This window comes from Thioclava atlantica (assembly GCF_000737065.1).
GTDB lineage: Bacteria > Pseudomonadota > Alphaproteobacteria > Rhodobacterales > Rhodobacteraceae > Thioclava > Thioclava atlantica.
Genome location: NZ_AQRC01000010.1, coordinates 1 through 55,713, shown reverse-complemented (window position 1 = coordinate 55,713; position 55,713 = coordinate 1). Strand labels below are relative to the sequence as shown.

Annotated in this window: 56 protein-coding genes (1 of these 56 only partly in view); 34 read left to right on the top strand and 22 right to left on the bottom strand. The window is 65.7% G+C overall.

Going from position 1 to position 55,713, the window contains the following annotated elements; translation table 11 throughout:
* The 4 genes in view from nuoN to DW2_RS12755 are tightly spaced (at most 47 nt apart) and all read left to right on the top strand, a layout consistent with a single transcriptional unit that may run on beyond the window.
* Nucleotides 1-325, top strand: partial view of an NADH-quinone oxidoreductase subunit NuoN gene (gene nuoN, locus DW2_RS12770; RefSeq protein ID WP_038147197.1) — the end only. Its footprint begins 1,115 nt before the window's first position; the window shows 325 of its 1,440 coding nt (coding positions 1,116-1,440); the start codon falls outside the window, past its left edge; the stop codon is at nt 323-325.
* A 22-nt stretch (nt 326-347) separates the two neighbouring features.
* Nucleotides 348-1,076: a biotin--[acetyl-CoA-carboxylase] ligase gene (locus DW2_RS12765; protein ID WP_272944429.1), complete on the top strand. Its 729-nt coding sequence runs from the start codon at nt 348-350 to the stop codon at nt 1,074-1,076.
* Nucleotides 1,077-1,096: 20 nt separating this feature from the next.
* Nucleotides 1,097-1,873, top strand: a complete 777-nt coding sequence (locus DW2_RS12760) for a type III pantothenate kinase (protein ID WP_038147192.1) — start codon at nt 1,097-1,099, stop codon at nt 1,871-1,873.
* A 47-nt stretch (nt 1,874-1,920) separates the two neighbouring features.
* Nucleotides 1,921-3,543 (top strand): ribonuclease J, encoded by a 1,623-nt coding sequence (locus DW2_RS12755; protein ID WP_081874980.1) that lies wholly within the window; start codon nt 1,921-1,923, stop codon nt 3,541-3,543.
* 93 nt (nt 3,544-3,636) lie between these two features.
* Here DW2_RS12755 and DW2_RS12750 read toward each other — a convergent pair whose 3' ends face one another.
* Nucleotides 3,637-5,169 (bottom strand): DEAD/DEAH box helicase, encoded by a 1,533-nt coding sequence (locus DW2_RS12750; RefSeq protein WP_038147187.1) that lies wholly within the window; start codon nt 5,167-5,169, stop codon nt 3,637-3,639.
* 252 nt (nt 5,170-5,421) lie between these two features.
* On the opposite strand from DW2_RS12750, the gene DW2_RS12745 reads away from it, so the two are divergent.
* Complete coding sequence (locus DW2_RS12745; RefSeq protein WP_081874979.1) at nt 5,422-7,302, top strand: cation:proton antiporter; 1,881 nt, start codon at nt 5,422-5,424, stop codon at nt 7,300-7,302.
* 7 nt (nt 7,303-7,309) lie between these two features.
* Here DW2_RS12745 and DW2_RS12740 read toward each other — a convergent pair whose 3' ends face one another.
* Together DW2_RS12740 and clpA are read right to left on the bottom strand one after the other, a co-directional pair.
* Complete coding sequence (locus DW2_RS12740; RefSeq protein WP_038147184.1) at nt 7,310-8,275, bottom strand: M23 family metallopeptidase; 966 nt, start codon at nt 8,273-8,275, stop codon at nt 7,310-7,312.
* Between the two features lie 7 nt (nt 8,276-8,282).
* Entirely contained in the window at nt 8,283-10,601 is a 2,319-nt protein-coding gene (clpA, locus tag DW2_RS12735; RefSeq protein ID WP_038147182.1) for an ATP-dependent Clp protease ATP-binding subunit ClpA, read from the bottom strand.
* A gap of 368 nt (nt 10,602-10,969) precedes the next feature.
* On the opposite strand from clpA, the gene DW2_RS12730 reads away from it, so the two are divergent.
* A complete protein-coding gene (locus tag DW2_RS12730) occupies nt 10,970-12,352 on the top strand; it encodes a chloride channel protein (RefSeq protein ID WP_238321328.1) in 1,383 nt (460 codons plus the stop codon).
* Between the two features lie 4 nt (nt 12,353-12,356).
* Here DW2_RS12730 and gloB read toward each other — a convergent pair whose 3' ends face one another.
* Nucleotides 12,357-13,127: a hydroxyacylglutathione hydrolase gene (gloB, locus tag DW2_RS12725; protein ID WP_038147181.1), complete on the bottom strand. Its 771-nt coding sequence runs from the start codon at nt 13,125-13,127 to the stop codon at nt 12,357-12,359.
* A gap of 62 nt (nt 13,128-13,189) precedes the next feature.
* On the opposite strand from gloB, the gene DW2_RS12720 reads away from it, so the two are divergent.
* The 7 genes from DW2_RS12720 to DW2_RS12690 all read left to right on the top strand — a co-directional run bounded on the left by DW2_RS12720 (nt 13,190) and on the right by DW2_RS12690 (nt 19,641).
* Entirely contained in the window at nt 13,190-13,948 is a 759-nt protein-coding gene (locus tag DW2_RS12720) for a methyltransferase domain-containing protein (protein ID WP_038147179.1), read from the top strand.
* A 394-nt stretch (nt 13,949-14,342) separates the two neighbouring features.
* Nucleotides 14,343-14,903 (top strand): F0F1 ATP synthase subunit delta, encoded by a 561-nt coding sequence (locus DW2_RS12715; RefSeq protein WP_038147178.1) that lies wholly within the window; start codon nt 14,343-14,345, stop codon nt 14,901-14,903.
* Nucleotides 14,904-16,433, top strand: coding sequence for a F0F1 ATP synthase subunit alpha (atpA, locus tag DW2_RS12710; protein ID WP_038147176.1), 1,530 nt, complete (start codon nt 14,904-14,906; stop codon nt 16,431-16,433).
* Between the two features lie 21 nt (nt 16,434-16,454).
* Nucleotides 16,455-17,336, top strand: coding sequence for a F0F1 ATP synthase subunit gamma (locus tag DW2_RS12705; RefSeq protein ID WP_038147174.1), 882 nt, complete (start codon nt 16,455-16,457; stop codon nt 17,334-17,336).
* A gap of 21 nt (nt 17,337-17,357) precedes the next feature.
* Complete coding sequence (atpD, locus tag DW2_RS12700) at nt 17,358-18,776, top strand: F0F1 ATP synthase subunit beta (RefSeq protein ID WP_038147171.1); 1,419 nt, start codon at nt 17,358-17,360, stop codon at nt 18,774-18,776.
* A 9-nt stretch (nt 18,777-18,785) separates the two neighbouring features.
* Nucleotides 18,786-19,187, top strand: a complete 402-nt coding sequence (locus DW2_RS12695; protein ID WP_038147170.1) for a F0F1 ATP synthase subunit epsilon — start codon at nt 18,786-18,788, stop codon at nt 19,185-19,187.
* Between the two features lie 103 nt (nt 19,188-19,290).
* Nucleotides 19,291-19,641: an H-type lectin domain-containing protein gene (locus DW2_RS12690; protein WP_038147169.1), complete on the top strand. Its 351-nt coding sequence runs from the start codon at nt 19,291-19,293 to the stop codon at nt 19,639-19,641.
* A gap of 80 nt (nt 19,642-19,721) precedes the next feature.
* Here DW2_RS12690 and DW2_RS12685 read toward each other — a convergent pair whose 3' ends face one another.
* On the bottom strand, nt 19,722-21,221 hold the full coding sequence (locus tag DW2_RS12685; RefSeq protein WP_038147167.1) for a CoA-acylating methylmalonate-semialdehyde dehydrogenase: 1,500 nt from the start codon (nt 21,219-21,221) through the stop codon (nt 19,722-19,724).
* Between the two features lie 112 nt (nt 21,222-21,333).
* Between DW2_RS12685 and DW2_RS12680 the strand changes: the two genes are divergently transcribed.
* The 3 genes from DW2_RS12680 (at nt 21,334) to coaD (ending at nt 23,345) form a co-directional block, all read left to right on the top strand.
* Nucleotides 21,334-22,248, top strand: a complete 915-nt coding sequence (locus DW2_RS12680) for a LysR family transcriptional regulator (protein WP_038147165.1) — start codon at nt 21,334-21,336, stop codon at nt 22,246-22,248.
* A gap of 72 nt (nt 22,249-22,320) precedes the next feature.
* The gene (locus DW2_RS12675; protein WP_038147159.1) at nt 22,321-22,755 is read left to right on the top strand and encodes a CBS domain-containing protein; all 435 of its coding nucleotides are present in this window, start codon (nt 22,321-22,323) and stop codon (nt 22,753-22,755) included.
* 89 nt (nt 22,756-22,844) lie between these two features.
* Nucleotides 22,845-23,345: a pantetheine-phosphate adenylyltransferase gene (gene coaD / locus DW2_RS12670; protein WP_038147157.1), complete on the top strand. Its 501-nt coding sequence runs from the start codon at nt 22,845-22,847 to the stop codon at nt 23,343-23,345.
* A 3-nt stretch (nt 23,346-23,348) separates the two neighbouring features.
* Here the strand turns inward: coaD and DW2_RS12665 are convergent, their stop codons facing one another.
* The 7 genes from DW2_RS12665 to purB all read right to left on the bottom strand — a co-directional run bounded on the left by DW2_RS12665 (nt 23,349) and on the right by purB (nt 29,498).
* On the bottom strand, nt 23,349-24,107 hold the full coding sequence (locus DW2_RS12665; RefSeq protein ID WP_038147156.1) for a YfdX family protein: 759 nt from the start codon (nt 24,105-24,107) through the stop codon (nt 23,349-23,351).
* Between the two features lie 272 nt (nt 24,108-24,379).
* A complete protein-coding gene (gene gap / locus DW2_RS12660) occupies nt 24,380-25,381 on the bottom strand; it encodes a type I glyceraldehyde-3-phosphate dehydrogenase (protein WP_038147154.1) in 1,002 nt (333 codons plus the stop codon).
* A gap of 106 nt (nt 25,382-25,487) precedes the next feature.
* Nucleotides 25,488-25,631: a hypothetical protein gene (locus tag DW2_RS20080; RefSeq protein WP_038147151.1), complete on the bottom strand. Its 144-nt coding sequence runs from the start codon at nt 25,629-25,631 to the stop codon at nt 25,488-25,490.
* A gap of 31 nt (nt 25,632-25,662) precedes the next feature.
* On the bottom strand, nt 25,663-26,664 hold the full coding sequence (gene gap / locus DW2_RS12650) for a type I glyceraldehyde-3-phosphate dehydrogenase (protein ID WP_038147149.1): 1,002 nt from the start codon (nt 26,662-26,664) through the stop codon (nt 25,663-25,665).
* Between the two features lie 128 nt (nt 26,665-26,792).
* On the bottom strand, nt 26,793-27,875 hold the full coding sequence (locus DW2_RS12645) for a flagellar motor switch protein FliG (protein ID WP_420340843.1): 1,083 nt from the start codon (nt 27,873-27,875) through the stop codon (nt 26,793-26,795).
* Between the two features lie 76 nt (nt 27,876-27,951).
* Nucleotides 27,952-28,104, bottom strand: a complete 153-nt coding sequence (locus tag DW2_RS19805) for a chitin-binding domain-containing protein (protein ID WP_156102972.1) — start codon at nt 28,102-28,104, stop codon at nt 27,952-27,954.
* An 89-nt stretch (nt 28,105-28,193) separates the two neighbouring features.
* Nucleotides 28,194-29,498, bottom strand: coding sequence for an adenylosuccinate lyase (gene purB, locus DW2_RS12640; protein WP_038147148.1), 1,305 nt, complete (start codon nt 29,496-29,498; stop codon nt 28,194-28,196).
* A gap of 74 nt (nt 29,499-29,572) precedes the next feature.
* Between purB and DW2_RS12635 the strand changes: the two genes are divergently transcribed.
* Nucleotides 29,573-29,977, top strand: coding sequence for a DUF6314 family protein (locus tag DW2_RS12635; RefSeq protein ID WP_038147146.1), 405 nt, complete (start codon nt 29,573-29,575; stop codon nt 29,975-29,977).
* 54 nt (nt 29,978-30,031) lie between these two features.
* On the top strand, nt 30,032-30,847 hold the full coding sequence (locus DW2_RS12630) for a heme-dependent oxidative N-demethylase family protein (RefSeq protein WP_038147144.1): 816 nt from the start codon (nt 30,032-30,034) through the stop codon (nt 30,845-30,847).
* 3 nt (nt 30,848-30,850) lie between these two features.
* Here DW2_RS12630 and DW2_RS12625 read toward each other — a convergent pair whose 3' ends face one another.
* Entirely contained in the window at nt 30,851-31,165 is a 315-nt protein-coding gene (locus DW2_RS12625) for a TM2 domain-containing protein (RefSeq protein ID WP_038147142.1), read from the bottom strand.
* Nucleotides 31,166-31,538: 373 nt separating this feature from the next.
* On the opposite strand from DW2_RS12625, the gene DW2_RS12620 reads away from it, so the two are divergent.
* Entirely contained in the window at nt 31,539-32,222 is a 684-nt protein-coding gene (locus DW2_RS12620) for a sugar transferase (RefSeq protein WP_081874978.1), read from the top strand.
* A gap of 51 nt (nt 32,223-32,273) precedes the next feature.
* On the opposite strand, the gene DW2_RS12615 is transcribed toward DW2_RS12620, so the two are convergent.
* Nucleotides 32,274-33,044: a metallophosphoesterase gene (locus DW2_RS12615; protein ID WP_038147140.1), complete on the bottom strand. Its 771-nt coding sequence runs from the start codon at nt 33,042-33,044 to the stop codon at nt 32,274-32,276.
* A 91-nt stretch (nt 33,045-33,135) separates the two neighbouring features.
* On the opposite strand from DW2_RS12615, the gene DW2_RS12610 reads away from it, so the two are divergent.
* Both DW2_RS12610 and DW2_RS12605 read left to right on the top strand, forming a co-directional pair.
* On the top strand, nt 33,136-34,368 hold the full coding sequence (locus DW2_RS12610; RefSeq protein ID WP_051856026.1) for a glycosyltransferase family 4 protein: 1,233 nt from the start codon (nt 33,136-33,138) through the stop codon (nt 34,366-34,368).
* Nucleotides 34,369-34,530: 162 nt separating this feature from the next.
* Entirely contained in the window at nt 34,531-34,827 is a 297-nt protein-coding gene (locus tag DW2_RS12605; protein WP_038147139.1) for a hypothetical protein, read from the top strand.
* Nucleotides 34,828-34,830: 3 nt separating this feature from the next.
* Here DW2_RS12605 and xrtD read toward each other — a convergent pair whose 3' ends face one another.
* Together xrtD and DW2_RS12595 are read right to left on the bottom strand one after the other, a co-directional pair.
* Nucleotides 34,831-36,411 (bottom strand): VPLPA-CTERM-specific exosortase XrtD, encoded by a 1,581-nt coding sequence (xrtD, locus tag DW2_RS12600; protein WP_038147137.1) that lies wholly within the window; start codon nt 36,409-36,411, stop codon nt 34,831-34,833.
* A gap of 125 nt (nt 36,412-36,536) precedes the next feature.
* The gene (locus tag DW2_RS12595) at nt 36,537-38,981 is read right to left on the bottom strand and encodes a tetratricopeptide repeat protein (protein WP_038147135.1); all 2,445 of its coding nucleotides are present in this window, start codon (nt 38,979-38,981) and stop codon (nt 36,537-36,539) included.
* A 244-nt stretch (nt 38,982-39,225) separates the two neighbouring features.
* Between DW2_RS12595 and DW2_RS12590 the strand changes: the two genes are divergently transcribed.
* The 8 genes from DW2_RS12590 to DW2_RS12555 all read left to right on the top strand — a co-directional run bounded on the left by DW2_RS12590 (nt 39,226) and on the right by DW2_RS12555 (nt 46,566).
* Complete coding sequence (locus DW2_RS12590) at nt 39,226-40,122, top strand: ExeA family protein (protein WP_051856022.1); 897 nt, start codon at nt 39,226-39,228, stop codon at nt 40,120-40,122.
* On the top strand, nt 40,115-41,629 hold the full coding sequence (locus DW2_RS12585; RefSeq protein ID WP_038147134.1) for a GumC family protein: 1,515 nt from the start codon (nt 40,115-40,117) through the stop codon (nt 41,627-41,629). Before DW2_RS12590 ends, DW2_RS12585 begins: the two co-directional genes overlap by 8 nt.
* Nucleotides 41,630-41,642: 13 nt before the next feature.
* A complete protein-coding gene (locus DW2_RS12580) occupies nt 41,643-42,491 on the top strand; it encodes a CpsD/CapB family tyrosine-protein kinase (protein WP_051856017.1) in 849 nt (282 codons plus the stop codon).
* Nucleotides 42,492-42,604: 113 nt separating this feature from the next.
* Nucleotides 42,605-43,483 (top strand): TIGR01459 family HAD-type hydrolase, encoded by an 879-nt coding sequence (locus DW2_RS12575; protein ID WP_038147132.1) that lies wholly within the window; start codon nt 42,605-42,607, stop codon nt 43,481-43,483.
* Nucleotides 43,484-43,618: 135 nt separating this feature from the next.
* Nucleotides 43,619-44,062: a MaoC family dehydratase gene (locus DW2_RS12570; protein WP_038147340.1), complete on the top strand. Its 444-nt coding sequence runs from the start codon at nt 43,619-43,621 to the stop codon at nt 44,060-44,062.
* Between the two features lie 29 nt (nt 44,063-44,091).
* Nucleotides 44,092-45,030 (top strand): bifunctional riboflavin kinase/FAD synthetase, encoded by a 939-nt coding sequence (locus DW2_RS12565; protein WP_038147130.1) that lies wholly within the window; start codon nt 44,092-44,094, stop codon nt 45,028-45,030.
* 40 nt (nt 45,031-45,070) lie between these two features.
* Nucleotides 45,071-45,520 (top strand): YcgN family cysteine cluster protein, encoded by a 450-nt coding sequence (locus DW2_RS12560; protein ID WP_038147129.1) that lies wholly within the window; start codon nt 45,071-45,073, stop codon nt 45,518-45,520.
* Nucleotides 45,517-46,566, top strand: a complete 1,050-nt coding sequence (locus DW2_RS12555; RefSeq protein ID WP_038147127.1) for a threonine aldolase family protein — start codon at nt 45,517-45,519, stop codon at nt 46,564-46,566. Before DW2_RS12560 ends, DW2_RS12555 begins: the two co-directional genes overlap by 4 nt.
* On the opposite strand, the gene DW2_RS12550 is transcribed toward DW2_RS12555, so the two are convergent.
* From DW2_RS12550 to trxB, 3 genes are read right to left on the bottom strand one after another with little or no spacing between them, the layout of a single operon-like run.
* Complete coding sequence (locus tag DW2_RS12550) at nt 46,567-47,112, bottom strand: VOC family protein (RefSeq protein WP_038147125.1); 546 nt, start codon at nt 47,110-47,112, stop codon at nt 46,567-46,569.
* 58 nt (nt 47,113-47,170) lie between these two features.
* Entirely contained in the window at nt 47,171-47,650 is a 480-nt protein-coding gene (locus DW2_RS12545; protein ID WP_051856014.1) for an RES family NAD+ phosphorylase, read from the bottom strand.
* Complete coding sequence (trxB, locus tag DW2_RS12540; protein WP_156102971.1) at nt 47,647-48,597, bottom strand: thioredoxin-disulfide reductase; 951 nt, start codon at nt 48,595-48,597, stop codon at nt 47,647-47,649. Before trxB ends, DW2_RS12545 begins: the two co-directional genes overlap by 4 nt.
* Before the next feature lie 168 nt (nt 48,598-48,765).
* Between trxB and DW2_RS12535 the strand changes: the two genes are divergently transcribed.
* Entirely contained in the window at nt 48,766-49,266 is a 501-nt protein-coding gene (locus DW2_RS12535) for an Lrp/AsnC family transcriptional regulator (protein WP_038147123.1), read from the top strand.
* 164 nt (nt 49,267-49,430) lie between these two features.
* Here the strand turns inward: DW2_RS12535 and DW2_RS12530 are convergent, their stop codons facing one another.
* On the bottom strand, nt 49,431-50,654 hold the full coding sequence (locus tag DW2_RS12530) for an MFS transporter (RefSeq protein WP_038147122.1): 1,224 nt from the start codon (nt 50,652-50,654) through the stop codon (nt 49,431-49,433).
* 65 nt (nt 50,655-50,719) lie between these two features.
* Here DW2_RS12530 and DW2_RS12525 point away from each other — a divergent pair, with 65 nt between their 5' ends.
* The 3 genes from DW2_RS12525 to DW2_RS12515 all read left to right on the top strand — a co-directional run bounded on the left by DW2_RS12525 (nt 50,720) and on the right by DW2_RS12515 (nt 52,777).
* Entirely contained in the window at nt 50,720-51,352 is a 633-nt protein-coding gene (locus DW2_RS12525; RefSeq protein ID WP_051856013.1) for a DNA-3-methyladenine glycosylase family protein, read from the top strand.
* Entirely contained in the window at nt 51,349-52,011 is a 663-nt protein-coding gene (locus tag DW2_RS12520; protein WP_038147116.1) for an alpha/beta hydrolase, read from the top strand. The genes DW2_RS12525 and DW2_RS12520 overlap by 4 nt, the downstream gene beginning before the upstream one ends.
* 166 nt (nt 52,012-52,177) lie before the next feature.
* On the top strand, nt 52,178-52,777 hold the full coding sequence (locus DW2_RS12515; RefSeq protein WP_038147113.1) for an HNH endonuclease: 600 nt from the start codon (nt 52,178-52,180) through the stop codon (nt 52,775-52,777).
* Nucleotides 52,778-52,968: 191 nt separating this feature from the next.
* Here DW2_RS12515 and DW2_RS12510 read toward each other — a convergent pair whose 3' ends face one another.
* Nucleotides 52,969-53,493 carry a hypothetical protein gene (locus DW2_RS12510; RefSeq protein WP_156102970.1) on the bottom strand — a complete coding sequence of 175 codons (525 nt, stop codon included), beginning with the start codon at nt 53,491-53,493 and terminating at the stop codon, nt 52,969-52,971.
* A complete protein-coding gene (locus tag DW2_RS12505) occupies nt 53,480-54,769 on the bottom strand; it encodes a plasmid recombination protein (RefSeq protein ID WP_051856011.1) in 1,290 nt (429 codons plus the stop codon). Before DW2_RS12505 ends, DW2_RS12510 begins: the two co-directional genes overlap by 14 nt.
* Nucleotides 54,770-55,481: 712 nt before the next feature.
* On the opposite strand from DW2_RS12505, the gene DW2_RS12495 reads away from it, so the two are divergent.
* The coding region (locus DW2_RS12495) for a recombinase family protein (RefSeq protein WP_038147104.1) at nt 55,482-55,713 on the top strand (232 nt) is incomplete at its 3' end.

Sequence of the window (55,713 nt, the reverse complement as noted above, 5' to 3'; positions counted from 1 at the left end):
GATGGTGCTGATGTTCTCGCTCGCGGGCGTGCCGCCCTTCCTCGGTTTCTTCGCGAAATTCGCGGTGCTGCAGGCGGCGCTGAACGGCGGCTTCATCTGGCTCGTCCTGCTCGGTGTCGTGGCCTCGGTCGTGGCCGCCTTCTACTACCTGCGGATCGTGTTCTACATGTATTTCGGCAAGGAAGTGGAGCCGCTCGACGGACGGATGCCGGCGGTGCAATGGGGCCTGCTGATGGTCTGCGCGCTGGCGATGCTGGTGGGGATCTTCAACCTCTTCGGGATCGAGGGGGCCGCCGCGGCGGCGGCCGCTGCCCTTGTCAACTGACCGCGACCCCTGGCCGGAGGGCGTGGCGCGCCACGTCCTTCTCAAGGTGGACAGCACGATGAACGAAGCGGCCCGGCTAGCGCCGGGCCTCTCCGGTCCTGCCTGGATCTTCGCGCATGAGCAGACCGCGGCGCGCGGGCGGCGCGGACGGGACTGGCGCGCACCGGCGGGGAATTTCTCGGCCACGCTCGTATTGCGCCCGAGAGAGGGGCTCGCGCAGGCCGCGCTCTATTCCTTCGTCGCGGCACTCGCGCTCGAGGCGGCGCTTGCCCATGTCGGGGGGCCGCATGCGCGGCTCTCAATCAAATGGCCCAATGACGTGCTTCTCAATGGCGGCAAGATCGCAGGCATCCTTCTGGAAAGCCTCGCTTTGCCCCGGGGCGCCCATGCGCTCGCGATCGGGATCGGGGTCAACCTCGCCGCGGCACCGCCGCGCGACGCGCTCGAACCCGAAGCGCTGCCCGCCGTCAGCCTGGCGGGCGAGACCGGGCTGAGCGTCGAGCCGGTGGAATTCCTGCCGATGCTGGCGCAGGCCTTCGCCCATTACGACCGCCAGTTCCAGGATTACGGTTTCGACCCGATCCGGAATGCATGGCTTGCGCGCGCGGCGCGTCTGGGCGAAGAGATCACGGCGCGCACCGGTCATGAAACCCATCGCGGCACCTTCGAGACGATCGACGCGACCGGCGCGCTGATCCTGACCGGCCCTCACGGCCGCCGCGCCATCTCGGCCGCGGATATCTTCTTCTGAAGCGGGAAAGGGAAAGCCCCATGCTTCTGTGCATCGATTGCGGCAACACGAATACCGTGTTCTCGATCTGGGACGGCGCGGATTTCATCGCGACCTGGCGGATGGAGACGAACCACAAGCGCACCGCGGACGAGTATTTCGTCTGGCTCACCGGGCTGATGCGCCTGCAGGGGGTCGATGCCGAGATCTCCGAGGTGATCGTCTCCTCGACCGTGCCGCGCGTGGTCTTCAACCTGCGCGTCCTCGCGAACCGCTATTTCAACTGCCGCCCGCTGGTGGTGGGCAAGCCCGAATGCGCGCTCCCGGTGGATCCGCGCGTGGATCCCGGCACCACGGTGGGGCCGGACCGGCTGGTGAATGCGGTGGCGGGTTTCGAGCGGCATGGCGGCGACCTGATCGTGGTCGATTTCGGCACCGCGACGACCTTCGATGTCGTGGCGCGGGACGGGGCCTATATCGGCGGCGTGATCGCGCCGGGCGTGAACCTCTCGCTCGAGGCGCTCCATGCCGCGGCGGCGGCGCTTCCGCATGTCGATGTCACGATGCCTGAGAAGGCGATCGGCACCAATACCGTCGCCTGTATCCAGTCGGGCGTGTTCTGGGGCTATATCGGGCTCGTCGAAGGCATCGTGCGCCAGATCCGGCTCGAGCGCGACCGGCCGATGAAAGTGATCGCGACGGGAGGGCTGGCGGAACTCTTCAGCCAGGGCTTCGACCTGTTTGACAGTATCGATTACGATCTTACCATGCACGGTCTGCGCCTGATCAACGATTATAACAAGGACCATAGAGCGTGACTGACAGACTGATTTACCTCCCCCTCGGCGGCGCCGGCGAAATCGGCATGAATGCCTATGTCTACGGCTACGGCCCCGCAGGGAAAGAGCGTCTGATCGTGGTCGATCTCGGGGTCACCTTCCCCGATATGGACGGCACGCCCGGCGTCGATCTCATATTCGCCGATCTGGCATGGCTCGAGGAGAATGCCGATCGTATCGAGGCGATCTTCATCACCCATGCCCATGAAGACCATATCGGCGCGCTGCCCCATGTCTGGAACAAATTGCGCAAACCGGTCTATGCGCGGGCCTTCACGGGCCGGATCGGGCAGCTCAAGCTCGAAGAGGCGGGGATCCCGCCCGAGACGATCCAGATCGTCGAACCGCGCCCGCAGGTGATCGAGGCGGGTCCCTTCAAGCTGCAATTCGTGCCGATCTCGCATTCGATCCCCGAAAGCTCCGGGCTGGTGATCGACACGCCGGCGGGACGGATCGTGCATACGGGCGATTTCAAGCTCGACGGCAATCCGGTCGTGGGCGAGGCCTTCGATCCCGAGCTCTGGCACGAGATCGGCCGCGAGGGCGCGGGCGTGAAGGCGCTGGTATGCGACTCGACCAATGTCTTCTCGCCCCAGCCGGGCCGCTCCGAGGCGACGCTGGCCGGGCCGCTGGCCGAGCTGATCTCGCAGCAATCGGGCATGGTGGTCGCGACGACCTTCGCCTCGAACGTGGCGCGCCTCAAGACGCTGGCGGAAGCCGGGCGGGCCGCCGGCCGCTCGGTCTGCCTTCTGGGCCGCGCGATGAAGCGGATGGTGCAGGCGGCCGAGGAAACCGGCGTGCTCACCGGGATGCCCGGAACGATCTCGCCCGAAGAGGCGGCCGAGGTGCCGCGCCAGAACCTGATGCTGATCGTGACCGGCAGCCAGGGGGAACGCCGCGCGGCCTCGGCCCAGCTGGCGCGCGGGAAATATCTCGGGCTCGAAATGAAGGAGGGCGACACGTTCCTGTTCTCCTCGAAGACCATTCCGGGCAACGAGCGCGGCGTGATCCGCATCATGAACGCGTTTTCCGAAATGGGCGTGGATGTGGTCGACGACCACGGCGGGCTCTATCACGTCTCCGGTCACGCGAACCGGCCCGACCTCGAGGCGGTGCATGATCTGCTCCGCCCGCAGATGCTGATCCCGATGCATGGCGAGCACCGTCACCTGCGTGAACATGCCAAGATCGGCAACGAGAAGGGGATCGCCTCCGAGGTCGCGACGAACGGCATGATGATCGAGCTGAGCGGCAAGGCGCCGCGAGTCGTCGAGCATGTCGAGGCTGGCCGCACCTATCTCGATGGTTCGGTGCAGATCGGGGCGCTCGATGGCGTCGTGCGCGACCGGATCCGGATGGCGCTCAACGGGCTTTGCCTCGTTACCGTGATCATGGACGAGGATGACAAGCCGCTCGGCGAGCCCTGGGTCGAGCTGATGGGCCTGCCCGAGCGCGGCCGCTCCGGCGCGGCGCTGACCGAGCAGATCGAGGACGAGATGGCGCAGTTCCTCGACCGGGCACCCGCCAAGCTCGTGTCCAATGACGACAAGCTCGACGAGGCCCTGCGCCGGATCGCGCGGCAGGTCTCGATGGAGGAGATCGGCAAGAAGCCCGAGGTCGTGGTGGTGACGAGCCGGCTGATGGAGTGATCCGCGCCGGCGTCACGCGCCCGCCCGACGACAAAGAAAAACCCCGCCCGAGGATGCCTCCGGCGGGGATATTTCTGTCAAGAGGAAGGGGGATCAGCTCTCGGCGCCGTCCTCGGCCGGTTCCTCGGTCTTGCTGGGCCGGAAGGAGCGGGTCAGGAAGTCGGGAACATGGTCGCCCATGCCCACCACCGCCTGGCCGTGGTCGCGACGGTTGCGGCCACCACGCGCGCGGCGCGCCCGGCTGTCCTGGTCCGCGCCGGCATCGGCTTCGGGGGCAGGGGCGGCGGGTGCGGGTTTCGCCTCGCTCACCTCTGCGGCCGGAACCTCCTGGGCCTCGACATCCTTGTCGCGCCGGCGCTCGCGCCCGCCGCGTTCCTCGCCACGCTCGCGCGACCGGCCACGGGGACCGCGCGCGCGGCCGCCCTTGCTGTCCTCGCGCTTGCGCGGCGGCTCCTTCGCGCCTTCGGAGAGCTCGAAGCTCTCGGGCGTCTCGGCGCGGGGGATCTCCATCTTCACGAGACCCTCGATCTGGGACAGGTATTTGTCATCCGTCGGGGTCGCGATCGAGATCGCGGTGCCCTTGCGCCCCGCGCGGCCGGTACGTCCGATCCGGTGGACGTAATCCTCGGCATGCATCGGCAGGTCGTAGTTGAACACATGGCTCACCGCCGGGATGTCGAGACCGCGCGCGGCCACATCCGAGGCCACGAGCACCTTGAGCGACCCGTCGCGGAAGCTGTCGAGCGTGCGCATCCGTTGGCTCTGCTCGAGATCGCCGTGGATCGGCGCCGCGTCGAAGCCGTATTTCTGCAAGCTCTTGGCGACGATGTCCACATCGACCTTGCGGTTGCAGAAGACGATCGCGTTGGTGCAGGTCTCGCCCTCGGCCTCGATCAGCGCGCGCAGCAATTCCCGTTTCGCCTTGGCGGTCTGGTCGCGCCGCGCGGGCGTGATCTCCACGAGCCTCTGGGTGATGTTCTCGCCGGTCGTCGCCTGCCGGGCCACCTCGACGCGCACCGGCGCGTGCAGGAAGGTGTTGGTGATGCGCTCGATCTCGGGGGCCATGGTCGCCGAGAAGAACAGCGTCTGGCGGGTGAAGGGCGTGAGCTGGAAGATCCGCTCGATATCCGGGATGAAGCCCATGTCGAGCATCCGGTCGGCCTCGTCCACGACCATCACCTTAACATCGGTGAGGATCAGCTTGCCGCGCTCGAAATGATCGAGCAGGCGGCCGGGCGTGGCGATCAGCACGTCGACGCCCTTGTCGATGAGCTTGTCCTGCTCGCCGAAGGAGACGCCGCCGATCAGCAAGGCGCGGGTCAGCTTGGTGTTCTTGGCGTAGAGATCGAAATTCTCCGCCACCTGGGCGGCCAGTTCACGCGTCGGGCACAGCACGAGCGAGCGCGGCATCCGGGCGCGGGCGCGGCCACGGCGCAGAAGCGTCAGCATCGGCAGGGTGAAGGAGGCGGTCTTGCCGGTCCCGGTCTGGGCGATGCCCAGCACGTCCTTGCCCTCGAGCGCCGGAGGGATCGCGCCCGCCTGGATCGGCGTGGGCGTTTCATAGCCGGCATCGGCAACGGCGGAGAGGACCTTGGGGTCCAGTTTCAGATCGGAGAATTTGGTCATCAGAGTCCTTGGGATCGTCCTGTTTCGCGTCCTGAAGCGGGCCACGTCGGGCGGCTGCCGCATACGGGCGCTGAGGAGACCGGGCGCCCAGACTGCCCCCACCGGATTGCGGGGTTCGCATTCCCCTAGCCGATCGCGGCGTAAAGGTCAATCTTTGCGGTCCGATATATCGCAGGCGAGCCTCTTGCATCCGCGGGTGGAACCTGACCTTCTGAAACGGGGTTGGCCCGCAGAACCGGAAGAGGGACATCAATGGCAGTTGCGGAAAGCGCGGGGCTCGGCCCCGTCCTGGCCTTCGGGCTCGTGGGCGTCTTCGGGGTCGGGGCGCAATGGCTGGCCTGGCGTCTGCGCATGCCCGCGATCGTCTTCATGCTGGTTGCGGGGCTCATTGCGGGGCCGGCGACGGGCCTGCTCGACCCGGCGCGCGATTTCGGGGATCTGCTGGGGCCGCTCATCGCGCTCGCGGTGGCGGTGATCCTGTTCGAGGGCGGGTTCTCGCTCGATCTGCACCGGCTGGGCGATGCGAAATCGGGGGTGGCGCGGCTCGTCTTCATCGGCGCGCCGCTGGGATGGCTGCTCTCGACGCTGGCGCTGGTCTGGGGGGCGGGGCTGAGCTGGGAAAGCGCGACCGTCTTCGGTGGCATCATGGTGGTGACGGGGCCGACGGTGATCGCGCCGCTCCTGCGCACCGCGAAGCTGGCGCGCCGGCCCGCGCGGCTTCTGCAATGGGAGGCGATCGTCAACGATCCGATCGGCGCGCTCGCGGCGGTCCTCGCCTTCGAGGTCGTGATCACCGCGCGCTCGAACCTGCCCATGGGGGAGGCAATCAGCCATCTCGCGCTCGGCATCCTCTTCGCGGCGGCGATCGGCGGGCTCGTCGGCTGGGGGATCGCGCGGGCCTTCTGCCGCGGGCTGGTGCCGGAATTCATGAAGGTGCCGGTGCTCTTCGCGACGCTTCTGGCGACCTTCGCGCTGACGGATTCGGTGTTGCACGAGAGCGGGCTTCTGGCGGTGACGGTGATGGGGCTGGTGATCGGCAATGCCGATCTGCCCTCCTATGAGGAGCTTCGCCGGTTCAAGGAACATGCGACAGTGCTGCTGGTCTCGGGCGTGTTCATCCTGCTCGCGGCGAATATCCAGATCGACCAGATCGCGGCGCTCGACTGGCACGCCTTTGTCTTCGTGGCGCTGGTGGTGCTGGTTGCGCGGCCGCTGACCGTTCTGATATCGCTCATCGGCTCGAGCCTGCCGCGCAACGAACGGTTGCTGATTGCGCTTACCGGGCCGCGCGGGGTGGTCCTCGTGGCGGTCGCGGGCCTCTTCGGGCAGCGGCTCGCAGAGGCGGGCGTGATCGACGGCGTGCGGATCGGGCCGCTGGCGTTCGTGCTGGTGTTGATCACCGTGATCGTGCACGGCTTCACGCTGGCGCCGCTGGCGCGCAGGCTGGGGCTTGCGAGCGTCGACAAGCCAGGACTGCTGATCGTGGGCGGGTCGCGGTTCACCACCGCGCTGGCCGAGGTGCTGACCAGGGCCGAGGTGCCGGTCCTGATCACCGATCCCAACCCCGCCCACCTGATCCGGCCGCGGGCCAACGGGATCAAGACCTTCTACGGGGACATTCTGGGCGAGGCGGCGGAGGACACGGTCGAGCTGATGTCCTATTCGACGCTGCTCGCCGCGACCGACAACGATGCCTACAACACGCTCGTCGCGACCGATCTCGCTCCCGAATTCGGCCGCGACAAGGTCTGGCAACTGCCGCGGCAGAAGGACGATCGCGAGCGTCACGCCTTGCCCACGCAGCTGGGCGGCAGGCGGTTCGGCGACGGCCGCACGCTGCAGGGCTGGGAAGACCGGCTCGCCGAGGGCTGGCGTTTCCGGGTGACGCGGATCACCGAGGAATACGGGCTCCCCGAGTGGCGTGCGAAACGCCCGCGGGCCGAGCCGCTGATGGTGGTCTCGCCGAAGGGCGATCTGCGCTTCGTGACTGATCCCGAGGCGTTGAAAGTGGAGCCGGGCGGGCGGATCATTTCGCTCCTGCCACCCGAAGCGGTCGAGGAAGAGGTGACCGCGAACGCCAATGCGGGGGAGAAACCCTCGGGCCAGCCGGGGCCGGCCGCGCGCATTCCATAAGACCGGTTCAGCGCGAAACGTCGGTCTCGGCTTCTTCGACCGCGAGCGTTTCGCCCTTTCGGATCAGTGCCGCACGGGTGCGGTAATGCCCCGCCGGCCAGCCGCCGGGCGGCGTCTTGCGGCCCGAATAGCGATAGAACAGCGCCTGACTGCGTTCGACCGGGGATGCGTGGCGGAGGATCTCGCCGCGCGGGCCGTCGATCGTGATCTCGATCTCGTCGCCCGCCTGCGCGCCGAAGCCATAGACCCAGACGAGGAGCGCGGGGCCGGAGCTTGGCAGGCGCGTGTCCACCGGCACCCCGGCTTTCACCGCCTCGAAGCTTGGCGGTGTCGTGGTGAACCCGATCCCGAGGAGCCCCGAGGGGGTATAGGCGAGCGGCGGAGACCAAAGGCTGTCCCGCGCGCCGCCGCGGTCGCAGGCGCGTGTCGGGTCGGGGTCGAAAGGGTCGACGACCGCTCCGTCGTGGCGAAGCGCTAGGTGGAGATGGGGAAAGGCGGCCTTGCCCGACTGGCCGACGAGGCCGAGGGGCTGGCCCGCCGCGACCGTCTCGCCGGGCCGCACCGAGACCGAACCCTCGCGCAGGTGGCAATATTGCGTCTCCCATCCATCGCCGAGCGCGATCACGATCCCGTTGCCGCATTCGCGCCCTGTAACCGGGGCGCCCTCGATGAAGGCGCGGTCGGGTTCGCCATCGCGGATCGCCGTCACCACGCCGGGGGCGGCGGCGAGAACCGCCACGCCCGCACGCATCCCGGCGAGGGTCGGCAATGCGAAATCGGTCCCCTTGTGCCCGTCATAGGTGAGCGTGCCGCAGCCCGCATCGCGCGCGCCGGGGCCGGGATCGCGATCGACGTAATTCTGGATGTAGCAGTCCTGCCCGAGCGTGCACTCCACCGGGAGCTGCAACGAAATCGTCCCGGCCATGCAGGGCAGGGCCGGGACGATAAGGCTGATCAGGCTCGCGCGCAGCACGCGCGGATCACTCGGCGGTCAGAAGCCGCGGCTTGGAGCCCGAGATCCGCTTGCGGCCCGGCTCCTCGATCTTGATGACGATCTTGTCGTCCTTGACCGAGACCTTCGCCACGCCGCCCTTGGTGAGCTTGCCGAAGAGAAGTTCCTCGGCGAGCGGTTTCTTGATGTGCTCCTGGATCACGCGGCCGAGCGGTCGCGCGCCCATCTTGTCGTCATAGCCGCGCTCGGCGAGCCAGTTCGCGGCGGCCGGGGTCAGCTCGATATGGACGTTGCGGTCGATCAGCTGCGCCTCGAGCTGGAGGACGAACTTGTCCACGACCTGCAAGATCACATCGCGCGAGAGCGGTGCGAAGCTGACCACCGCATCCAGACGGTTGCGGAATTCCGGCGTGAAGGTCCGCTCGATCGCGGCCGTGTCCTCGCCCTCACGGCGGTCGCGGCCAAAGCCGATCGCGGCCTTCGCCATGTCGGAGGCGCCCGCATTCGAGGTCATGATCAGGATCACGTTGCGGAAATCGACGGTTCGGCCGTTATGGTCGGTGAGCTTCCCGTGATCCATCACCTGCAGCAGGATGTTGTAGACATCCGGGTGCGCCTTCTCGATCTCGTCGAGCAGCAGCACGCAATGCGGGTGCTGGTCGACGCTGTCGGTCAGCATCCCGCCCTGATCGAAGCCGACATAGCCCGGAGGCGCGCCGATCAGGCGGCTCACCGCGTGCTTCTCCATGTATTCCGACATGTCGAAGCGCAGCAGTTCCACGCCCAGCGTATCGGCGAGCTGCTTGGCCACCTCGGTCTTGCCGACGCCGGTCGGGCCCGCGAAGAGGTAGTTGCCGATCGGCTTTTCGGGCTCGCGCAGACCCGCGCGCGCCAGCTTGATCGCGGAGGACAGCGCCTCGATCGCCTTGTCCTGGCCGAAGACCACGCGCTTGAGGGTCTTTTCGAGATCCTTGAGCACCTCGGCATCGTCCTTCGAGACATTCTTCGGCGGGATCCGGGCGATCTTGGCCACCACGGCCTCGATCTCCTTCGCGCCGATCGTCTTGCGCCGCTTGCTCTCGGCCACGAGATGCTGGGCCGCGCCCGCCTCGTCGATCACGTCGATCGCCTTGTCGGGCAGCTTGCGGTCATGCACGTAGCGCGCCGACAGCTCCACCGCCGCCTTGATCGCGTCATTGGTGTAGCGGATGTCGTGATGCTTCTCGAAATAGGGCTTCAGCCCCATCAGGATCTTGATCGAATCCGGCACCGAGGGCTCGTTCACGTCGATCTTCTGGAACCGGCGCGACAGCGCGCGGTCCTTCTCGAAGTGCTGGCGGAACTCCTTGTAGGTGGTGGAGCCCATGGTGCGCAGCTTGCCCCCCTGAAGCGCGGGCTTCAGCAGGTTCGAGGCATCCATCGCCCCGCCCGAGGTCGCGCCCGCGCCGATCACGGTGTGGATCTCGTCGATGAAGAGGATCGCGTCGGGATGCTCCTCGAGCTCCTTCACGACGGCCTTCAGGCGTTCCTCGAAATCGCCGCGATAGCGGGTGCCGGCCAGCAATGCGCCCATGTCGAGCGAGTAGATCGTGCTCTTGGCGAGGATCTCGGGGGTTTCGCCCCGGGTGATCTTGAGCGCCAGACCTTCCGCGATCGCGGTCTTGCCGACGCCGGGATCGCCCACGAGAAGCGGGTTGTTCTTGCGGCGGCGGCACAGCACCTGGATGCAGCGCTCCACCTCGTGTTCACGCCCGATCAGCGGGTCGATATCGCCCTTCTCGGATTTGGCGTTGAGGTTCACACAGTATTTCTCGAGCGCGGAGTCCTTGGCGTCGGCCTGCGGGGCTCCTTCGGCCTTCGCCTCCTCCTCGGCTCCGGAAACCGGGCGCGTCTCGCCGTATTCGGGATCTTTCGCGACGCCATGCGCGATGAAGTTCACCGCGTCGTAACGCGTCATGTCCTGCTCTTGCAGGAAATAGGCCGCGTTGCTCTCGCGTTCGGCGAAGATCGCGACGAGCACGTTGGCCCCCGTGACTTCGGACCGTCCCGAGGATTGCACATGGATCGCGGCGCGCTGGATCACGCGCTGGAAGGCGGCGGTCGGCACGGCTTCGGACCCCTCGATCTCGGTAACGAGGGTCGAGAGTTCGTCATCGATGAACTCCACCAGCGTCTGGCGCAACTCGTCGAGATCGACCGCGCAGGCCTTCATGACCCGCGCCGCGTCCGGCTCGTCGATGAGCGCGAGGAGCAGATGTTCGAGCGTTGCCAGTTCGTGCTTGCGCGCATTGGCAAGCGCCAGAGCACCGTGGATGGCCTGTTCGAGCGTGTTGGAAAACGACGGCATGGTCTGCTCCTTTCCTGCGAGAGAGCGGCGAGGGAGAGCCCCGGCACCGATCCTGACCTCATACAATTAAAGTTCGGTGGAAATGGCCGCGCTTCAAGTCTTTTCATGCCCAAAATCTTCTCAACGCCTGATTCGTGCGAAAAAAGTCATCACGCGGCGAAAGAAGAGGGGCGGGAAGGGCAGCGCCGTCCGAACGAGCGCGATATCGGGGAGGGTCGCGTCGGTTCAGCAAATGGGGTGCGCGCCCATGCTTTCAAGGGCGGGGCGCAGGCGCGCGAGATCCGGAGGCGCATGCGGGCCCGTCCTGCGACACGCACGCCCTTGGCAATGGGTGCTTGACCCTCTAGACGATGGACAGGAGGGCTCCGATGGATCGAAAAAGCATTTCCCGTATCGCCATGCTGCGCCGTTCGCGTGCGATGGTGACGTCACGGAGGCTTTGGAAGACCCGTCTTGTGTTCTGGCTCGGCGCGATCACCATCGGCGTCTTCAGCACGGCCTTCGCGTATTCCGCCGATTACGCCCATCGCGTCTTTACCCATCTCGACGGGCTGCTCCCCCACCATACCTTGCCGCTACTCCTGACACCGGCCGCCTTCGTCATGATCGCGGTCGTGACCCGGCTCTATTTCCCCGGTGCGCAAGGCTCCGGCATTCCGCAGGCGATCGCGGCGCGCCAGTTGCGCGACGACCCGGACCGGGGCGGGCTCCTGTTTCTGAAAATCGCCTTCGGCAAGGTCCTCCTGACGCTGCTGGGCCTCGCCTGCGGTGCCTCGATCGGCCGGGAGGGGCCCACCGTCCAGGTCGGCGCGGCGATCATGATGAAATCGGGGCGCCTCGGCGGAATGGTCCAGCGGCGCGGGTTGATCCTCGCGGGCTCGGCGGCCGGGATCGCCGCCGCCTTCAACACGCCGCTCGCCGGGATCGTCTTCGCGATCGAGGAGATGAGCCGGTCCTACCAGGTGCGCACCAACGGGGTCGTGCTCTCGGCGGTGATCCTGGCCGGCATCGCGGCCGTCTCGATCCTCGGTACCTATACCTATTTCGGGGTCTCCTCCGCGATGGCCACCGATCTCTGGGGCTGGCTGACCGTGGTCGCCTGCGGCCTTGCGGGCGGTCTCACGGGGGCGATCTTCAGCCGCTCGGTCATCCAGATAACCCGTGCGATCCGCCGCTGGTCGCCCGCCCGCCCGATGCGCCGCGTCGTCATCGTCTCTCTGGTGGCCGGGATCGTCACCGCGGTGATCGGTTTCCTGATGGATGGCGAGACCTTCGGTACCGGCTATGACCAGGCGCGCGCCGTCGTCGAGGGACAGGCGCAACCGCCGCTCTATTTCCTGGGCAAGCTGATCGCGACGCTCGCGGCGACCGTTTCGGGCATTCCGGGCGGGTTGTTCGCGCCCTCGCTCTCGGTCGGGGCCGGGCTGGGTTCGAGCATCGCGCTGCTGATGGGGTCGCAGGTGGCGCTTGCGGCCCTGGTCGGGATGGCGGCCTATTTCGCCGCCGTGACCCAGGCGCCGATGACCGCCTTCGTCATCATCTTCGAGATGACCGGCAACCACGATGCCTTCGGGCCGATCATGATCGCGGCGATGCTGGGCTACGGCACGTCACGCTTCATCGCCCCCGAACCGCTCTATCACGTTCTCTCGCGCCTCTTCATCGCCGATGCGATCCGGGGCGCGCGCCGGGCCGAGAACGCACGGCGCGAAGAAGAGGGCGAGACGGTGGTCGCCCCCTCGAAGGGCTGATCTCTCAGAACCGGTCCTTGCGGGCGCGCGCCTCGGTGAAGACGGCGAGCGGGCTGGCATCGTCGGCCAGGCCGAGCGCACGGCGCATCGCAGGATCGCCGCCGCGCAGGAAGGGGTTCGTCGCCTTCTCGAGCCCGAGTTCCACCGGCAGGGTCGGGCGCATCTGGGAACGCGCCGCACGCACCTCCTCCATCCGGGCGAGCAGGTTCGGATTGTCCGGCTCGATCGAGAGCGCAAACCGGCCATTGGCCTCGGTATATTCGTGCCCCGAGCAGACCAGCGTTTCGTCCGGCAATTCGGCAAAGCGCGTCAACGTGTCGTGCATCTGCGCCGCCGAGCCCTCGAAGAGCCGTCCGCACCCCCAGCTCATCAGGCTGTCGCCCGAGAACAGGAGCCCCGCATCGGGGAAGTAATAGGCGATATGGCCCACCGTATGGCCCGGTGCGTCCATGACCTCGACCTTTTCCATCCCGATCGGGAGCATCTCGCCGGGACGGACCTCCTGATCGAGCGCAGGCAAGCGATGCGCATCCGCAGCCGCGCCGACGACCTTCGCGCCGGTCGCCGCGGCTAAGGCCTGCACGCCCTCGATATGATCGGCATGATGATGCGTGATCAGGATCAGGTTCGCCTTCCAGCCGCGTTCGGTGAGCGCCTTGAGCACCGGCGGCGCCTCGGGGACGTCGATCACGGTTGTCGTATCGGTCGCGGCTTCGTGCACGACATAAGCGTAGTTGTCCGCCAGGCAGGGGACGATCAGCAATTCGACGGCCATGGTCTTTTCTACCGCATTGATTATCCTGTCGCATAACTAAGCCCAAGGAAGCGGAAGGCGCAATGCATCTGGACGTGCTCGACTTGCGGAACTTCTACTATCGGACGCAGCTCGGCCGTGCCGCGCAACGTGCGATCCGCGATCGCATGCTCGCGCTCTGGCCGGCGACGGGGCCGCAACTGGCGGGGCTCACCGTCGCGGGCTTCGGCTTCGCGGTGCCCTTGCTGCGACCCTATCTGGAATCTGCGCGCCGGGTGATCGGGTTGATGCCAGCGGGGCAGGGGGTGATGCCCTGGCCCGCGGGGATGCCGAATGTCTCGGTGCTGTGCGAGGAGGCGCGCTGGCCGCTCGAGACGGGGCGCGTCGATCGTCTCGTCGTGATGCACGGGCTCGAGACCTCGGACAATTCCGAGGCGCTGATGGAGGAATGCTGGCGCGTGCTGGGCCCCGGCGGGCGCGCGCTCTTCATCGTGCCCAATCGCGCCGGTCTCTGGGCCCCGCGCGAGACCACGCCCTTCGGCTTCGGCAAGCCCTACACGCTGGGACAGCTCGACCAGCTCGCCCGGCGCTCGGGCTTCGTGCCCGAACGCCATTCCGGAGCGCTCTACATCCCGCCCAGCCAACGCCGCTTCTGGCTGCGTTCCGCCGCGATGTGGGAACGGGTCGGCACGCGGGTTTCAGGCGCGCTCGCGTCGGGCGTGATCATGCTCGAGGTCTCCAAGCAGGTCCATGCGCGGCACAATTCGGGGCTGGGCGCGCGCGTGCGCAGGCCGCTCTCGATTCTTGAAGGCGCCGTGAAGCCGGTTTCCGACCCGGTCTGAGCCTCGCGGCCCGCAAGGATCGCGATGCCCCGTGCGGCCGCCGCGCAATCACCTGCCGGGTGCAGGGCTGTCGGGGAAAGAATGCGGCGCGCGGTCTATCTGGCGCGCAATCGGCGGGTGAATCACCTCGCGCGGCAATGCGCCGCGCCGAGCGGAAATATCTGTTAGCGCCCTCATTTTCCTTCGCTCTCTGTCACCTTCTCGCGACGAGACCGGAAATGCTGCGCTTCTGCTCACATTCTCGTGCTTAAGATGGTTGCGAGGGGGGGATTGCTCTGCTACTAGCCTCCCCGATAAGCGACGTAGAGGCCTCGACCTTCCGCGTCGGGGGAGACCCTCCGCAAGACCTGTTCCGGGTCGCGCGCGGAGGACAACAAGCATCGGAAGGGTGGACGTGTCCGAACCAGCTTCGATTTCCGCAAGCATCGCCGGCCGCTACGCGCTGGCCATTTTTGAACTGTCGCGCGAGGCCAATTCCCTGCCGGCGCTCGAAGCCGATGTGACGGCGCTCTCGGAGTCGCTGGCCGGTTCGGCGGAGCTGCGCGAAATGATCTCTTCGCCGGTCTATGGCCGGGACGCTCAGGCCGCCGCGATCGGTGCGCTTGGCGCGAAGATGGGCCTGTCGGAGCCGATGTCAAACGGCCTCCAGCTGATGGCGGCGAAGCGGCGTCTCTTCACGTTGCCGCAACTGCTCAAGTCCCTCTCGGAGCTGATTGCCGAGGAGAAGGGCGAAGTCACGGCGGATGTCACTTCCGCTTCCGAGCTGACCGCCGCTCAGGCTGCCAAGCTCGCCGAAACCCTGAAGAACCAGACGGGCAAGACCGTCAAGCTGAACACCGCGGTCGATGAAAGTCTCATCGGCGGCATGATCGTCAAGCTGGGCTCGCGCATGGTCGACACGTCGATCCGCTCGAAGCTCGCTTCTCTCAAGAACGCCATGAAAGAGGTTGGATAAATGGGCATCCAAGCAGCTGAGATTTCTGCGATCCTCAAGGAGCAGATCAAGAATTTCGGGCAGGACGCCCAAGTGGCCGAAGTTGGCCGCGTGCTTTCGGTCGGTGACGGCATTGCGCGCGTCTACGGCCTCGACAGCGTTCAGGCCGGCGAAATGGTCGAATTCCCCGGTGGTATCCGCGGGATGGCCCTGAACCTCGAAAGCGACAATGTCGGCGTCGTTATCTTCGGTTCGGACCAGGACATCAAAGAAGGCGACACCGTCAAGCGCACCAACTCCATCGTGGACGTGCCGGTTGGCAAGGGCCTTCTGGGCCGCGTCGTCGACGGCCTCGGCAACCCGCTCGACGGCAAGGGCGCCATCGAGGCGGCCGAGCGTCGCGTGGCCGACGTGAAGGCGCCGGGCATCATCCCGCGTAAATCGGTGCACGAGCCGATGGCGACCGGCCTGAAATCGGTCGACGCCATGATCCCGATCGGCCGCGGTCAGCGCGAGCTGGTCATCGGCGACCGTCAGACCGGCAAGACCGCGATCGCGCTCGACACGATCCTGAACCAGAAGTCGTATAACGACGCCGATCCCGAGAACAAGCTGCACTGCTTCTACGTGGCCGTCGGCCAGAAGCGTTCGACCGTGGCGCAGCTCGTGAAGAAGCTCGAAGAGACCGGTGCGATCGAATACACCACCGTGATCGCCGCGACCGCGTCGGACCCGGCTCCGATGCAGTACCTCGCGCCCTATACCGCGACCGCGATGGCCGAGTATTTCCGCGACAACGGCATGCACGCGCTGATCATCTATGATGACCTCTCGAAGCAGGCCGTCGCCTATCGTCAGATGTCGCTTCTGCTGCGCCGTCCGCCGGGCCGCGAAGCCTATCCGGGCGACGTGTTCTACCTCCATTCGCGCCTGCTCGAGCGTTCGGCGAAGCTGAACGAGGATTTCGGTTCGGGCTCGCTCACCGCGCTGCCGATCATCGAAACCCAGGCGGGCGACGTGTCGGCCTATATCCCGACCAACGTGATCTCGATCACCGACGGTCAGATCTTCCTCGAGACGGAACTCTTCTACCAGGGTATCCGTCCGGCCGTGAACACCGGTCTGTCGGTGTCGCGCGTCGGCTCCTCGGCCCAGACCAACTCGATGAAGTCGGTCGCCGGTCCGGTGAAACTCGAACTCGCCCAGTATCGCGAAATGGCGGCTTTCGCCCAGTTCGGCTCGGATCTCGACGCCGCGACGCAAAAGCTCCTGAACCGCGGTGCGCGCCTGACCGAGCTGATGAAGCAGCCGCAGTATTCGCCGCTCACCAACGCGGAAATCGTGGCCGTCATCTTCGCCGGCACCAACGGCTATCTCGACAAGATCCCGGTCTCGGAAGTCGGCAAGTTCGAGAAGGGCCTGCTCGACTACCTGCGCAACTCGCGCAAGGACATCCTCGAGTGGCTCACCAATGACGACCCGAAGATCAAGGGCGAGGCCGCCGACAAGCTGAAAGCCGCTATCGACGAATTCGCCAAGACCTTCGCGTGATTGGCCTGAAAGGACAGGGACATGCCCAGCCTTAAGGACCTGAAAAACAGGATCGGAAGCGTCAAGAACACGCGGAAGATCACCAAGGCGATGCAGATGGTCGCCGCGGCCAAGCTGCGCCGCGCTCAGGAAAGCGCCGAAGCCGCGCGCCCCTATGCCGAACGGATGCATGCCGTGATGGCGGGGCTCGCGGGCTCGGTGAAGGGAGCGGACAATGCCCCGCTCCTGCTGCGCGGCACCGGCTCGGACAGAACCCAGCTTCTGGTGGTGATGACCGCCGAGCGGGGCCTGTGCGGTGGCTTCAACGCCAATATCGCCAAGCTCGCCCGGCAGCATGCCGACAAGCTTCTCGCCGAAGGCAAAGAGGTGAAGATCCTCACCGTCGGCAAGAAGGGCCGCGACGCGCTGCGCCGTGAATACGGCCAGTATTTCGTCGGCCATGTCGACCTGAGCGAAGTCAAGAAGCTGAGCTATGACGACGCGCAGCGCATTGCGCGCGATCTGATCGGCCGCTTCGACAACGGCGAGTTCGACGTCGCGACGATCTATTTCTCGATTTTCGAGAGCGTGATCAGCCAGAAGCCGACGGCAAAGCAGATCATCCCCGCTTCCTACGAACAGGAAGAGGGCGAAGAGCATGTGCCGACGGTCAATTACGATTACGAGCCCAGCGAAACGCAGATCCTCACCGACCTGCTTCCGCGCGGGATCGCCACGCAGATCTTCACCGCTCTGCTGGAAAACGGTGCCTCGGAACAAGGTGCGCGCATGTCCGCCATGGACAGCGCGACGCGCAACGCGGGTGAGATGATCGACAAGCTGACGATCGAATACAACCGCTCGCGTCAGGCCGCGATCACCAAGGAACTCATCGAAATCATTTCGGGCGCCGAGGCGCTCTGACGGAACCGGAGAAAGACAGTCATGGCAAGCAATGGCAAGGTAACCCAGGTCATCGGCGCCGTCGTGGACGTGCAGTTCGACGGCGAGCTGCCTGCGATCCTCAACGCGCTGGAAACGGAAAATAACGGCAAGCGTCTGGTGCTCGAAGTGGCCCAGCACCTCGGCGAAAGCTCGGTGCGGACCATCGCCATGGACGCGACCGAAGGCCTCGTACGCGGCGCCGCGGTGAAAGACACCGGCGCGCCGATCTCGGTCCCGGTGGGCAACGCGACCCTCGGCCGCATCCTCAACGTCATCGGCGAGCCGGTCGACGAGAAGGGCCCGGTCGAGTCGACCGAGACCCGCGCGATCCACCAGCCCGCCCCCGATTTTGAATCGCAGGCGACCGCTTCGGAAATCCTCGTGACCGGCATCAAGGTCATCGACCTGCTCGCGCCCTACTCCAAGGGCGGCAAGATCGGCCTGTTCGGCGGCGCCGGCGTGGGCAAGACCGTTCTCATCATGGAACTGATCAACAACATTGCGAAGGTGCACTCGGGCTACTCCGTGTTCGCCGGTGTTGGCGAGCGGACCCGCGAGGGCAACGACCTCTATCACGAGATGATCGAATCCAACGTCATCAAGCCCGACGATCTGTCGAGCTCGCAGGTGGCGCTGGTCTACGGTCAGATGAACGAGCCTCCGGGTGCGCGTGCGCGCGTCGCTCTGACCGGCCTGACGCTGGCCGAGCAGTTCCGCGACCAGTCGGGCACCGACGTTCTGTTCTTCGTCGACAACATCTTCCGCTTCACCCAGGCGGGTTCGGAAGTGTCCGCACTTCTGGGTCGTATTCCCTCGGCCGTGGGCTACCAGCCGACGCTCGCCACCGACATGGGCGCGATGCAGGAGCGCATCACCTCGACCAAAGCCGGCTCGATCACCTCGATCCAGGCCGTCTACGTTCCGGCCGACGACCTTACCGACCCGGCTCCGGCCACCACCTTCGCCCACCTCGACGCGACGACCGTTCTGTCGCGCGCGATCTCGGAACTCGGCATCTACCCGGCCGTGGACCCGCTGGACTCGTCCTCGCGGATCCTCGACCCGGCGATCGTCGGCGAAGAGCACTACAAGGTGGCGCGTGACGTGCAGGAGATCCTGCAGCGCTACAAGGCCCTTCAGGACATCATCGCCATCCTCGGGATGGACGAACTGTCGGAAGAGGACAAGCTCACCGTGGCCCGCGCGCGCAAGATCCAGCGTTTCCTCTCGCAGCCCTTCGACGTTGCGAAAGTGTTCACCGGCTCGGACGGCGTTCAGGTTCCGCTCGAAGACACGATCAAGTCGTTCAAGGCTGTGGTCGCCGGCGAATACGATCACCTTCCCGAAGCGGCCTTCTACATGGTCGGCGGCATCGAAGAGGTGAAAGCGAAAGCCGAGAAACTCGCCGCTGCGGCGTAAGGAGGCGTTATGGCCGACACGATGCAATTCGACCTGGTCGCACCCGAGCGCAAGCTCGCCTCTGTCGAGGAAGCGGTCGAGGTCATGGTGCCCGGCGCGGATGGTGACCTCACGGTCATGCCCGGCCACGCACCGATGCTGACCACGCTGCGGCCCGGCAAGCTGACGCTGGTGACGCGTTCGGAAACCCAGAGCTACGCGGTGACGGGTGGCTTTGCCGAGATCAGCCCCGAGGGCGTCACGGTTCTGGCCGAGCGCTCGCTTCCGGCGGAAGAGTTCACCAAGGAAGTCCACGATCGCCTGATCGAGGAGGCCCGCCGCGTTCATGACGAGGCGCATCCGTCGGTGGCCGACATGACCGCCAAGCTGCTGGCCGACATGGAAGCGCTCGGTTCGCATATGCTGGGCTGAGCCCCCGCATCACGAGATTGAAGGAAGCCCCGGTTTTCCGGGGCTTTTTTCTTGGCTAACTCGCGCGTAGATTGTCCGGGATGCGGGGAGAGGCACTTTGGGGATGATTACCGTCGAAAGCCATCGTCTGGGAATGCAGCAGGGTTCGCTCGTGCTGTTCTCCGATTTTCAGGATGGCGGCGAGATGTGGGACGGCGAGGGGCCGCGCGCGCTGCGCAAGCCGGTTCGTTTCGCTGAGGGCTTCCGGTCCGCGCCGATGGTGCATGTCTCGCTGTCGATGTGGGATCTCGATTGCAACCATAACGGGCGCATGGACGTCGCCGCGGAGAAGGTCACCCCCGAAGGCTTCGAGATCGTGTTCAAGACCTGGGGGGATACGCGCGTGGCGCGGGTGCGGGCGGATTGGATCGCGCTCGGCGGCGTGTCGCACGAGGACGACTGGGAGATCCTCTGACGCGAACGCCCCGCCGTTTCGGGCGGGGCGTTGCGGTTCGTCCGTGGCAGAGGCCGCCGAGGCGGCCGCCGCCGCAAGGCTCAGTCGAGCGCCTTGAAGTTGAAGCTCGCGCCATCCTTGATGCCCGAGAACCAGCGCGCGGTGACGGTCTTGGTCTTGGTGTAGAACCGGAACGCGTCGGGGCCGTACTGGTTGAGATCGCCGAAGGCCGATTTCTTCCAGCCGCCGAAGGTGTAGTAGGACAGTGGCACGGGGATCGGGAAGTTGATGCCGACCATGCCGACATTCACGTTCGAGGCGAAATCGCGCGCGGTGTCGCCATCAGCGGTGAAGATCGAGGTGCCGTTGCCATAGGGGTTGTCGATCACGAGGTTGAGCGCGTCGTCATAGTTCTTCGCGCGCACCATCGACAGCACCGGGCCGAAGATCTCTTCCTTGTAGATATCCATCTCGGGGGTGACGTTGTCGAACAGCGACGGGCCGACGAAGAAACCGTCCTCATAGCCCTGCAGCGAGAAGCCGCGCCCGTCGCAGACGAGTTTCGCGCCCTGCTCGACGCCCGAGGAGATCAGGCCCTCGATGCGCTGCTTGGCCTGCGAGGTGATGACGGGACCGTAATCCACGTCCTCGCCGCCGGTATAGGGGCCGACCTTCAGCTTTTCGATCTTCGGCACGAGGCGCTCGATCAGCGCATCCGCGGTCTCGTCGCCCACCGGAACCGCGACCGAGATCGCCATGCAGCGCTCGCCCGCAGCCCCGAAGCCCGAGCCGATCAGCGCGTCGGCAGCCTTGTCCATGTCGGCGTCGGGCATGATCAGCATGTGGTTCTTCGCGCCGCCGAAACATTGCGCGCGCTTGCCGTTCGCCGCCGCGCGACCGTAGATGTATTGCGCGATCGGGGTCGAGCCGACAAAGCCGACGGCCTGGACGGTTTCGTGGTCGAGGATCGTGTCCACGGCTTCCTTGTCGCCGTTGATGACCTGCAGCACGCCGTCGGGCAGGCCCGCTTCCTGTGCCAGTTCGGCCAGCATCAGAGCGGTGGTGGGCACGCGCTCGGAGGGCTTGAGGATCATCGCGTTGCCCGCCGAGAGGGCCGGGCCCATCTTCCACAGCGGGATCATGGCGGGGAAGTTGAAGGGCGTGATGCCCGCGACCACGCCAAGCGGCTGACGCATCGAATAGAGGTCGATGCCGGGGCCCGCATTGTCGGTATATTCGCCCTTGAGGAAGGACGGCGCGCCCATGCAGACCTCGATCACCTCGAGGCCGCGCTGCACGTCGCCGCGCGCGTCGGGCAGCGTCTTGCCGTGCTCGCGCGAGAGCGCCTCGGCGAGCTTGTCCATGTCGCGCTCGATCAGCGCGCCGAATTTCATCATCACCCGGGCGCGGCGCTGCGGGTTGACCTTCTGCCATTCGAGCTGTGCCTTCGCGGCATCCGCGATCGCGGCGTCGATCTCTTCCGGGGTGGCGAGCGCCACGCGCGCCTGCACCTCGCCGGTGGCCGGGTTGTAGACATCGCTGAAGCGGCCCGATTTGCCCGCAACGCGCTTGCCGTTGATCCAATGGCCGATTTCTTCCATGGGAACCTCCTCCTGAAAAGACTCGTGTTGCGCGGACTCTAGCCTTGCGAAAATGCGCAAAAAAGAGGAAGAAACTCAAAAGCGTTTTGCAATTTCGCAAAGGTGGTCGAGCGTGGACTGGGATGATCTGCGTATTTTCCTGGCCGTCGCACGCGCCGAGAGCCTGTCCGGCGCCGGACGCGGGCTGAAGCTCGATGCGGCCACGGTGGGGCGGCGGATCGCGCGGCTCGAGGAAACCCTCGGAGCCAAGCTCTTCGTGAAATCGCCGCAAGGTTACGCGCTCTCCGAGGCGGGCGATCGGTTGTTGCCCCATGCGGAACGCGCCGAGCAGGCCTTCGCGGGGGCCGAGGAGGAGCTTTCGGGGATCGCCGGCCAGTTGTCCGGACAGCTCAGGATCGGTGCGCCCGATGGCTGTGCGAATTACCTCCTGCCGCAGGTCTGCGCGCGGATCTCGGATGCCAATCCGGGTCTCGAGATCCAGGTGGTCGCGCTTCCGCGGGTCTTCAACCTGTCCAAGCGCGAGGCCGACATGGCGATCGCGGTGTCGCGTCCCACGGCGGGGCGGCTCACGGTGCAGAAGCTCACGGATTACCACCTCAGCCTGGCCGCGCATCGCGACTACCTTTCGAAATCGCCCTCGATCGGCACCAAAGCCGATCTGCGCGCGCACCGGATGATCGGCTATATCCCCGACATGATCTTCGACAAGGAGCTCGACTATTTCGCCGAGACCGAGGCGGAAGTCGTGGGGCTCGCCTCGAACTCGGCCTCGGTCCAGATGCACATGATCCAGGCCGGGGCAGGGATCGGCATCGTGCATGATTTCGCCATTCCCTTCGCGCCGGGCGTGGTGCGTGTGCTCGCCGACGAGGTGAGGCTCGAGCGCTCCTTCTGGCTCATCCGCCACGCCGATGATCGCCGCTCGGAACGACTCACGCGGTTTGCCGAAGCCCTGGGGCAGGGTCTGCGCGACGAGGTGGTGCGGCTCGAACGCGAGGCCGCCCAAAGCGGTCTTGCGCCGCCGTGAACGCAACTGTGTTGACAGAGCGCGCATCCCGGTGAGACGCTTGATAAAACGCGATGTTTCAGGGAGGCCGCGATGCAGGTGATGCAAATTCTCAAGGACAAGGGCCCGTCCGAGGTGGTGACGGTCACGCCGGAGACGACCCTCGGGGATGTGACGACCCTGCTCTCGTCCCACCGCATAGGCGCGGTCGTCGTGTCGTCGAATGGCACGGAGGTCATGGGCATCGTCTCCGAGCGCGACGTGGTGCGCGAGATCGCCCGGCGCGGGCCCGCCTGCCTCACCCTCAAGGCCGCCGACGTCATGACGCGCAACATCAAGTCCTGCGCCCCCGGCGACAGCACCGATAACGTGATGGAGCACATGACCGAAGGGCGTTTCCGTCACATGCCGGTCCTGCGCGATGGCGAAATGATCGGGCTGATCTCGATCGGCGACGTGGTGAAGGCGCGCCTGAGCGAGCTTCATATGGAGAAAGAGGCCCTTCAGGGCATGATCATGGGCAACTGATGCTGCATTGCGGCAGCTTCCTGCTTGCATTCCGACACGCAATATAGTTGCGTGCGCCAACCCTTGGCGGGGAACGATGGGAGGATGCCATGCGGATCGGTCTTTACCCTGGAACCTTCGACCCGGTGACGCTGGGCCATCTCGACATCATCGAGAGGGCGATGGCGCTGGTCGACCGGCTGGTAATCGGGGTTGCGATCAACCGGGACAAGGGGCCGCTCTTCCCGCTTGAGGAGCGCGTCGAGATGATCAAGGCGGAATGCGCCCCGATCACCGCCCGGCGCGGCGGCGAGATCGTCGTCCACCCGTTCGAGAACCTGCTGATCGATTGCGCGCGCGATGTCGGGGCGGGCGTGATCATCCGCGGCCTGCGCGCCGTGGCCGATTTCGAATACGAATTCCAGATGGTGGGGATGAACCGCGCGCTCGATCCGCAGATCGAGACCGTGTTCCTGATGGCCGATGCGCGTCGGCAGGCCATCGCCTCGAAGCTGGTGAAGGAAATCGCGCGGCTCGGCGGGGATGTCTCGAAATTCGTCACCCCCGCCGTGCGCGACGCGCTGATCCGCGCCTACGCGGATCGCGCCTGACGCTCAGCCATTGCTCTTGGTGCCGGCCGGGCTCGTTTTCTGGGGCGTGGCCGAGGAGGTCTGGTGCGCGTGACCGGCCTGCTGCGGCACGTCATTGAGCGCCCATTGATCGATCACGACCCCGTCCTCGACCTTCTTGAGCGCGAGGTTGGCCTCGTAGAAATTGCCCGATTTGATCTTCTTCTCGGCATCCTGGAGCTGGGTCACGGACTGGCTCGCGGGCACCATCGCCGCGGCGACCGAGACGTTGATGTTGCTCGCCTTGAGCGTATCGGCGGCGCCTTTCGTGTCGCCCTTGGCCATCTGGCCATTCGCCTTGCCGACGGCCTTCTCATTGTCCGGGGTGACGGCGAAATCCTCGCCGAGCGCGATCGAGCTGTCGAAGGGTAGATAGGTCATGCCCTTTTGGCCCGACTTCGAGGGCACGCCCCATTTCGCCTCCGATTTCTGGGCCGATTGCATCTTGGCGAGCGCGTCCTGCGTCATCTGCCCGGCAAGCTTCGTATTGCCGTCGAAGATCGCGAGCCGCGCCGCGCGCACGTCACGCATCGCGGTATAGGCATCATCGACGGTGGTCAGAAGGTCCTTGTTCGCGGCGCTCGACGTGGTCTTGGCGACCGCGTCCTTTGCGGCGCTCGGAGCGGTGGGGGCGGCGGTGGAGCTGGAAGTGGCCGCGATCGCGGGCGCGGCGGTATAGGCCATCGGGCCCGCGACGAGCGCGCCGGACATCGCGAGGGCGAGGAGTTTGCGGTTCCGTTTCATGGGTCAAATCCCTTCTCTGAGACGTTGTGCGGATCCGGGTGGTGCGCAGCGGCGCCTCCCGGATATCGGCAGAACGCGAAGAGCGGGCAGGGGTTCTTTCAACCCCTTTCACCCCTTGCGGCGCGCGGGTGAGGGCGCGCGCCCGAGCCGCGAGATCTGCGTGATCGCGGAACGGAAAAAGGCGGCCCCACGGGGGGAGCCGCCTTTGGATGGTATTCACGGGCGCATCGCGCGCTGCGTGTCGTGGAGGGCGCGCGGCCCTTCGCGACCGCTCAGATCAGCTTGCCCATCGCGACCGCGGTGTCGGCCATGCGGTTCGAGAAGCCCCATTCGTTGTCGTACCAGCTCAGGATCCGGACCATGCGGCCTTCCATCACCTTTGTCTGGTCCATCGCGAAGGTCGAGCTATGCGCATCATGGTTGAAGTCGATCGAGACATTCGGGCGCTCGGTATAGCCGAGGATACCCTTCATCGGGCCGTCGGCGGCTGCCTTGATCGCGGCGTTCACTTCTTCGACCGTGGTGTCGCGCGAGGCTTCGAAGACGAGATCGACGACCGAGACATTCGGGGTCGGCACGCGGATCGCCACACCGTCGAGCTTGCCCGCCAGTTCCGGCAGCACGAGACCCACGGCCTTCGCGGCCCCGGTCGAGGTGGGGATCATGCTCATCGCGGCCGCGCGGGCGCGATAGAGATCCTTGTGCATCGTGTCGAGCGTCGGCTGATCGCCGGTATAGGAGTGGATCGTGGTCATGAAGCCTTTCGAGATCCCGATGGCGTCGTTGAGCGCCTTTGCGACCGGCGAGAGGCAGTTCGTGGTGCACGATGCGTTCGACACGACGAGATCCTCGGCGGTCAGCACGCCGTCATTCACGCCGAAGACGATGGTCTTGTCGGCGCCCGAGGCGGGGGCGGAGACCAGGACGCGCTTCGAGCCGTTCTCGAGGTGGAAGGCCGCCTTGTCGCGCGCGGTGAAGATGCCGGTGCATTCCAGCGCGATATCGACGCCGTCCCAGGGCAGTTCCTTCGGGTCGCGGATCGCGGTCACCTTGATCGGGCCGCGGCCGACGTCGATCGTGTCGTCGGTGGTGGTCACTTCGCCGGGGAAGCGGCCATGCACCGAGTCGAAGCGGATCAGGTGCGCGTTGGTCTCGACCGGGCCGAGATCGTTGATCGCGACCACCTCGATATCGGTGCGACCCGATTCCACGATCGCGCGCAGCACGTTCCGCCCGATCCGTCCAAACCCGTTGATGGCAACCTTGACCGTCATTTCCGTCTCCTCTGGCTGGCTGCCCGGCAGGGAGTTGCTCGGGCAGAATTCCCGTTAACGCTAACAAGCGCGTTTGCGCGCGAAGGTCAACCTCCACGATAGAGCGTCAGCGCCAGAAGGCGACATATTCGATCAGATCGGCGGTTTCCTTCGCCAGAAAAAGAAGGATGCGCCCTTCGTCGAAGAACGCATCCGCTGCGATCAGGATGATGATGATGGCTGCCAGCCAGAGCGCGATGCGATTGGTCATCCGTCCCTCTCGCGCGCCTGTCATCGGCGCGTCAGTGCAGGAGCCGCCCCATCGCGCCGGCCACATCGGCCATCCGGCAGGAGAAGCCCCATTCGTTGTCGTACCAGGCGAGGACGCGCACCAGCTTGCCCACCACCTTGGTCTGGTCAGGGGCGAAGATAGAGGATTGCTGGGTGTGATTGAAGTCGATCGAGACCTTGGGCTCGGGATCGTAGCCGAGCACCATGCCCATATAGCCCGCCGCGGCTTCGCGCACGATCTCGTTCACCTCGTCTCGGGTCACCGTCTTCGAGGCTTCGAAGGTCAGGTCGACGGCCGAGACGTTGGGCGTGGGCACGCGCAGCGCGGTGCCGTCGAGCTTGCCCTGCAACTCGGGCAGCACCTCCGCGATCGCCTTCGCGGCCCCGGTCGAGGTCGGGATCATCGCCATTGCGGCGGCGCGGGCCCGGTAGAGATCCTTGTGGCGGCGGTCGAGCGTGGGCTGATCGCCGGTATAGGAGTGGATCGTGGTCATCACGCCCGACTCGATCCCGATCGCGTCATTGAGCACCTTGGCGAGCGGCGCGAGGCAGTTGGTGGTGCACGAGCCGTTCGAGACGACATGGTGCTCGGGGCGCAGTTCGCGGTGGTTCACGCCATAGACGATCGTCTTGTCGGCATCGGTGGCGGGCGCCGAGACGAGGACGCGCTTGGCGCCGCGGCCCAGATGCACGGCCGCCTTGTCGCGGGCATTGAACTTGCCGGTGCATTCGAGCACGACATCGACCCCGTCCCAGTCGAGTTCTTCGGGATTGTAGGTGGACATCACCTCGATCGGGCCGCGGCCGAGATCGAGCGTCTTGCCCTCGACCTTCACCGGGCCGCCGAAACGGCCATGCACGCTGTCATATTTCAGCAGATGGGCATTGGTCTCGATCGGGCCGGTCGCATTGATCTTGACGATCTGCACGTCATTGCGCGCGGCCTCCGCGATATGGGCCAGAGTGCAGCGCCCGATCCGGCCGAAGCCGTTGATGCCGATGGTGACGGTCATGGTGATCTCTCCCGCAAGGATCGATGGGTTGGGCGCGGGATACCATCGTATGCATATCGGGAAAAGCTTTCAGACCAGCATGTTAGCGAAAACATCGGGTGTTTGCGGTAACGAAGCGGGTCGGGTGGCTATTCCTCGTCCTCGGCGGTGAGCACGATCTCGCCCGCAGCCTCCATTTCCCGGATCGCGGCGACGACCTCGCTGAGCGCTTCCTCGGCATCCTTCTCCTTCACCTTGCCGAGATTCTCGATCTCTTCACGCAAGGTCTGCGCCATGCGCTGCGAGATGTTGGAGAGGATGAATTCTCGGGACGGTTCGAGCGGGCCCTTCGCCGCGGCGAGTGCCGTGACCATGCGGGCCTGATCCACCTTGCGCAGGATCTTCGGAATGTCGCGCGGGTCGATGCGGGCCGGGATGTTGGCGAAGGTGAAGATCGCCTTGCGCACCTCTTCGGCAAAGGCGCTGTCTTCTTCCTCGAGGCCCTGAAGGACGGAGTCGCGCGTGGCCGAGGGGGCCGAGTTCAGGATCGCGCCCACACGCTCGACCGGGCCGCTGTCAAAGGCCTTGGGCGGCTGCGCATCGAGCTGCCCTGCGAGCGCCTGACCGATTCTCAGCACCGTCTCGGGGGCGACATTGCCGGTCAGGGAGACCGCATAGGCGACGCGGCGCGCCTTGTCGCCGGGCAACTGCCCCAACAGTTCGGCCGCCTTTCCGACGGAGAGCTTGGACAGCATCACCGCGCCGACCTCGGTGCTTTCCTCCGCGATGACGGGCAGCAGAACCTCGGTGGGCAGGCCGGCGATCCGCTCCCACGGGTCGGCGCGGGATTTTCCGGCCGCGAGCCGGCGCAATCGCGAGGTCGCCGCGGGGGAGATCTGGCCGTCGAGCAGCGTCAGCGCCCCGTCGAGCCCGCCCGGAAAGGCCACGCCCACCGCCTCGAGAGCATCGCAGAACTCCTCCACCACGGCGGCGAGGGTCTCGCGATCGACCAGACGCAGCCGCCCCACCTGTTCGGTGAGTTCGGTCTGGTGATCCTCGCTGAGATCGGAAAGCGGGAGTTTCACCCCGTCGGCGGCGAGCAGCCGCACGATCAGCGCGGCCTTTTGCTTGCGGGTCAGGCTGTCGCAGGAGGGGAGCGAGGTTTCCGGCCCCTCGTCGAACCCCGACAGGTTGCCGAGCCCCGTCATCGGCGCAATCGCGTTCACCGGCATCTCCATCCGCTGCTGCCATCCGTTTCGGAAGGCAGCCTGACACGAGGCCGGTTAAGGAGCGCTTAGCGCGCTCGGGTCAGCTCGATTGCACCACGCAGGCGCCGGCATCCTTGTCCCAGATCTGCCCCTGCGGGCAGGACATCGAGGCCTGATGCTCACGCGAGCATTGCGCTCCTGCGGCGAGCGGGGCGAGGATCAGTACGGCGGCTGCGAGAATAGTCCGGGTCATCACGCAAACTCCCTTTGCCAGATGACCCAGCGTAAGCCGAATCGATGCCGCCGCGCTATAGTCAGATGACATGCGCGGCGGCAGAGCGCTTATTCGCCGAAGACGCGGGCGAAGATCGTGTCGACATGCTTGGTGTGGTAGCCCATGTCGAATTGCGCGTTAATCTGGTCCACGCCAAGCGCTTCGACCACTTCCGGATCGGCCAGCAGCTGCTCGCGGAAATCGACGCGGTCTTCCCAGACCTTGAGCGCGTTGCGCTGCACCATCGCATAGGCGTCTTCGCGCGACACGCCCGCCTGGGTGAGCGACAGCAGCACCCGCTGGCTCATCACGAGGCCGGGGAACTTGTTCATGTTCGCCAGCATGTTCTCGGGGTAGATGATCATCTTGTCGACGACGCCCGCGAGGCGGTTCAGCGCGAAGTCGAGCGTCACGGTCGCATCGGGGCCGATCCCGCGCTCGACCGAGCTGTGCGAGATGTCGCGCTCATGCCAAAGCGCCACGTTCTCCATCGCCGGGATCACGGTCATCCGCACGAGGCGCGCGAGGCCCGTCAGGTTCTCGGTCAGGACCGGGTTCTTCTTGTGCGGCATCGCGGACGAGCCCTTCTGGCCCATCGAGAAGAATTCCGCGCCCTCCAGCACTTCGGTACGCTGCATGTGACGGATCTCGATCGCGACATTCTCGATCGACGAGGCGATGACGCCGAGCGTGGCGAAGAACATCGCGTGACGGTCGCGCGGGATCACCTGGGTCGAGATCGGCTCGGGGCGCAGGCCCAGCATCTTGCAGACATGCTCTTCCACGCGCGGGTCGATATTGGCAAACGTGCCGACCGCACCCGAGATCGCGCCGGTGGCCACTTCTTCACGGGCCGCGGCAAGGCGCGCCTTGTTGCGGTCCATCTCGGCGTAGAAGCGCGCGAAGGTCAGGCCCATCGTGGTGGGCTCCGCATGGATGCCGTGGCTGCGGCCGACGCGGATCGTGTCCTTGTGCTCGTAGGCGCGCTTCTTGAGCGCGGCCAGAACCTTGTCCATATCGGCCAGCAGGATGTCGGCGGCGCGCACCAGCTGCACGTTGAGGCAGGTATCGAGCACGTCCGAGGAGGTCATGCCCTGATGGACGAAGCGGGCCTCGTCCGAGCCGACATGTTCGGCCAGATGGGTCAGGAAGGCGATCACGTCATGCTTGGTCACCGCTTCGATCTCGTCGATCCGCGCCACGTCGAACTCGACGTTCTTGGCTTTCCAGACCGCTTCCGCGTTTTCCTTCGGGATCACACCCAGCTCGGCCTGGGCGTCGCAGGCATGGGCCTCGATCTCGTACCAGATCTTGAACTTGGTGGCGGGTTCCCAGATGTCGACCATCTCTTTACGGGCATAACGCGGGATCATCGGCGGGCCTCTTAGATTGCAGGTGGTTGAGGCGGCTTCTAGACTGCACCTGCCTTTGGGGCAAGGGAGGGCGCATGCCGGAGCTGTCGGATTTCGCGGGTGAGTGGGCGCTGACGCGGGAGATCCGCCATGCGGACGGATCGGAGGCCCGCTTCGAGGGCGCGGCGCGCTTCGTCCCAGAGGGAGAAGGGCTGCTTTATCTGGAGGAGGGCGCGCTGATCCTGCCCGGCGGGCAGCGGATGCGTGCCGAGCGGCGTTATCTCTGGCGCACTGAAGGGGGCCGGATCGCGGTCTTCTTCGAGGATGGGCGACCGTTTCACAGTTTCGCCCCCGACGCGCCCGAGGCGGCGCATTGGTGCGACCCCGACGATTACCGGGTCACCTATGAATTCGCGCACTGGCCCGATTGGCGCGCGGAATGGCGGGTGCGCGGGCCGCGCAAGGATTACGTCATGATCTCGGACTATCGACCGGCCTGAGCCCCGCGCCATGCACTCTTGCCTCGTCGCGGAAACCGGCGCAGGTTTGCTGTCATGAAGGACATCAATCGCCCCGCGATCTTGCAGAAACGCCTGAGCTTCGCGCCCTGGACCGATCCGCGCACGCGGCGGTTGCCCGGGGTGATCCCGGTCGGCTACGCGGACTGGTTCGAGGTCGACGACGCCTATGGCGCGCAGATGGCGCTGCGCGATGAACTGATCGCGGAGCAGCCCGAGCTGGTGCTCGGGCTGTCGGAGGGCGCGCGCTCGGCAGCCGCGGAGCTATTCGATCTGGTTCTGGATCTGTTGCCTCCGCTCGGGTTCGCCGTCGAGCCGGAGGCGGTGCGCCGCCCCGACGGGGTGCGCGTCGCGTTCGATCCCTCCGATCCGCTGCGCATGCTGGGGCGGCTGGTGCAATGCGACCTATGCCTGATGCAATCCGACCCGGAGGGGCAGGGGCATGGGGAGCATGTGCTCACGGGCGGTGTCTTGTGTTTTCCCTCGGGCTGGCGGCTGCCCGAGAAATTCATGCGCCCGATGATGCGCATCCACGCGCCGATCGAGATCTATAGCGAGGATCTGGCCAAACGCGTGCAGCGGCTCATGGACGGGGTTCAGGAAGGCCGCGGGCTTATGCGGGGCACCGCGGCCCATTCCCAGGCGCATCTGCACGATCCGCGCTCGGAATACGAATTCGACCACGCTCCCGAGGATGCGCCTTTCATCCGTGTCGAACGGCAATGCCTGTTTCGCCTGCCGCGGACCCGCGCCGTGGTCTTCTCGATCCACACCCAGATCGTGCGGCTCGAGAACCTTACGCCCGAGCAGGCGCAGGCCTTGGAAGACCACCCGATCCGCCGCGCGGATTGAGCCTCAGCTCTCCTGCATCAGCCGCCAGCGCGTCTCGGCCATGCCCTGCGAGATCATGCCGGGGATCAGCAGCGCGTCGATCAGCCACCAGAGGCCGACGAAGGCGAGCGGGATATATCCGATCAGGACCGGCGCGAAGAGCGTGCCGAGGCCGGTGAGCAACAGCATGATGATCCCCGAGCCGACGCGGCCCAGATACATGCGGTGCACGCCGAGCATCGGCAGCAGGAACCACAGAAGGTAGGCGGCGAGCGCGGATTTCTTCTCATTGGCAACGCGCTGCTCGATATAGAGGGCGCGGGCGTCATCTCGGGTCATGTTAATCTCCGTAACATCTTCCCTCTCGATATGGAGATGGCGAGGCGGAGATCAAGAGAGGCCCGATGCCGAGCGTCGCTGCCCGTGCGGTGGAAGGAACTTAGGCAAAAGGGCGGGAAACATGGCGGTATCCATGTCTTATGCCAAATTTGTAACAAAATCCGCCCTCTACCAAGGGTAGAAAGCCATTAAAAACAGATACTTGCAGAAGATGTATCTGCGAGTCGTCATTTCTGTAAAAGTTTCGTGTCGCGAAACGAACTCAAGATCTGTCGCCTTCCGTCACAGATTTGGACGAATTCGTCGCGAGAAAGACTGCCCAAGGACGGTGTGCATCCTGCCGCCGGTTTGGAAAGAATTTCGCGGAGCAGTCATGACGAATTTCTCGACCAATATCGACCAGCTGGGCCTGACGAAAAACGGGGCTCTGAGCACCGAGGCGATCAGCTACGAGGGGCTTGGGAAGCGCCTCTTCGATCTGGTCGCGGTGCTGCTGGCGATGCCGGTCCTGCTGCCGCTGATCGGTATCCTCGCGGCGCTCGTGCGCCTCGATGGCGGGCCGGCTTTCTTCGCTCAGGAGCGGATCGGCCGCGGCGGGCGGCGCTTTCGCTGCTACAAGCTGCGCACGATGCATGTGGATGCCGAAGAGCAGCTCGCCCGTCTGTGCGCCGAGAATCCCGAGATCGCCGAGGAGTGGGAAGTCCACCAGAAACTTCAGCATGATCCGCGCGTGACCTGGATCGGCCGCATCCTGCGCCGCACGAGCCTCGACGAACTGCCGCAGTTCTTCAACGTGCTGCTGGGCTCGATGAGCCTGGTGGGCCCGCGTCCCTTCACCGTCGAGCAGGAAGGGATCTACCGCAATGCGATGGGCATGGCCTATTTCCGGATGCGCCCGGGCATTACCGGCCCGTGGCAGGTGATGGGCCGCTCGACGACCACTTTCGTCGCCCGTGTCCGCTTCGACGAGCGCTACTATGTCGGGATGTCCCTGATGAACGATCTGTGGCTGTGCATGAAGACCTTCGGCGTGGTGCTGCGTCGCACCGGCTGCTGAGGTCTCGTTCTTTCACGACGAAAGCGCCCCCTTGCCGGGGCGCTTTTCGTTTCAGCGCTGAACCTGAAGGAATTTCAGCCCCTTGCGGTCGATCCATGCCGCGCTGAGCACGCCCGTGTTGAACGCACCCGTATCGAGTGCGATCCTTCCCTCGCCGGCGAAAGGCTGTTCCACGATCCAGTGGCCATAGGCGATCCAGACACCGTCGCGCCGGGGCGCGGTCGCGAAGCGCGGGTGGCCCCAGAGCAGCGCATCCGGGCTCTGCCGTTCGAGCGGGTGATAGGGATCGGCCCCGGCATGGGTCGCCGCGATCCGCCCGTCGCGCCAAACGAGCGGGCGGGCGTCGACCCAGGCCAGCAGGTCCGGCCCGATCGCGCGCGCAAGCTCCATCCGCAACTCGTCGAGCACGCCCGGGTCGGGATGACCGGGATCGGGCGGCGTGATGCCGAAGCTCAAAAGCGTCTCGGCCCCGCCCGCGTTGAGCCAGCGCACCGTGTGTACGTCAGGCGAGATCAGGAAATCGAGCATCATCCGCTCGTGATTGCCCATGAGGCAGACCATCCGCGCGGGGTTTTCGCGCTGCGCTGCATGCAGCAGAGACAGGACCTGCGCCGAATCCGGCCCGCGGTCGATCATGTCGCCAAGCGTGACGATACGTGCCCGCGCCGCCTCCGGTTCGGCCGCGATCCGCGCGAACATCGCGTCGAGCAGATCCGCGCGGCCGTGAATGTCCCCGATGATGCAGACGGGAGCATCGGGGCGCGGGAGGCCATCGGGGGAGGCGCCGGGTTGGGAAAGGCGTGAGAGTATTGATCGCAACATGTTCGGAAATCCGGGTTTGGGCGGGGTAGAAACCGACGCTCGACTGCGACATAACCCCCGGGAGAGCCGAGCAAAAGGGGCTCACGCGAAAATGGGCGGCGAACCGCTCGCGGGGCAGGGAGCGATGACGCTGGGACGGATCCTGATCGTGGTGGAGAACCTGCCCGTGCCGCTTGACCGGCGCGTCTGGCTGGAGGCGACGACACTCGCTCAGGCGGGCTATCAGGTCAGCGTGATCTGCCCGATGGGGCGCGGCTGGGACGCACCCTACGAGGAAATCGACGGCATCCACATCTACCGCCACCCCGCGCCGCCCGAGGCCCATTCCGGCGCGCTCGCCTATGCGCGCGAATATGGTCACGCGATCCGGCACTGGTTCCGGCTGGCGCGGATCGTCCGGCGCGAGCGCGGCTTCGATGTGATCCAGGGCTGCAATCCGCCCGACCTGATCTGGCTGCTGGCGCTGCGCTACAGGCTCTCGGGCGTGCGCTACATGTTCGACCATCACGATGTCTGCCCCGAACTGTTCGAGGCCAAATTCGGCAAGAAGGGACTTCTGTGGTGGGTGATGCGGATCTGGGAGAGGATCACCTTCGCCTGTGCCGACGTGTCGATGGCCACGAATGAAAGCTTCCGCCGGATCGCGATCACCCGCGGCGGAATGGCCCCCGAGGATGTCTTCGTCGTGCGCTCCGCCCCGCGGGTCGAAACATTCCTTCCCGGACCGGGCAATCCCGATTATCGCCGGGGCGCGAAAACCGTGCTGGGTTATATCGGCGTGATCGGCCAGCAGGAGGGGATGGACCTGCTGATCGAGGCGGTCGAGATCCTGATCCGCGAGGTGGGCCATGACGATCTGCATCTGGTCGTGGTGGGTTTCGGGCCCGAACTTCCCAATGTCGAGGCCGACGTGGCGGCGCGGGGCCTCTCGGATCACGTCACCTTCACCGGCCCGCTCTATGGCGACGAGATGCTCGCCGCGATGAATGCGATCGATATCGGCGTGGCGCCCGATCCGAAAAACGCGATGAACGACATCTCCACGATGAACAAGGTCATGGAATACATGACGCTCGAGAAGCCGCTCGTACAGTTCGAGCTGACCGAGGGCAGGGCTTCGGCGGGCGATGCGGCGCTCTACGCCCGTGCGAACGATCCGCGCGATTTCGCGGCGCGCATCGCCGAGCTGATCGAGGCGCCGGAGACCGGGTGCGAGATGGGCCGCAAGGGGCGTGAACGGGTGCTCGAGGCGCTGTCCTGGGACTTTTCGGCGCGGCGGCTCCTTGCTGCATATCGCCGCATTTTCGATAAGATGGGGAAATAATCCCTGCTTCGCAGAGGGGATTGTTTCCGGCGCCCGCGGCTTTTCGCATTGAATCGAGTTTTGCCTTGATCGGGGTCCCTTTTCCGCCACAAATCAATCCAGTGGCCTCGCAAGGCGGGGCGTGGAGTTTTGAGGCCGATGGATACTCCTCAAGTGGTTCGGATGGCAGGGAAGTCGCGGCGGGTCCTCGGCGCGATGGCCCTTGTCCTTGGCGCGCTGGGTGCGGCGGCCGCGTCCGCCGGAGAACTCCGCGAGGTCGCCCCCGTTGCGGCGCCTGCCTTCGCCACGCAAACGCCTTACGATCCGGTCACCCACGCACTCGCCCTCGGGCTGACACCGGCGCGGGCCGATGCGCGCGTCGATGCGGCGCTCAAGACGGCCGAAACCTGTGCTCTCGTCTTCGACACGCGCCAGCCGATCCCGCATTGCTGGGAAGGCGCTCCCGCGCTCGGCTCGTAAGCCTCAGTCGGGAATATAGGCGTCGAGCCGCGGCAGGGAACTTGCGATGAAACGGGTGAGGCGGGCATCGGCCCCCTCGATCTCCTCGTCCCGCGCGATCGGTGTCACATAGCGCACCAACGCCCCGTCGGTTCGCCCGCGCATCGCCCCGTCCAGGATCACCGAGAGCTTCGCGCGCCAGTCGCTCGTCATTGGCACGCCGCGTTCGTCGAACCAGTAATAGACAAGCGATCGGCTGAGGCCCTTCGAGATGATCGCCCGGTTCACCGTGAAAGCGGCGCGGCCGGGCAGGGCGAGACGGTGGGGGGCGAAGGCGCTCACCTCCCATCCGCCCGCCGGCAGGCAGACATCCGGCGAATGGATGCCCTCGCCATTGCTCTGATCCGCATACCAGGCGACGAAGAGGTTCACCGCGTGCTCGCGCGCGCGATCGGCATAGACGGTATTGAGGTAGTCGGAGGCGCCGAGCACGGCCTCGGTTTCCGGATCGAGAGGCCGGCGCTCTCCGTTCCAGTCGTCGATCCTGCCGGGGAAGTCCGCGAAACTCAGCCGGTGCGGCAACTCGGTCCGTAGCCCCGGCAGGCTGGTGAGTGCGGTGGACGCCAGCAGCGCCAACCCGATCGCCGCGAGGAGCATCCGCGACGGGGCCAGCGAAAGCACCCGCCGCGCCTCGGGTGCGAAGCGCCGGTAATCGAGATCGAGCGCTTCGGGGAGCGGCAGCGGATCGGGCGTCAGCCGCTGCAGCATGATCGCCGCGAGGCTGAGGGTCGCGATCGCCGCGCCGAAGATCGCCCAGCCCTCGAAGACATGCAGGAAGCCCTCGGCCTGACCGATCCCGTAGGCGTTGACGAGGATCGCCACCACGCCGATGCGCAGCGCGTTCAGCAGCACGGTCAGCGGCGCGGCCATCGCGAAGAGCACCGCCTTGTGCCAGAACGGGCCGCGATAGAGGATGCCGAAGAGATAGGAGAAGCTCAGGATCGGGAACAGGTAGCGCAGCCCGGAACAGGCCTCGGCCACCTGCAGCTTGAAGACCCCGAGGTCGATCACGTTCCCTTCGAGATAGACCGGGATATCCGCCAGCCGCACCAGCGCCACGCCCAGATTCGACGAGACGAATTGCAGGAAGATCGTCAGCTTCCAATAGAGGATCTGCGGCAGCGGCAGCATGAAGATCAGGTGCAGCACGGGCTTCCAGTGCCGCCGTCCGGCGTCCCAGCCCATGCTGAGAAGGACCACGCCCATCACCCAGACGATCAGCCCGTAGGTCACGATGTCGGCGATCTGCGCGAGATTGCCGAAGCCCGCGATCGCGAAGCCGAGTGCGAGGACCGCAAGGCCGGGCCAGCGCCGCGCGGGCCGGGCCGTGGCAGGGGGCGCCCGGTGCAGTTCGCGGGCGAAGAGATAGAGCGAAATGAGCGGGATGACGGGGCCGTGGCTGTATTCGGGGGTCGACCATGCCGCACCGAGGCTGCGCAGCCCGAGGGCGAAGACGGGGGCCGAGGCCGCGGCGAGCGCGATCAGGCCGAGCGCACCCCAAGGCAGGGCGCGCACCGCTCGGAGATTGGTGCTCGTCGTGCTCATACTGCTCGCCTCTTGCCCGTCTCGTGCGGAGCTTTGGCGGCAACATTATCCGCGATGCCCTTCGATCCAAAGCACAAAGGCCGACGGATGGCGCTCACGCCGCGGGCTGTGACTTTCACGCCCGCTCAGTCCGCCTTGCCGAGGGCCTCGAGCTCGCGCGCCGCGTTCGTCATCGCTTCGGGCGGCTCGCCCCCGGCGCGATCGACGGCATGGCGCAGGACACGGGCCGCGCGGTCGGTCTGCCCGAGCGCGAGTAGCACCTTGGCATAGTGGTACTGCGCGAGCGCGTTGTCGGGCAGGCCCGCGGCGGCGGCGGCCAGCAGCGGTTCGGCGAGCTTGTAACGGCCGAGCCGGTATTCGGCCCAGCCATAGGTGTCCTTGAAGGCGGGCTCGGGGCGCTCGCGGAACCTCTTGGCGATCCGCGCGGCGCGCTCCAGGCTCTCGGGATCGTCGCGCCGGGTGCTCAGAAGCGTCGCGAGGTTGTTCGCCACGACGAGGTTGTCCCCGTCCTGCGCGTAGAGCCTCCCGTAGCTGGCGATCGCGTCTTCGTATCGTCCGGCCTTCTCGAGCGCCCGCGCGCGATAGAGCTGCAGCAGCGTGTCGGGGTGCGGGGTCTGCGCGAGGGCGGTCTCGACGACCGCGAGGGCTTCGGGGTCGCGCCCCTGAGCCGCCAGCAGGCGATAGAGCTGGCGCGCGGGGCGCGGATCGTCCGGGGCATCCGCGGCAAGCGCGCGCAGGCCGGCCTCCGCTTTGGCGTTCTCGCCACGCAGCGCCGCGAGGTTGGCGGCAAGAAGGCGCAGCCCGTGCGACTGCGGAGCCTTTGCGAGCTGTTCGTCGAGATACTGGGCGGCGGCCTCGTCGCGGCCCGCGGCAAGCTGCGCCTCGATCACCGCCGCGACCGAGGCCGCGCCGCCGTCATTGGTTTCCGCCAGAGCCTTGAGCGTCTCGATCGCGTTGTCGGTGCGCCCGCGTCCCATGAGAATCGCGGCCCGGATCGATTGCGCGAGGCTCCGCGCCTCGGGCGTGCCGCTCGCGTCGAGCCGGTCGGCGATCGAATGGGCCAGGGCCCAGTCGCCTTCCTTCAGCGCCAGATCGGCCTGCCGTTGCAGCAGGCCCGGAGAGTCGGGATTATGCTCGACCGCATCGGTCAGGAGCGACCGCGCAGCACTTCGGCGATCATGGGTGAGGAGGAAATCGGCATAGCGGATCGCCTCTTCGGCGCCGCGATCAGAGGCCTCATAGGCCTGCGCGAAACGGCCGCGCGCGAGATCGGGTGCCCCTTCGCGCAGATCGGCCTCGCCCATGAGGGTAAGCGTCTCGGGATCGTCGGGCGCCTGCTGCAGCGCGGTGCGCAGCGCGACGAGCGCGTCCTCGGGGTGGTCCTCCGCGATCATCCAGCGCGCCTTTTGCTGCAAGGCGGGCACGTTGAGCGCATCCGCCTTCAACACCTGCTCGATCTGAGCCTGCGCCGCCGCCTTCTCCCCGGTCTCATCGAGCATCCGGGCATAGGCGACCCGCAGCCGTCGCGACTGTTCGTCGTCGCGCAACCGGGCGAGAAGCGTCTTCATCCGCTCCAGCGCCGCTGACCGTTTGCCGGTGGAGAAATCGAGATCGGCCCGCATCGCCGTGAAGATCGCCTCGTTGGACTGTCCGCGCGACTGCGAGATCAGGGTGTCGAGCTCGTCGCGCGCGGCCTTCGTCCCGCGCGCCCGCGCCAGGAACCGGACGAGTTCGATATACCCCTCGGTCTGTCGCTTGGGCTCCGAGGCGAGCTTGCGCAGGAAGCGCGCGGCACCTCCGGGATCGTCGCGCAGCACGAACCAGGCGACCAGCGCGGTGCGGGTCTTCTGGTCCCGGGGAAAGAGCGCCTGCATGGTCTCGAGCTGCGCCCCGATCGCCGTCTGGTCCTGCTCGGCGCTGATCAGCCGGAGCTTGAGGACCTGCAGCCGGTATTGCGCAGGGTTGCGCGCGAGCGCCCCGTCGATCGCGGTCAGCGCCTGTGCATCCTCGCCCTGCGCGGTGAGCGCGTCGATCAGCACGTGCCAGCCGGTCGCGATCTCGGGCGATACGCGGGTGAGGCCGCGCGCATCATCCGCGATCTGGGGGTAAGCGCTCTTGTCATTGCGCTGCATCGCCTCGCGCAGGTCGAGCGCGAGCAGGACCGCGCGCGCGCCGGGATCGTCGGGCCGCAGTTCGAGCGTGGCTTGGGCCTGCTGACGCGCTTGCCGAAGATTGCCGGTGCGCAGCGACAATTCGGACAGCAGGCGATGGACCTCGACAAGATCGGGATATTGCTCGACCAGGCGCAGATATTGCGAATAGGCCTCCTGCAGCCGACCCTGACGCAAAAGCAGATCCGCATAGAGCCGCCGCGCCTCCCGGTGGCTGCCGTCATAGTCGAAGACGTTGCGCAGCTGGACCATCGCGCGCTCGGCATCGCCCTGGCTCAGCAGGGTCTCGGCCGAACGGAAATATTCCTCCGCCTTCTCCTGCTTGCTCTTGCAGCCCGCAAGTGCGAGCCCCGCGCAAAGCACGAGAGCGGTGGTCCGCATCGCGAAGGGTATGGGCATCTGCTCCGGCCTGTCTCATGGCGCTCTCGAGGGCGCTTTGCGATAGATTAGCCACATCGGGCGCTTCGATAAAGGCTTTCTCTTGGTGGGGCAGGGGGCGTGAACCACCCAGGGTTGCGCGGGGAGCCCCGATCTGCGGCAGATGGGCGTCATCTTGTCGCTTTTGCCAACGAATTCTTGAGATTTTCGCCGCTTTCCGCTTCACTTGCGCGAATTCAAAGAGGCCAAAGGCCCGGATACAGGCATGGACGACATCTATACAGGTTTCTTCGGGCTCGCGGAGCGTCCCTTTTCGCTGCTGCCCGATCCCGATTTCATTTTCTGGTCGCCCGAGCATCGTCATGCCGCGACCATGCTCGAATACGGGCTCTTCTCGCGTGCGCCGATCACCTTGATCACCGGCGAGGTGGGGGCGGGCAAGACCACGCTGCTGCGCCATCTCATGACGACGCTGTCGGAGCATGTGACGATCGGGCTGGTGTCGAACGCACGCGGCGGGCGGGACGACATGATCCGCTGGATCATGCTCTCGCTGGGGCAGCGCATCGAACCCGGCGAGGATTATGTCCTGATCTATGACCGGTTTCAGCAGTTCCTGATTTCGGAATATGCCGCCGGGCGGCGCGTCGTGGTGGTGATCGACGAGGCGCAGAACCTCGAGGCGGGCGTGCTCGAAGAGCTGCGCATGATCACCAATATCAATGCCGACAAGGACGAACTTGTCCAGCTCATCCTGATGGGGCAGCCGGAACTGCGCGACCTGATCGCCCGGCCCGAGCTGCGCCAGTTCGCGCAGCGGGTGTCGGCGGGCTTCCATCTCGGTCCGCTCCCGGACGACTGCGCCCGGCCCTATATCGAGCACCGTCTCGAGGTGGCGGGCGCGCGGCGGCAGATCTTCACCGCGGAGGCAGCCCAAAAGGTCCATGGCCATTGCGGCGGCATTCCGCGGCTGATGAACCAGCTGGCCGATCTCGGCCTTGTCTATGCCTATTCCGCCCGCTCCGAACTGGTGACCGGGGAGATCATCGACAAGGTGATCGAGGACAATGTCTTCTATCTGCCTGTCGAGACGCAGCGCGAAAGCCCGCAGCAGGTTCCGCGCGCGGGCGCCACGCCGGGGCAGGGAGGGCGGGATGCGTGATCTGCGCTTCTATGCGGCTTTGCTCGGGCGGCGGCTGCACTGGCTGATCCTGCTGACATTGCTCGGCACGATGGCCGGGCTGATCATCGCCCGAGCGATCACGCCGATCTACCGGGCCGATGCGTTGATCGTGGTCGAGGGCGACCGGATCCCGAACCAGCTCGCCAGCTCGACCGTGCGAACGGAAACGCGGGCGAAGCTGCAGGTGATCCGCAAGCGGGTGCTCGCCCGCGAGAGCCTGCTCGACATCGCGCGCCGGATGGAGCTCTACCCGCTCCTCGTCACCGAGTCCGGGGCGCGCGACCCCGACGCGATCTTCGCGGCGATGACGAATGATATCACGATTTCGATCGACGGGGCCGCCGGGACGGGCGGGGACACGAAGGACGCGACCTTTCTCAACATTTCCTACCGGGCGGGTGATCCGACCCTCGCGGCACGGGTGGCCAACGAGCTGGTGACGCATGTGCTCAAGGAAGACAGCGATATCCGCACCCGCACCGCGCGCGATACGCTGGATTTCTTCGCGCGCGAGGTGGAACGGCTGTCGATGGAGCTGTCGAAAGCCTCCGCGGCGATCCTCAGGTTCAAGGAGGATCACGCCTCTGCGCTGCCCGAGCGCCTGCCGCTGCTGCGCGACCAGCTCAACGCCCTCGAGGCGGGCAAGGCCGAACGCGCGGCTGCGATCGACGCGGTGAAGAACGAGCAGGAGCGCCTGGTCCGGCGCCGCGAGGCCTCGGGCGCAACCGTGGATCTCGACGCGATCTATCCGCCCAAGGCGCGCGAGCGGGCCCGGCTCGAAGCGCAGCGCGACGCGCTCAAGCTTGTGCTGCCCGAGGAGGATCCGCGGCTCGCCTCGCTCGGGGCGCAGATCGCGTCCCTGGATGCCGAGGCGGATGCCGGGGCGACCGCTTCGCCCCTGGGCTCCGCCTTCGACCAGAAGCTCCGGGAATACCAGAACGAACTCTTCGCCGCGCAGGCCCGCGAAGAGGCGGCGCAGGCCCAGATCACGCAATTGCGCGACGCGATCGCCCAGGTTCCCGCCAATGCGGCCTCCCTCGAGGCGCTGCAGCGCGATTACGACAATCTCTCCGAACAATATGACCGAGCGGCCAAGTCGCGCTCCCTGGCCGAGACCGGCGACACGATCGAGTCGCTGGCCAAGGGCGAGAAGCTGACGGTGATCGACCAGGCGGTGGCGCCGCTCGAGCCGATCAAGCCCAACCGCAAGACAATCACGCTGGCCGGGCTGGGGGCGGGCTTCGTGCTCGGCCTTATGCTGATTGCGGGACGCGAGTTCCTCAATCCCGGGATCCGGCGCCCGGAGGACCTCTCGCTGCGGCTGGGGATCAGCGCCTTCGCGACGCTGCCCTATATCTCGACCCCGGCGGATGTCGCGCGCAGGCGGCGGAAGATCCTGATCTCCTCGGGAATGATCCTCGCGGCGCTGCTCGCCGTGGTCACGCTGTTCGGCATGCTCTACATGCCGCTCGACTTGCTGTTCTGAGGGGGAGGGTCCGATGGCGGAACGACTGCGCGACGCGATAGCCAAGGCCCGGGCCGCACGCATGGTGGGGCTGGCGCGCTCGGCTGGCGATGTGATGGTGAACCAGCGGGCCGGACACGTGGGCGGTGCCTGGAATGCGCTCAAGCCCTTCGAGCCGAACCCGGTCCAGCTGCGCACGAGCCGCGTGGTCGCGCGCGAGGGCGGGGCGGAGGCCGCGCCTTTCGACCTGATGCGAACCAAGATCCTGCAGCAGATGCGCACCAATGGCTGGACGCGTCTCGCGATCACCTCGCCCACGGCGGGATGCGGGAAATCGACCATCGCGCTCAATCTCGCCTTCAGCTTCGCGCGCCAGCATGAGCTCTATTCGCTCCTGATCGAGGCGGATCTGCGCCGACCTACGCTGGCCCGTCTCCTTCAGATCGAGCAGAGCGAGCCGCCCGGGCCGCAGATGTCGGACGTGTTCACGGGAGCGGCCGAATTTGCCGACCATGCGCGCCGGATCGGCGACAATTTCGCCCTCGGGGTCAATTCGCGCCCGGCCGGGCGCCCCTCGGAGCTTCTCAACGCGAGCACCACGCCGCAGGCGCTCAAGCGGATCGAGGCGATCTATGCGCCCGACCTGGTGATCTTCGATACCGCCCCGGTGCTGGTGAGCGACGACACGCTGGCGCTGGCCGAACACGTGGATTGCGTGCTCATCATCGCCGCTGCCGAAGAGAGCACGATCAAGCAGATCGACCTTTGCGAGCGCGAACTGGCGGAGCGGACCAATGTTATGGGCGTGGTGGTGAACAAGTTTCGCTTCGCCGCGCCCGAATACGGGTACGGATACGGCTACGACTACGAGGCCGAGGGCTGATACCGGCTCTTTGCCTTCCGTCACGCACATGCCATATAGCCCGGGTAATGCGGCGCGGGCCCATCGGGGCCGCGCGCCGACCGCGCGCCCAATTCTCGTTCCGAAAGGCAGCCATGACCCGCATCATCCAATCGCTCGCTGAAATCTCCAAACCCTATGACGTGCTGTTCTGCGATCTCTGGGGCTGCCTTCACAACGGGGTGGCACCGTTCCCGGACGCGGTCGAGGCGCTGCAGGACTTCCGCGCGCGCGGCGGCAAGGTCGTGCTTCTGACCAACGCGCCGCGCCCGTCGAAATTCGTGATGCGCGCGCTCGACAAGATGGGCTGCCCGCGCAACGCCTACGACCTCGTGGTCTCCTCGGGCGATGCGGCGCAGGACGCGATGTTCGCGGGCGCGGTGGGCCGCAAGGTCTGGCATCTCGGGCCGTCGAAGGATGACGGGTTCTTCACCGAGGTGCCCGAGGAATGGCAGGGCCAGGCCGATATCGAGCGTGTCGATTTCGAGCAGGCCGAAGGGATCGTCTGCACCGGCCCCTTCGAGGAAGAGACCGAGGTGCCCGAGGATTACCGGGCGAAGTTCCTCCTCGCGAAGCTGCGCGAACTGCCGATGCTCTGCGCCAATCCCGATATCGTCGTCGATATGGGCGACAAGCGGATCTACTGCGCGGGCGCGCTCGCGGCGCTCTACGAGGATATGGGCGGCGAGGCGATGTATTTCGGCAAGCCGCATCCGCCGATCTACGACCTCGCGCGGCGTCGCCTGTCGAGCATCGGCGGGGCCGAGGACAGCCGCATCCTGGCGATCGGCGATGGCGTGAACACCGATGTGCCGGGCGCGGCGGGCGAGGGGATCGACTGCCTCTTCGTGTCCGGCGGTCTCGCGCATGACCAGTTCGGGCCGGACCGCGAGAATCCCGATCCGGAACTGCTGCGCGGCTGGCTGGGTGCACGCCAGGTCGATCCGCTCTACACGATCGGCACCCTGCGCTGAGGGAAATTCACGCGGCAACTTTGTTGCGTATGATATTCGATTGAGGTAAAAAAGTTGCGCACGCATATTGTGTGCGCGATGCTGCATGTGCTATGCCGCGTTGCAATATGGACCTTCCGGCAGGGATCTATGGACATGCTCGACAATATCCCCCGCGGCACGATCTGCATCGAGGATCTGGAAATCGGGATGGTGCGCTACCTGCGCAAGGAGATCGCCGACCGCGATATCGAGATGTTCGCCGAGGTCTCGACCGACCGAAATCCCGTTCATCTCGACGACGCCTATGCGCAGGACACCATCTTCGAGGGTCGAATCGCGCATGGGATGCTGACCGCTGGTCTGATTTCCGCGGTGATCGGCGAGCAGCTTCCCGGCCATGGCACGGTCTATCTGGGCCAGTCGCTGAAATTCATGGCTCCCGTGCGTCCCGGCGATGTCGTCTATGCCGAGGTCAAGGTGATCGCGATCGACCATTCGCGCCGCCGTGTCACGCTTGAAACCCACTGCGCGGTGGGCGATACGGTGGTGCTGAAGGGCGAGGCGCTGGTTCTGGCGCCGTCGCGCAAGTTCGACTGATCCGGCGGACCCCGCCGGAAGGCGGGGTGATGAAGCACTACACCGACTGGAAATCGCTCGAGACCGCGGCCCGTGGCGCCTCTGTCGCGATGGGGAATTTCGACGGCATCCATCTGGGGCATCAGTCGGTCATCGACCACGCGCGCGGGCGGCACGCCCCGCTCGGGGTGATCACCTTCGAACCCCATCCGCGGGAATTCTTCGCCGCCCGCGCGGGCAAGACGCTCGCGCCGTTTCGGTTGATGAACCCCGAAGCACGGGCGAACCGTCTCGCCAAGCTCGGCGTCGAGCGGCTGTTCGAGCTGCCCTTCGCGGCCGAACTGGCCGACATGACCGCCGAGCGCTTCGCCCGCGACGTGCTCGCCGAGGGGCTTGGCATCTCGCATGTCGCGGTGGGGGGCGATTTCCGCTTCGGCAAGGGGCGCGAGGGGGATGCGCAGACGCTCGAGGCTCTCGGGCGCGAATACGGCTTTGCGGTCACCATCGCGCCGCTTCTGCATGTCGACGGGGTGGAGGCCTCCTCGACCGCGATCCGCACCGCGCTCAGCGAGGGCCGTCCGGGCGACGCGACAGCGATGCTCGGGCACCTGCACCGGATCGAGGGCGAGGTCCTGCATGGCGACAAGCGCGGGCGCGATCTGGGCTATCCGACCGCGAACATGTCGGTCGCGGGGCTGCACCTGCCCAAACTCGGGGTCTACGCGGTGAAATTCGACGTGCTCACCGGGCCGCATCGGGGCCAGTACCGGGGCGCGGCGAGCCTCGGCGTGCGTCCGATGTTCGGCGAGAACGCCCCCAATCTCGAAACCTTCATCTTCGATTTCGACGGCAGCCTCTATGGCGAGCATGTCTCGGTCGCGCTGGTCGAATACCTACGCCCCGAGATGAAATTCGACAGTCTCGAAGCGTTGACCGAGCAGATGGCCGCCGATTGCGCACGCGCGCGTGACGTGCTCGCCGCTGCGTGACCCCTTTCCATTTCCCGCCCCTTCGGTCAGTTTCCGCGCCATGACCAAGTTGCGCCCCGAATTCTGGACCTTGCCGCTGCAGAAGCTCACGCCTCCCGAGTGGGAGGCGCTGTGCGACGGCTGCGGAAAATGCTGCCTGAACAAGCTCGAATACGAGGATACGGGCGAGGTGGTCTTCACCCGCGTCGCCTGCCGTCTGCTCGATGGCGAGACCTGCCGCTGCACCCAATACGACATCCGCCACCAATTCGTGCCCGAATGCGTGACGCTGAGTCCCAAGACGATCCACAAGATCGCCTATTGGATGCCGGCGACCTGCGCCTACCGGCTGCGCTACGAGGGCAAGCCGCTCGAAGACTGGCACTACCTGATTTCCGGCTCGCGCGAGAGCGTGCATGACGCGGATCAGAGCGTACGCGGCTGGACGGTGCCCGAATTCGAGGTGCCGGAAGAAGAATGGGACGAATACACGATCGAGGACCTCTCATGAATTTTGCCTCCGACAATACATCCGGCGCGCATCCCGCCATTCTCGACGGGCTCGCCGCCGCCAATGACGGCCATGTCCATTCCTATGGCGACGACCCGATCACCGAAGGCGTGCAGGCGCGCATCCGCGAGATCTTCGAAGCGCCCGAGGCGCGCGTCTATCTGGTTGCGACCGGCACGGCGGCGAACGCGCTCTCCTGCGCGATCCTGACCCAACCCTGGGGCGCGATCTTCTGCCACCGAAACGCGCATATCGAGGAAGACGAATGCGGCGCGCCGGAGTTCTACACGAATGGCTCGAAGCTGACGCTGGTCGATGGGCCGGATGCGAAGATGGACCCGGAACTGCTCGCGCGGACCATCGCACATACCGGCCGGGGCGGCATCCATAACGTCCAGCGCGGCATGGTCTCGATCACCAACTCGACCGAGGCAGGCGCGGTCTATTCGCCCGCCGAGGTCGCGGCTTTGACCGAGGTCGCGCGCCGCTTCCACCTGCCGGTCCATATGGACGGGGCGCGCTTTGCCAATGCTCTGGTCGCGGTGGGCTGCACGCCGGCCGAGATGACCTGGAAGGCGGGCGTCGACGTGCTCAGCTTCGGTGGGACGAAGAACGGCTGCATGGGCGTCGAGGCGGTGGTGATCTTCGATCCCAAGCGTGCCTGGGAATTCGAGCTGCGCCGCAAGCGGGGCGGGCATCTTTTCTCCAAGCACCGCTTCCTCGCGGCGCAGATGAAGGCCTATCTCGAGGATGACCTGTGGCTGAAGACCGCCCGCCATGCCAATGACATGGCGCGCAAACTCTCCGAGGGCATCCGCTCGGTTCCGGGCGCGAAGCTGATCCATCCGACCCAGGCCAACGCGGTCTTCGCAGCCTTCCCGCGCGGGGCGCACAAACGCGCGCATCAGGCCGGGGCCTATTACTATCTCTGGCCCTTCGACCAATCTCTGGAAGGCCCCGAGGACGAACTGCTCGCCGCTCGCCTCGTCTGCTCCTGGGCCACGACCCCCGAGGAAATCGACGCCTTCCTCGGTCATCTCGCCTGATCAGCGCCGCCCGGGCAGGTCGCGAAAGGCGAGTTTCTCGGGCGGGCCGTCCCATTCGGGATGATCTTTTTGTGCGGCCTTCAGAGCCGCGCGAAAGCGCCGTATCGCGCCAGGCCCTGGGATGCGCGGAATATGCGCCAGCTCCCAGTGAATCCCGTTGATCGGATCGTCGAAGAACACCGCGTAATAGCCCGGCGCATAGACGGAATATTCCTGCGGCGCGTCCGTCACCGGTAGCCCGCGCGGGATCAGGAAGTCACGGTGAAACGCATCGACCTCGGCCCGCGAGCGCGCCCAGAGTGCGACGTGATGGATGCCCACCGCCCGCGCCTCGTGATCCAGTTTCCCGCCCGAGCGCGCGGGCTGGATGCCGATATAGGAATGCGGCATCGGGAAGCGCGCCATGTAATAGGTCGAGCGATAGCCGATATCGAGCGTCCAGAAACTGCGATAGCCGAGCCAGCCGAACATCGCATCGTAGAAGGCGATGGAGTTCTCGTAGTCGAGTACCGAGAATTCGACGTGATTGACCCCGCGCCAGCGCATGATGATTTCCTCCAGCTCGCTCAAAGCTAGAGGGCGTGCGCGACAGATCAGTGACCGCTCACGCAGACGGGACGAGGTAGGGCGGATGCCAGGGGTCGGCGGGGCCTGCCTGCTGCACCGTTCGGGGCGAGACGTCGAACAGCACGAGATGGCTCAGATCCGGCCGGCTGCGCGAGGCATAGATCAGCCCCTGAGCGCCACTGGCCCGCACCCGGTCCGAGAAGGTCCAGGTGGGCGAGGGCACGCCAGTCGCGCGCATATCCTGCCAGACCACCGAGGCCGCAGCCTGGTCTGGCGTGTCGCGCAGGCCTGCCATGATCTCTGCCCTGATCTGCAGGGGCACGATCACCCGCGGCGGATCGCCCACGCCTACATAGCGGCGCAGGGCGACAGCGGCCCCTTCCGCGCTCGGCGAGGCGTAAAGCGCCACCTGCCCGGAATGATGAAACCGGCCCTCCGGATGGCGGGCCGGTTCACATGCATTGCCTGCGCGGTCGGCAGAGAGGATCCGCCAGACCGTGCCCTGATATGGGATCACTCGGCCTCGCCCTGCTCGGCCAGCCAGCGCTCGGCATCGAGCGCGGCCATGCAGCCCATGCCGGCCGAGGTCACCGCCTGACGATAGGTGTGATCGGTCAGGTCGCCCGCGGCGAAGACGCCCGGCACCGAGGTGCGGGTCGAGCCCGGCTCGACCCAGACATAGCCGCCTTGCTGCATCTTGAGACTGTCCTTGACCAGTTCGGAGGCCGGCGCATGGCCGATCGCCACGAAGAACCCGTCACAGGGGATCACCTTCTCCGACCCGTCCACGGTCGATTTCACCCGCACGCCGGTCACGCCCAAAGGCGCTTCCGTGCCGAGGATCTCCTCGACCGTGTGGTTCCACTCGATCTCGACCTTCGGGTTCTTGAACAGCCGCTCTTGCAGGATCTTCTCCGAGCGCAGCGTGTCGCGGCGATGGATCAGCGTGACCTTGGAGGCGAAATTGGTCAGGAAAAGCGCCTCTTCGACCGCGGTGTTTCCGCCGCCGATCACCACCACTTCCTTGCCGCGATAGAAGAACCCGTCGCAGGTCGCGCAGGCCGAGACGCCGAAGCCCTTGAATTTCTCTTCCGACGGGATCTCGAGCCACTTCGCCTGCGCGCCGGTGGCGAGGATCACCGCGGAGGCCTCGTAACGCGTGCCCGAATCGCCGGTGGCCACGAAGGGGCGTTTGGAGACGTCGAGATCGGTGATCGTGTCCATGATGATCTCGGTGCCCATCGCGCGGGCGTGCTCTTCCATCTTCACCATCAGGTCGGGGCCCTGGATCTCGGATTCGCCCGGCCAGTTCTCGACCTCGGTGGTGATCGTGAGCTGCCCGCCCGGCTGGATGCCCTGCACCAGCACCGGCTCGAGCATCGCGCGCGAGGCGTAGACCGCCGCGGTGTAGCCCGCCGGGCCCGAACCGATGATCAGAACCTTGGTTTTCTTCGTCTCGGACATCCCCGTCTCCTTCAGATTGCGCCTGTCGGATATAGTCGGCTCCCGCTCCGGCGAAAACCCCCTCCGATACCCCGCGAATTGCCCTTGCGGAGAGGCTTGCGAAATATTATTGCGCATCCTCTCTCCCGCAGGTAAGTTCCGCAGCAAGTCACGAAGGATTATTTCAAGATGCCCACTTCCCGGCTCGACGACATCGACCGCAAGATTCTCGCCGAGCTTCAGGCGGACGGCCGGATGACGAATGTCGAACTCGCCAAGCGGGTGGGGATCTCGGCGCCGCCCTGCCTGCGCCGGGTCCGCACGCTGGAAGAAGCCGGGTACATTCGTGGCTACCATGCCGATGTGAATCCCCGCGAACTGGGTTTTGAAGTGCAGGTCTTCGCGATGGTGCGGCTGCACAGCCAGGCCGAGTCGGATCTCTCGGCCTTCGAGGCGCGCTGCCGGGCCTGGCCGCTCGTGCGCGAATGCCACATGCTCAATGGCGAGATCGATTTCGTGCTCAAATGCGTGGCGCCCGACCTGTCGAGCTTCCAGAGCTTCCTGACCGGTGAACTGACAGCGGCCGAGAATGTCGCGAGCGTCAAGACCTCGCTCGTCATCCGCTGCGCCAAGGACGAGCCCGGCGTGCCCTTCGACGTGCTCGAGGAGCGCATCGCCAAGCTCGCCTGAGCGTTCTCCGGCCCCCAGTGCGGGACAGAGGGGCGCTGCCCCTCTCTTCGCGAACGCGAATTCACGCCCCGGGATATTTGATGAGGCCCGACGGCGAACCGCGTCGCTTCATCTAGTCGAAAATACCCCGGGGGAGCGGCGCAGCCGCGGGGGCGGAGCCCCCTTCAGCGGGTATCCTTGGGGCGCATCGTCAGCCAGATCAGCGCGCCGCCTGCGAGCGTCAGGAAAGGCAGCATGGCGATATTGACCGCCTGCCAGCCCGCCTGCGCATTGCCGCCCTCGAGGCAGTTCATCAACCCGCCGGACGAGAGCGAGGCGAGGAAGACGCCGCCGAAGACCACGAAATCGTTCATTCCCTGAACATGGCCGCGTTCCTCGGGCGTATGCGCCGAGGCGAGCATCGCGGTCGCGCCGATGAAGCCGAAATTCCAGCCCAGGCCGAGCAGGATCAGCGCGAGGTAGAACTTGTCGAGTTCCACCCCGGTCAGAGCCACGGCGCCCGCGCCTGCGAGGATCACGAGGCCCAGTCCCACGATCGTCTGCTTGCCGAAACGCGCGATCAGATGGCCGGTGAAGAAGCTCGGGATATACATCGCGAGCACATGGGCCGAGACGATATTGGCCGCGTCCCCCTGTTCGAAACCGCAGCCGACCACGGCGAGCGGGGTCGAGGTCATCACGAGGTTCATCAGTGCGTAGGACACCATCGCACAGATCATCGCCACCACGATCACCGGATCGCGCAGCAATTCGCGCCGTGTGCGTCCCTGAAGCGGGGCGCTCTTGTCGCGCCGGCCCGGGGCGGGAATGTCGAGGAAGGCGAAGAGGAACGGCCCGAGCGCGTTGATCGCGATGATCGCGAGATAGGTCGCGAGGAAGGGAACCAGCATCGCCTGGCTCGTGAGCTTCACCAGTTGCGGGCCGAGGATCGCCGCGAAGAGGCCCCCGGCCAGCACATAGGAGATCGCCTTGGGCTGGAACTCGGGGCTTGCCGTGTCGGTCGCGGCGAAGCGGTAGAACCCTTGCGCCGACATGTAGGTGCCCGTCAGCAGCGACCCCAGCATGAAGAGCCAGAAGGAGCCGATATAGAGCGCATAGGCCGCGATCGCCGCCCCCGTCGCCCCGAAGCCATTCGCGAGGATGAAACCTGCGCGCCGTCCGCGCGCGGCCATGAATTCCGAGAGCGGCTGGGCGGAGAGGACCGAGCCCAGCACGATCATCGAGATCGGCAGGGTCGCGAAACAGGCATTGGGCGCGAGCATCTGACCCGCCAGACCGCCCACGGTGAAGATCATCGGCATCTGCGCGCCGAGGATCGCCTGGGCGAGGACCAGGATGATCGTGTTGCGTTTTTCGCGCGGGGCCAGAGGGGCGGTGATATCGCTCATGAATGCTTGCTAGCCCGAGCGAAGGGGGCTGGCAAGCGCGCGCGCGATGGGGCAGGGTGCGGCACATGGTCGGACGTATCATCACTTGCGAAGACGACATCGCGGAAGGCACCGAGTGGCTCTGTCGCGCCGAACCGCGGTTCGCGCAGGTATGCGAGCTGACCGGACCCTGGCCGCTGCGCCGTCGCGAGGACGGGTTCGCCGCCCTGCGCGATGCGATCATCGGCCAGCAGGTCTCGGTGGCGGCGGCCAATTCGATCCGCGCCAAGGTGATCGATGCCGGCTTCGCCGAGCCCGCGGCGATCGCGGCAGCCTCGGAAGAGGCCCTGCGCGGCTGCGGCCTCTCGCGCCAGAAGGTGCGCTATCTTCAGGCGCTCGCCGGATCGGGCGTCGATTTCGACGGGCTTCGCAGCCTGCCTGACGAAGACGTGATCGCCGCGCTGCTTCCGATCCCCGGCATCGGGCGCTGGACGGTCGAGATGTACCTGATCTTCGCGCTCGGGCGCGCCGATGTCTTCGCCGTGGACGATCTGGCGCTCGCCGAAGGGGCGCGGCTTCTTCTCGGCCTCCCCGAGCGGCCCAAGCGCAAGGCGTTCAACGAGATTTCGGCCGCCTGGTCGCCCTGGCGCGCGGTTGCCGCGCGCGGGCTCTGGGCCTATTACGCGGCCTGCAAGCAACGAGAAGGAGTGGCGCCATGACGCGCGCGCTGGAGGCCGGCCGCAAGGCGCCGGAATCGGGGAAGGTCAAATCGGCCGTAGTTTTCCTGCATGGCTATGGTGCGGATGGGGCGGACCTGCTGGGGCTGGCCGACCCGCTCGCCCCGCACATGCCCGACACGCTCTTCGTCGCCCCCGACGCTCCCGAGGCCTGCCGCGCCGCGCCCTATGGGCGGCAATGGTTCCCGATCCCCTGGCTCGACAATTCCAGCGAGGCGGAATCGGCGGAAGGGCTGCGCCAGGCCGCGGCGGATCTCGACGCCTTTTTCGACGGGCTCCTCGCACAGGAGGACCTCGCGCCCGCCAATCTCGCGGTGATCGGGTTTTCCCAGGGCACGATGATGGCGCTCGAGGTTCTGCCGCGTCGGCCCGAACCCGTTGCCGGGCTCGTCGCCTTCTCCGGACGGCTGCTGCGCCCCGAGGCGCTCGGCGCGGAGGCACTGAGCAAGCCCCCCGTCCTGCTCGTGCATGGCGATCAGGACCCGGTCGTGCCCTTCGCGGATATGGGCAAGGCGGGCGACGCGCTGGTCTCGGCCGGGTTCGATACCTATGCCCATGTGATGAAGGGGACGGGCCACGGGATCGCGCCCGACGGTCTCTCGGTGGCGCTGGCCTTCCTGCGCGACAAGCTTCCCGGCTGATCCGTCATTTCCCTGTCATACCGCTTTGCTAGCCATGCCGCAGGGCAGAATTTTGCGACATCAAGAGGCTTGCCAGATCGCGAACGCCATATATAGTTAATTTCAGGCAGGGGCGGTCCCCCGCCCCTGGGCCAGAGGCGGCAACAGGGCGAGGACGGAGTCACTCATGCTGGACGAGTGCGACAGGACCGATTTTCGAACGCAATTCACCCGTGAACCCGCGGCGCTGAGAAATTACCCCGCGCTCGTGCTCAACGCAGATTTCCGACCGCTTTCCTATTATCCGCTTTCGCTCTGGCCCTGGCAGGAGGCGATCAAGGCGGTCTTCCTCGACCGGGTCACGATACTCGCCGAATATGACGATGTGGTGCGCAGCCAGAGGCAGGCCTTCAAGATCCCCTCCGTCGTCGTCCTGAAAGAATATGTCCGACCCCAGAAGCGCGTGGCTTTCACGCGCTTCAATCTTTTTCTGAGGGACGAATTCCGCTGCCAGTATTGCGGCGCCAAGGGCGATCTGACCTTCGACCACGTCATTCCGCGCTCGCGCGGCGGGATCACCAGCTGGGAGAACGTGGTGGCTGCCTGCGCGCCGTGCAACCTCAAGAAGGCGAACAAGCCCCTCGATCGCTGCGGGCTGAAACTGCTCAAACCCGCACGCCAGCCCGCGCCCGAGGACATGCTGCGCATCGGCCGCCGCTTCCCGCCCGGCTACCTGCACGAGAGCTGGATGGACTTCCTCTACTGGGACACCGAGCTGGAGGCCTGAACGGGGCAGGGGGCCTAACCCGACCGATAGTTGTCAGCGGAGTGCCTCTGCGGTGCTCAATTGGCTGATCGCACCGGACTGCGCCGGTGCATTTCGATCGCTGCCCAGCCAATGAGTAGCCCGTGATAACGAGAAAGGGCGCGGATTGCACCGCGCCCTTCTCATGTTCGTGTTGGGTGATCTAATGCCGGTCAGTCTTCGCCGGCATGGTCCGATTTCCCGAGCGCAGCGCGTGCAACGCCTTCGTTGCCACGGGTAGCGGCAGTCTTTTCGATCCGCTGCGCGATCTCGTCGCGCACGACGCTCGGGCAGTCGGGGTGGTTTGCAATCCGCTTGGCGTTCGCCAGCGTGGCGGTTTCGCTGAACAGGCGGAAAAATTCGACTGCCTTGGGGGTACCCGCCAGCTGGGCCAAGACGCTCTCGAGGCTTGCGAAGAGCGCTTTGTTCGCGCGGTCATGTTCCCGGTGCTGGTCGACAGCAATCTGTGCGGTGAGGTTTTCGGCGCGGGCTTTCATTTGCCGTTGGCGGTCGGTCATGCGGTTCCAGTCGATGACGGGATGTCGGTTTTTCTGTGCCATGTGGTCCAATCCTTTCGTGGCGGTCATTGCAGCGTCCGCCTCGCGCCTGTCGCGAAGCTTCTTGGCCGCTGATGATGAGGTGGGTTCATCGCGCTGAGCGCGGAAATCGAATTCGCGAACTTTTTTAGGTTTTCTCATCCGGGCCTCGATCGGTGTCGTTCGAGTGGACGCGCGACAAGCGGCGGCGAAGCGCATTCAGCGGCAACGAAAGCGATCTGCGCGCTTGAGCGAGACGCTGCCGGGCTTTGTCGGGCAGCGTTTTCGCGATCTCGAGAAGCGCTGCGTCCGCCGCGGCAATCTGCGCGAACTCATCTGCGAGTTCGGCGCGTGCTTCTTTGCGTGCTCGTTGTCGGAGAACCTCGAGCGCGCGCCCAAAAAGGGTCTGCACCGGCAATGCCGTATCGGCTTGAGTGTCCTGTCGCGCCGTCTCGTTCAAATCGGACACGATATCCACGTAGCCATCGGCCACCGCAGCGGCGACTTCGAGCACTGACTGTGCGTCTTGTTGCTGCTGCGTGACGGTACGCTCTTGATCTGCGAGCGCCGATTTTTCGGCAGCGAGGGTTTCCTCGGCCTTCTTCACCACCTTGTCGCGAGTGGCGAGTTCAATCTCCTGGCTCTCGCGCCATCTTCTTGGGCTGACGTGATCGCGATGTTCTGGCAACGCGACCTCGGCTCCAGGATCGACCGTCCCATTCGCGCGCGCTTCGCGGACTTTCCTGTTGTGCTTAAGGGCCTCCCGCAGGGCTTGCTTGCGACGCTCGCCGCGCCGGAGCCCAATCGCCGCGAACCATTCACCAACGCTATCTTGCGCTTTCTCGTAACTGCGGATCAGCGGATGGACCGCCGGCTGCAGCATACGCCGACCATCCGCTGTCACTGCGCGGGGAATGATCACAGCGTGGATATGATACGCTGTTTCGTCGAGGTCGGCGCGTGCATGAACGCAGTCGTCGCCGAAGTTGGTCAAGAGCCACTCCTTGGCCCGAGTCTCGAATTGCATTTCTCGCGTCGGGCCGCTTTCTCCAAGAAACTCTGTCAGATCTTCATCGAACCATTTTTTGTTTACGGTCAGAATGATTTCGCGCAGCGGACCGTGCCGGGTTGCGCGCCAAGGGTCGCGCGGCCCGCGGAAAAGCGCATTCTTAAGCTCCGTTTTCCGGCGTCGACGGCGCAACTGCTCGAGTTCGAGGAGATGGTTCGCATGGCGCATGTCTTGAATCTCGTCCCAAGCATCTTGTGCCCAGGTTTCCGAGCCGATCAGGCGCCGGTTTTGCGCCATCAGGCTGCTGTCACAATGGCCGTGATCACCCCCACTGCGCGTCCGGTGCTTCTCGTAACCGGCGAGATTACGGGGGTGCATGCCCTGCATGCGCATGACGATTGGGTAGTAGGTTTTGGGTGCTGATGACATAGTCGATCTCCGTGTTTGTGAGATCGAAATGGGTTCATGTCATTCAGCGCAAAAATCGCTGTGAATTTCCCCCGGTATCTACTTAGAGGGTGCCTGCAAGGCGGGTGTCGGGGACGGCTAGGCGACTACGGGAGGCTCAGTCACAAAGGGTGGAGAGCGGTCGTTCGCTGCGCCGGTCACGAACAGTAACTATGCATAGGAAAGCGGACTTTGCATAGTCAGTCGCAGCCAGCTTGAAAACTGCGCAGGGTGAAGCTTTGGGCAAATTCTTGCAGGAAAGGTCGACGCCTAGAAAAAACCTACGCCATGGATTGCTTTACCAGTTCCGGCAGGCCGCGCCTTATCCTCTTGTATGAATTGGGAAGCCCTCGTGGTTGTAGCTCCCTGGTCGTCCCAAGGACGGAGTCCTGACGTTTCAGTTGCTTTCTGCGATTAACTAGAATGCCTTCAGATGAACGTTCCGCGGCGGGCAACCCCAGTCGATCAAATAGAATGGTCTTCGCCGTCTCTGAGCCGACAAGGTCAATGTCCATCGACCACCGGAAACAGAATACGCCAACGGCTTCAAGCACCTGCATGGCGCGCGAATGGTTAGAGAAAAAGTATTCGAGCAGTTGCTCCCTCGCCGCCACATCGGGCAACATTTCTTCAATAAGGCAGGTGCCCTTATATTCCCGCTTATATCGAGGGAAACCTTTGGTATCACGGCTTGTTGACAAATCGTCGTGCAGGCACCCGGAAGCGGCTTCACACGAGCGCATACGGCTACCGCAAGCGTGACGGCGACGACGGGCTCAACCGCGAGATCGACCCCGACGAGGCGGAGATCGTGCGCCGCATCTTTCGCGAGTTTGCGGACGGGCATTCGACGCAGGCGATCGTCAAGCGGCTGAACGGCGATGGCATTCCGGCCCCGCGCGGTGGCACCTGGGATATCAGTACCG

Coding starts and splice junctions, on each gene's coding strand:
- DW2_RS12760 (WP_038147192.1), top strand. CDS start 1,097: ATGCTTCTGTGCATCGATTGCGGCAACACGAATACCGTGTTCTCGATC.
- DW2_RS12620 (WP_081874978.1), top strand. CDS start 31,539: ATGACGAATTTCTCGACCAATATCGACCAGCTGGGCCTGACGAAAAAC.
- DW2_RS12695 (WP_038147170.1), top strand. CDS start 18,786: ATGGCCGACACGATGCAATTCGACCTGGTCGCACCCGAGCGCAAGCTC.
- gap (WP_038147154.1), bottom strand. CDS start 25,381: ATGACGGTCAAGGTTGCCATCAACGGGTTTGGACGGATCGGGCGGAAC.
- DW2_RS12570 (WP_038147340.1), top strand. CDS start 43,619: ATGCTCGACAATATCCCCCGCGGCACGATCTGCATCGAGGATCTGGAA.
- DW2_RS12505 (WP_051856011.1), bottom strand. CDS start 54,769: ATGTCATCAGCACCCAAAACCTACTACCCAATCGTCATGCGCATGCAG.
- DW2_RS19805 (WP_156102972.1), bottom strand. CDS start 28,104: ATGACCCGGACTATTCTCGCAGCCGCCGTACTGATCCTCGCCCCGCTC.
- trxB (WP_156102971.1), bottom strand. CDS start 48,597: ATGTCCGAGACGAAGAAAACCAAGGTTCTGATCATCGGTTCGGGCCCG.
- DW2_RS12580 (WP_051856017.1), top strand. CDS start 41,643: ATGGCGGAACGACTGCGCGACGCGATAGCCAAGGCCCGGGCCGCACGC.
- gloB (WP_038147181.1), bottom strand. CDS start 13,127: ATGGCCGTCGAATTGCTGATCGTCCCCTGCCTGGCGGACAACTACGCT.
- atpD (WP_038147171.1), top strand. CDS start 17,358: ATGGCAAGCAATGGCAAGGTAACCCAGGTCATCGGCGCCGTCGTGGAC.
- coaD (WP_038147157.1), top strand. CDS start 22,845: ATGCGGATCGGTCTTTACCCTGGAACCTTCGACCCGGTGACGCTGGGC.
- DW2_RS12635 (WP_038147146.1), top strand. CDS start 29,573: ATGCCGGAGCTGTCGGATTTCGCGGGTGAGTGGGCGCTGACGCGGGAG.
- atpA (WP_038147176.1), top strand. CDS start 14,904: ATGGGCATCCAAGCAGCTGAGATTTCTGCGATCCTCAAGGAGCAGATC.
- DW2_RS12560 (WP_038147129.1), top strand. CDS start 45,071: ATGACCAAGTTGCGCCCCGAATTCTGGACCTTGCCGCTGCAGAAGCTC.
- DW2_RS12690 (WP_038147169.1), top strand. CDS start 19,291: ATGATTACCGTCGAAAGCCATCGTCTGGGAATGCAGCAGGGTTCGCTC.
- DW2_RS12530 (WP_038147122.1), bottom strand. CDS start 50,654: ATGAGCGATATCACCGCCCCTCTGGCCCCGCGCGAAAAACGCAACACG.
- DW2_RS12595 (WP_038147135.1), bottom strand. CDS start 38,981: ATGCCCATACCCTTCGCGATGCGGACCACCGCTCTCGTGCTTTGCGCG.
- DW2_RS12750 (WP_038147187.1), bottom strand. CDS start 5,169: ATGACCAAATTCTCCGATCTGAAACTGGACCCCAAGGTCCTCTCCGCC.
- DW2_RS12745 (WP_081874979.1), top strand. CDS start 5,422: ATGGCAGTTGCGGAAAGCGCGGGGCTCGGCCCCGTCCTGGCCTTCGGG.
- clpA (WP_038147182.1), bottom strand. CDS start 10,601: ATGCCGTCGTTTTCCAACACGCTCGAACAGGCCATCCACGGTGCTCTG.
- gap (WP_038147149.1), bottom strand. CDS start 26,664: ATGACCGTCACCATCGGCATCAACGGCTTCGGCCGGATCGGGCGCTGC.
- DW2_RS12585 (WP_038147134.1), top strand. CDS start 40,115: ATGCGTGATCTGCGCTTCTATGCGGCTTTGCTCGGGCGGCGGCTGCAC.
- xrtD (WP_038147137.1), bottom strand. CDS start 36,411: ATGAGCACGACGAGCACCAATCTCCGAGCGGTGCGCGCCCTGCCTTGG.
- DW2_RS12615 (WP_038147140.1), bottom strand. CDS start 33,044: ATGTTGCGATCAATACTCTCACGCCTTTCCCAACCCGGCGCCTCCCCC.
- DW2_RS12720 (WP_038147179.1), top strand. CDS start 13,190: ATGCATCTGGACGTGCTCGACTTGCGGAACTTCTACTATCGGACGCAG.
- DW2_RS12590 (WP_051856022.1), top strand. CDS start 39,226: ATGGACGACATCTATACAGGTTTCTTCGGGCTCGCGGAGCGTCCCTTT.
- DW2_RS12510 (WP_156102970.1), bottom strand. CDS start 53,493: ATGAGAAAACCTAAAAAAGTTCGCGAATTCGATTTCCGCGCTCAGCGC.
- DW2_RS12520 (WP_038147116.1), top strand. CDS start 51,349: ATGACGCGCGCGCTGGAGGCCGGCCGCAAGGCGCCGGAATCGGGGAAG.
- DW2_RS12535 (WP_038147123.1), top strand. CDS start 48,766: ATGCCCACTTCCCGGCTCGACGACATCGACCGCAAGATTCTCGCCGAG.
- DW2_RS12675 (WP_038147159.1), top strand. CDS start 22,321: ATGCAGGTGATGCAAATTCTCAAGGACAAGGGCCCGTCCGAGGTGGTG.
- DW2_RS12575 (WP_038147132.1), top strand. CDS start 42,605: ATGACCCGCATCATCCAATCGCTCGCTGAAATCTCCAAACCCTATGAC.
- DW2_RS20080 (WP_038147151.1), bottom strand. CDS start 25,631: ATGACCAATCGCATCGCGCTCTGGCTGGCAGCCATCATCATCATCCTG.
- DW2_RS12555 (WP_038147127.1), top strand. CDS start 45,517: ATGAATTTTGCCTCCGACAATACATCCGGCGCGCATCCCGCCATTCTC.
- DW2_RS12565 (WP_038147130.1), top strand. CDS start 44,092: ATGAAGCACTACACCGACTGGAAATCGCTCGAGACCGCGGCCCGTGGC.
- DW2_RS12525 (WP_051856013.1), top strand. CDS start 50,720: ATGGTCGGACGTATCATCACTTGCGAAGACGACATCGCGGAAGGCACC.
- DW2_RS12515 (WP_038147113.1), top strand. CDS start 52,178: ATGCTGGACGAGTGCGACAGGACCGATTTTCGAACGCAATTCACCCGT.
- DW2_RS12685 (WP_038147167.1), bottom strand. CDS start 21,221: ATGGAAGAAATCGGCCATTGGATCAACGGCAAGCGCGTTGCGGGCAAA.
- DW2_RS12610 (WP_051856026.1), top strand. CDS start 33,136: ATGGGCGGCGAACCGCTCGCGGGGCAGGGAGCGATGACGCTGGGACGG.
- DW2_RS12705 (WP_038147174.1), top strand. CDS start 16,455: ATGCCCAGCCTTAAGGACCTGAAAAACAGGATCGGAAGCGTCAAGAAC.
- purB (WP_038147148.1), bottom strand. CDS start 29,498: ATGATCCCGCGTTATGCCCGTAAAGAGATGGTCGACATCTGGGAACCC.
- DW2_RS12645 (WP_420340843.1), bottom strand. CDS start 27,875: ATGCCGGTGAACGCGATTGCGCCGATGACGGGGCTCGGCAACCTGTCG.
- DW2_RS12665 (WP_038147156.1), bottom strand. CDS start 24,107: ATGAAACGGAACCGCAAACTCCTCGCCCTCGCGATGTCCGGCGCGCTC.
- DW2_RS12550 (WP_038147125.1), bottom strand. CDS start 47,112: ATGCGCTGGCGCGGGGTCAATCACGTCGAATTCTCGGTACTCGACTAC.
- DW2_RS12730 (WP_238321328.1), top strand. CDS start 10,970: ATGGATCGAAAAAGCATTTCCCGTATCGCCATGCTGCGCCGTTCGCGT.
- DW2_RS12755 (WP_081874980.1), top strand. CDS start 1,921: ATGAATGCCTATGTCTACGGCTACGGCCCCGCAGGGAAAGAGCGTCTG.
- DW2_RS12605 (WP_038147139.1), top strand. CDS start 34,531: ATGGCAGGGAAGTCGCGGCGGGTCCTCGGCGCGATGGCCCTTGTCCTT.
- DW2_RS12630 (WP_038147144.1), top strand. CDS start 30,032: ATGAAGGACATCAATCGCCCCGCGATCTTGCAGAAACGCCTGAGCTTC.
- DW2_RS12625 (WP_038147142.1), bottom strand. CDS start 31,165: ATGACCCGAGATGACGCCCGCGCCCTCTATATCGAGCAGCGCGTTGCC.